The organism is Salinivirga sp., from assembly GCF_035268865.1.
In the GTDB taxonomy this organism is placed as follows: Bacteria; Bacteroidota; Bacteroidia; order Bacteroidales; family Salinivirgaceae; genus Salinivirga.
In genome coordinates this window covers 1-55,919 of record NZ_DATFKB010000248.1, presented here as the reverse complement: position 1 = coordinate 55,919, position 55,919 = coordinate 1, and the positions used below count along the sequence as shown (strand labels likewise).

Below are 55,919 nucleotides of genomic sequence, written 5' to 3'. Positions count from 1 at the left end.
ACGAAGGCATAAAAACCGGAAAAACAATTGCCAATGTAAAAAAATACCAATCAACCTGGGGAATTAGCCTCTCATTAAAATATACTATCACTCCGGTGTTCTTTTCTGGTTCTAATCCTACTATTGCACAGGTTATTGTGGAAGATTTTACGCAGTATGAACAAACCCAGGAACAGCTTCTAAAGGCAAAGGACGATGCTATTCAAAATGAACGCAAAGTTAAAAGTTTATTAGATGCTATTCCAGATTTGATGTTTGTGTTCAATAAAAACGGGATAATTCTTGACTATAATGCAGCAGAAGACAATTTATATTCAGAACCCAAAAATTTCCTGAATAAATCTATTTTTAAAATTTTACCAGGTTCTTTGGCCCAACTAACAATGCAAAAAATAGAAGAAACCCTGAAAAACGGTGTTCAGGAATATGAGTATTCATTAATTTTTAATGGTGAAACCCATATTTATGAAACCCGGATGGTTCCTCTTTTAAAAGACAAGACGCTGGCTATTGTTCGTGAAATGACACAGGTTAAGAAAGCACAAAAAGAACTCCGTCAAACCAATGCGCAATTAGAATTACGAACCAGTATTTCAAATGCCTTTTTACGCTTTAATGACAATCGCTTTTATCAGCAGGTTTTATCAATTGTAATGAACCAGCTTGCAAGTAAATATGGCTTCTTCGGCTATATTGATAAAAATGGTGATCTGGCATGTCCTGCCATAACGGATTCTGTTTGGACCGGCGACAAGATCAAAAGCGATTTAATGGTATTCAAAAAAGAAAATTGGAAGGGTGTATGGGGAGAATCCTTAAAACAAAATAAGGCTGCCATGAAAAATGGAAATCTTGTTTTTCCATCCACCCACATTAAATTTGAGAATGTAATTGTTTCGCCCATTAGCAATGATCATGGATCAGTTATAGGGCAAGTAGCAGTTGCCAGAAATACAGATGAGTATAGTGAAAATGATTTAAATATATTGGTTTCTATTTGCAATTATGTAGCACCCTTATTAAATGCACGATTGAAAGAAATGCGGTATAAGCAGCAACTTATCAATGCTAAGAACCAGGCCGAAGAGAGTGATCGGCTTAAATCAGCTTTTTTGGCAAATATGAGTCATGAGATACGCACACCAATGAACGGAATCGTGAATTTTGCTCAAATGCTAAAAAAACCTTCACTAAGCAAAGAGAAGCAAGCAAAATATGTCAACATTGTTAATCATCAGTCTACGCAGCTTTTACATATTATTTCAGATATTGTAGATATATCAAAACTTGAGGCAGGCCAGGCCAAAATATATAAAGAAGAAATTGATTTGAATGAGATGATAACCGATTTGCAATCTGTACATCAACGTATTCATTCAAACCCAAAGGTTGGTATTATTACCCATACTTCTGATGAGCATTTTATTTTGTATTCTGACCGAACCAAAATACAGCAAATTCTCACAAACCTGATAAATAATGCACTGAAGTTTACAGCTGAAGGTACTGTAGAATTCGGTTATGAGGTTTTTGAAAATGAGATTATGTTTTTTGTCAAGGATACTGGTTTCGGTATTCCCAAAAATGAATACGACAAAATATTTGAGCGCTTCATGCAACTGGAAACTAATCAAAAGAAAAGTGGAACAGGTTTAGGCCTTTCTATCTGTAAAGGATTTGCCGAATTGCTGGGAGGGCGCTTGAGTTTAGAATCGACAGTTGGAGAGGGAACTACGTTTTATTTTTATCATCCGAAGTAGGTGATTATTAACCCGTAAAAGTATCATTCAGACCAAGTTTACTAAAAATGGCTGCCCCGTTTGAGGCAGCCATTTTGATTTATAGGCTTTTTTATTGTTTAATAATTTTCTTGTAAGCCATTTGATCTCCGGTAAGGAATCTTATGATGTAATAACCATCCGGAAGCGACTTGATGTCAACCTCTGTGGTTGTATTATTAATTAATTCCTGATGTACAATTTTACCGGTATTGTTCATAATGGTGATGGTTGCTTTAGCCTCAACTGTTACGTTAAATATTCCATTGGTTGGGTTGGGGAATATCTCAATGCCCAGCTTTGCCAAATCATCAATTCCGGTGCCTGAAATGTTAACTTCTTCGCTCCATTGACTGTCCGGACATATTCCGTTAGACGCTGAAAGGGCTACCGTGTAGTTGCCTGCAGCAGCATAAGTGTATACAGGGTTGGTTGCTGTTGATGTGCCTGCGCCGTCACCAAAGTCCCAGGTGTAACCATCTGCATTTTCAGATTCATTGGTTAATATAATGTCCAGACTATCGGTCTCGTATGTGAAAGCAGATATTGGGTTGGCAAATACACTTATCTCCAGTGGTTCCGAATATACATCGCCACAACCATTGGTCGCCATCAAGCGGAAAAAGCATGATGTTGTGAGCACTTCTGATGTGTAATTATCAGCTGTTGCACCATCCAGGTTGGTCCATTCTGTGTTATCGTCAGATACTTGCCATTGCATTGTACCCAGGTAATCTGATGTGTTTAACGTAATGGTACTGCCTTCACAAACAGAAGTTTCATCTGAGGTTATTGCGCCAGTTTCGGCAAGCGGATTAACAGTAATTAACAATTCGTTGGAATAGACTTCACCACATCCCGCATTTGACACTCTTGCTCTGAAATATCTGTCGCTCGATAATGCATTAGAGGTATAAGTTTCGGCTGTAGCTCCATAGATATTTAGCCAGCTGCTGCCATCATCAGATTTTTGCCACTGTATGTTACCACTATAACCGCTTAGGTTTAAATCAACTGTTTCGCCGGCGCATATTTCACTTGTGTTGCTCTCCACTGAACCAGCTGTCAATGGTGCGTAAGTGTCAATCATAACATTGTTTGAGGTGGCGCTGCCACAACTGGCCGTTGACAATACTGCCTGGTAATAAGTGTCCATTGTCAGTGCTTCGGTTGTATATGTCTCACTTGTGGCATCTGTGATGTCTGTCCAGGATTCCTGGTCTGTCGACTTCTGCCATTGTATTGTGCCGACATGGCCCGCTAAACTAATGATGGTTGATTCGCCTTCACAAATAGCTGTATTTTCAGCTGTAACTGTTCCACCATCGGGCGATTCATTAACAGTAACAAAGGAGCTGTTGGAATTAACAGCAGTGCAAACTCCATTGCTCACCTGTGCTCTGAAATAAATATCACCTGTGAGCGCAGTGGTTGTGTATGGTGTTGTAACTGCTCCATTTATGTTGGTCCAGTTTGCCTCGTCTGTTGAACTTTGCCACTGGATACTGCCGGTACTACCTTCGAGACTAAGCTCTACAGATTCGCCGCCACATATTTCATTAGTGTTGGAGGTAGCTGTGCCTGCAACCGGAGTTTCGAATACCTCTACAAAGAGCACATCGGTAGTTACCGGGTTTTCTCCTTCAGCATATATTTCAGCTCTGAAATATCGGTTCTCAGTAAACGTTGTAGTTGTGTAGCTTTCTGTTGTGGCATCGGTAATGTCTGTCCAGGTGGTGCCATTTTCCGATTGCTGCCACTGGAGACTATCGCCAATCCAGTCGGTAATATTAAGTGTGGTGGTTCCTGAACTACATATTTCTAATGGATTAGCACTTGCTTCGCCGGCATAAATATTCGGAGAAATTACATTGATGGTGTAATCCTCTACCTCTCCATAACTGGTATTGCCACAGGGCGTAAGATCGCCCGAAGAGTATTTAACTCTTACACGCATAGTTAGCATACCAATATGTACATCGGCGGGTATGGTGATGGTGCCCGTGCCATCTGGCTCTGAGTAGTTGATAGATATGTTTTCATTGGCATCATCGAAGTCGCCATCGTAATTCCAGTCGACCCAGCAACCCATTTCGTCGCCGCTCCAATGTTCTCCGTTTGTAATAGTAATGGGGTACGATTCGTTTACAAAAACATCTGTCGACATATCAGTGTAATCGGTATAACTTGAAGCGCCAGATGTATTGTCAATGTCTACAAATTGTACTCTTGAAATATGTTCATCGTTTTGGTTGTCAGAACCAGCATCGCAATATTCGGGAACGAACCCGATAACCAGCGATTTTGTTTCTGTTGCAGCGTATTGTCCCTCAGCGCCTGCATCAACATTAAAATCGATATTTACAGGAGTACCATCAGGTGTGGCCGCATCAGCTGTTACATTAAAAATCAGGTTTTCAGTTCCTTCTGTAGTGAGTTCAACCGGACTTGTTGTGGCTGAATTTATGGTAATGTTTGTGCTTGATGAAGCAATGTTTCCAATTACGTTTGTTACATCTGCGTGACCTATGTTGGTAACCGGAATTACGATATCAGCGGTTTCGCCCGGATCGAGAATTGCATCGCCGTTCCCTGCAGCATCATCTATAATCATAGTACCGATGGTTATTACAGGAGCATTAACCTTAAATGAAAGACTACCCTCATAAGTGCTTTTAGTTGCTGCATCGGTAATTACTGCATCAAAGCTTATGGTGGTTTCATCAGGTATGTTGTTGGCCAGCTCTACAGTAAAACTACCGTTGCTTGTTTCAATAGAATCTGGCTGAATATCGCCATAGCTCACATTGCTGGCATTGGTAAGTGAAATTACATTGGTATCTTCAGTGGTAAGTGTAACTTCTACGTTTTCAGAAAGGTCGACCCCAACGTTTTTGATGCTGATATCCAGGTTAAATGTTTCGCCAAAATCTGCAGCGTTGTTTTCACCATCGTTTATAGTGAAACTATCAACCACGTCGTATGGCCCGGATGGGGCAATTACAGTAACAGTTGATGTGTGACGGAAATAATTTTGTTTTGTGATGGTTATGAGCATCTCAGTTCCCGGATTGGGTATCTCTGAGAGATTTATTGTGGTTGTCCCTCCTGTGCTTATTGCAGTACCCAGAATATCCGTTTGTTGTGTGTTTTCATTGAAGTAGGTTACTGCTATTGTAGCACCTTCATCTGCAGATATATCAATTGTGCTGCTTCCAAATACATGTGAATCAGGTGTGTTTACAGTCAGTTCCTGGGGTACTTCAGTGTATACGTTCAGATAAGCATCGCCGTGATGATGAAATAGCCTGTGCGTTACCTGCTTGTTGTCTGTGTTGTATGGCCACGATGATTGTTCAAGGAAATATTTACCCGCAGTATTTCCAAAGGCCGGATATACAAAACCGGCAGGGAATTCAGCTGTTTCATCGGGCATAAAATTAGGCCACATGTTATCATAAAGACCCCAAACGTATACGTCATTTACAAATGAATAAGACACCTCTGTTGCAGCAATTAATCCCAGTGCACCACTATTTTGTCCGTTGTATGTGTAACGGTGAAAGGCTTCAGTAAAAGTTGGGTCGGTGTCAGGGTTATGAAAAGCTCCTGTTTGGCAATTAATGGAGAAGATAAAAGGGAGTTTGTTGTCCACATTTGTTAATGAACTGATGTTGTCGGTCTGAAATGCAGGTTCGCCCCAACCATAATATGCACCATGGTCGCGGTGTTGTAGCATAAATGCTCCATTATTTATGGCATTGGCCACGTCTCCTGCTGTTCCGCCTGTCCACCCACCAAGTTCCCCGGGGGTTTCAGGCAAATAATTCAGTCCGTTTGGTCCGAAATAGTTCATTACAGTTTCCGTATTTGTAGCAGTTGACCATGGGTCAGATGCAGGGCTGCCTTCGTACACAGCATTAATTCTGACTGTGTTTTTACCAAGTTCGTTATTCCAAAATCCGCCTACTACTTCTGAACAGATTTGAAACCAACGTTCTGTTTGCCAGCCTAAGGCCGTAATAGGATTGTCGTAAAAACCAGCATCTGTCGGTGGGTTTTGCTCATAATCCATGAATTTTGATACCATGGTGTTGAGCTGATCAGTGTTTTCTGCTGTAATTCTTGCGAATACAATGTCCGGGAGTTCATCGCCGTCCACATCGGCATAGCGGTTGTCAGAGGCAAAATCCGGGTAACCCCACCCAGAAGCAGGGTGTTCATATAAATGAGAAATAATGCCATTGGAGCCTGTACTATAATCGCCAAGAAGCAGGAAGGCTTCAGGTGGGTTTGTCCAGGTGTTGTACGCATTGTCTACCCAGTCTTCAATAGCTGTGACTGTATTGCCGCCCACGTCTGTTGTAGTGATGACCATACTCGAAATTCCCTGTTTTCTTCTGAATTCAGCAATTTCATTGGCTTTTGCTATAAAGTCCGGATTGTCAATGGTCAGAATCACATAATCTGCTTCGCCATCTTTGCTGGGTGTGTTTTGTTGAGCAAAATCGATTTTCGGTAAAGCGTTATAATTGATGATGTTTTGCTGAAGGATTGATTCCCAATAACGGCTTCTGTATTTGGCATCACTTAGTTTCCCATTTCCACCTTCAAATGCTATTTCCAGTTTTATGTCACGGTAAATTTTTAAAACCTTTGTAACCGGGTTATATTGAAAAGGTGTGATTCCAAGCGTTACAGCATTTACGCCTCTTATTTTTATGGATTCAGAGATTTTAAAAGGATCTGCAGGGTAAAAACGGTCTGCAGAATAAACTTTTTCATCTTTTTCATAAACCATTGGCTTTTCATCTGTGTCCAGTGGAATGACTGGAGCAGGTGCAATGGCTACATTCTCAATGGTTTCAACTTTAAAGTCTGTAACTTTGAGTTTTGGTTTTGCACCAAGGGGAATGGCTACCATTTTACTCTCGCCCGGTAAGTTGGGCATTCCGGCATCATTCGGAAGCATGTTGCCGGGTAACTGCACCACTTTTAGTACTTCACCCTTAATTTGTTGATCTGTAAGCACAAACTCTTTTATGGAATAGTTAAAAGTTATTCCATCTGATTTTTGTTGTTCGATAGTCAGGCCCTGTTTGCCCCAACCATCTGCATACTCAAATTTTTGGCCCTGAAGAAAAAGGGCACACAAAGTTAGGAAAGACACCATTAAGGTGGTCTTTAGGAAGAAATTTCTCATAGTGAAATGTTTTTATTTGGATTCTCATAGCTTTATTCGCTGATAAAGATAGAAAAGTTTATTGGATTTTCCTTCTATTAGGATTTTTGTTGACTTATGAAATTTTCCAACATATGGTTATATGTGTTTTTTGCTTTTGGCATATTTCTGTTAATTTTGCTGCTGAACTCAAAAAACAAAAGTTATGAAACAATTATTTTTATTAGCCTTGATTTTTGTTACTTTTCAAGGTTTTGGCCAGCGTTTGGATGGTGAAAGAGTAACATATTCCTACAAACAATACCCAACAGAGCCCATCCCAGAAAGGTATGATACTTACCAAATTTATTTTGTAAACCATGTTCCGGTGCCCTCTAATGTTGAGATTAAAGGTTTGAAGCAGGTTGAGAACGAACTCCCTGAAAAAGATTTCTTTAAAATTGAATTATCAGTAATGCCGTTTACTACCAAGAAATACGAAACCAAAAGTGTATCTAAAAAGGTAAATGGTGGGCGAAAAACGTACTATTATGCCCAGGAGGATTTTTATAAGAAAGTTAATTACAAAATTTACGGTTTTGTTGAGAATCCAACAGGTGATGTTGAAGATAAATATAAAAAATATCAAAGTGGTACAATCACTAAGACTGTTAGGATAAAATCTAAAAAATATCCGAATAAACAAACTGCTCAAAAGCAATTAAGGAAAATTAAAACAAGAAAAAAGCGGTCATTCAAAAAAGACCTTTACAATGAATATCTCTCCAAGCAATTAACAAAGAAGTTGACTTTTACAGAGGAGATGAAAATGTTGAGATTTTTTAAAATTAAGAAATTTAAAAGGTTCGATTACAGCGATTTTGATGAGGCCCAGGAAATTGTTCTCAATGCCTCTAAATTATTGGTCGAGGATAAAACCGCATTAGATGCATTTAAGAAAGAGGTTAAGCCTGCTATTGCTCTGTGGAAAAAAGCGTTAACAGAATCTAATTTGGAAAAGCGTAAAACACGGGTAAATGAAAAAGTAACTTTAATAGCCTATTTGAACTTGGCAAGAGTCCATTTTATGATGCAGGAATATGAGAAAGCAATTGAATTTGCCGAAAAATTAACTGCAATTGATAAATCTTTTAAAGGAATTCGTTTGCTAAAAGAATTGGCTGAAAAAAATGCTGAAATTAAAAATAATTATCTTGCCACCACTTCTAAGCCAGACTATAAAAAACTATAGTCATACATCTAGAATGGTTGTAGGAGATGGTGTAATTTAACAATAAATGAAACTGAATGAATTGGAGTAAATTATTAAATGCGAATCGTTTCGGGCAGGATACACGTCAGTTAGATCCTGTTGAGATAAGATCTCAGTTCCAGCGTGACTATGATCGTATAATTTTTGCTCCGGCATTCAGGAGGTTGCAAAATAAAACACAGGTTTTTCCCTTGCCGGGATCTGTATATGTACATAACCGGCTTACCCATAGTTTAGAAGTTGCCAGTGTAGGAAGGTCTTTAGGTAGAAAGGTTGCGAATTATTTAATGAGTATTGATGATGGTCCCTCTTCGCACCTGCTTGAAGAGCTTCCTACTATTGTATCTACGGCATGTTTATGTCACGATATGGGCAACCCTCCATTTGGTCATTCCGGTGAAGATGCTTTATCGCGTTTTTTTCGCGATGGAAAAGGTCAGGCTTTAAAGCAGGAGTTTGATGAGCAACAATGGAAAGATCTTACATATTTTGAAGGCAATGCCAATGTTTTGCGTTTGCTTACCCATCAATTTAAAGGCAGGAGGAAAGGTGGTTTTGTAACCACTTATGCCACATTGGCTTCTGTGATCAAGTATCCGTACGCGTCAACCCATTCGCAAGGAAACAAATATGGTTTTTTTAGTACAGAGCAAAAAAACTTTCAGGAAGTAGCCCGGCAAACAGGTTTAAATCTTCAGGCTGACGGATCTTTTAATCGGCATCCCCTGGTGTTTCTGGTAGAGGCAGCAGATGACATCTCTTATTTGCTGATGGATATGGAAGATGCGCACAGATTAAAAATTCTCAGCTATGAGGAAATTATACGATATCTGGCTCCTTTTTATGAGGCTGATGAATCATTGAAACAAAAGTTTGAAGAGGTACAAAAAGAGGTTACGGATAAGAATGAACTGATTTCCTTTCTGCGGGCTTCAATAATTAATAAACTCGTCAACGCCAGTGCCAATGTGTTTGTGGAAAATTACGATGCGATTATGAACGGCACCTTTCAGGATCCCTTGTACAAACATCTGCCCGATTATCTGAGGGAAAATATGAAACGCTGTAAAAAAGTGAGCGTCGAGAAAATCTATAATCATCGTTCTGTAGTTAAAATACAACTCGCTGGCTATCATGTGCTGGGAACATTGCTTGAAGAGTTTGTGGGTGCCGCAATGAACCCTGAAGCATCATACAGCCAGCAATTATTATCGTTGATTCCGGCGCAATTTGAGGTGCGTGAAGGAGATTTGTATAACCGCCTGCGTTATGTGCTGGACTTTATTAGTGGAATGACTGATATTTACGCAGTGCAATTGTTTCGCGATATTAGAGGTATTGATTTTGAGCAGTGGCCTGTTTAGTTTCGATCACATTTTTCTTAATTTATTATAAAAACAAAAACAACAATTATGAAACGAGTAAGCTTATTATTGATTTTCGCATTTTTAACCTCAATGATGATGGGGCAACGTATTAGTTCAAAAGACCTGGACTATCAAATTAAACATTACCCCGCAAAACCAATCCCACCCCGATTTAAATGTTATTCAGTTGATGTAACGGTGGCGCCGGGACACCCCTCGTTAGATGCAAAAAACTACAATTTAAATCTCGATTTAAATGGTTTGGAGAAAAAGGCAGGGGCCAATAACCCGAAAGATTGTATTGAAATTGAAATTATTTTGAACAAAGTGAAAACCTCACCAATAAAAACCACTAAAATTACCCGTGGGTATACAACTTTTGTGGCCAAATCAAATATTCAGTATAAGGTAGATTATGTGCTGTCAGGCAAAAAAGCCAATGATGACAATGGTAAATATGAGCAGCATAAATACTATTCAGGTAAAATTGTAAAGAATGTAATGGCGCAGGAAACCGGCGGAACCGAGTTAGAGGCTAAATCAAAAATGGAAAGTTGGGCACTTGATAAAAAAGTTGAAGAAGTTGTGCAGCAAGTTTTAAACGAAACCATAAACGACCGGATTAATGACGAGTTTATGCTTTATAATGCCAACAGAACAATTAAATTTTATACAGTTGATAAATTTAAACGTTTCGATTATTCAGACTTTAACAGTGCCCGGGAAATAGCATTTAAAGCCACGCAAACTTTTATAAAAGAGAAAGACCTGCCAGCCTATAAAAAGGCTATTACACCAGCACGACAGATATGGGCCAAAGCCCTGAAAGAATCTAATCTTAATAAGCGCAAATCGCGCGTAAATAAAGAAATCACATGCTATGCGCTGTTAAATTTGGCCAACACAAGTTTTTTGCTTAGAGATTACCGCAAAGCGCAAGGCTATCTGGACCGAATACAGTCCATTGACAAAAGGTTTGATGCAAAGCCATTTTTCAGGAATGGTGATCAAATTGATCAGAAGCGTATAAAAAAGTATAATGAAATGAAAAATACGCCTGATTTTAAAGATGTTTAGAAAAATATGATTTTTGGCCCTGAAGCAGTTTTTTATCTCTAAACATCTGTTTCAGGGCTATTTTTTTGAGGTTACCAGCATATGCGATATCACATTTAAGGGCATGTGGTTTTGGAGCTGGTTTTCAATCGTTTTTGTACCAGCTTTCAATGGTTGTTTTAGCTTCCTCCATCTGCCATTGAGGGGTAGATGTTGCTCCGCAAACACCTACACTCATTTCGTTTTTGAACCATCGTTTGTCTATTTCATTTGCATGGCTAACGAAATAAGTACTTGAATTGGCTTTTTTAGCAGCATTATAAAGCATCTTACCATTTGAACTGTTTTTGCCGCTTACAAAAACACATACATCATGCATGGCTGCAAAGCGTTTGACTTCTGGTATACGGTGTGCTACTTTTCTGCAAATAGTGTCGTATGAAATAACCTCTGCCTCTATGTAGGTTTCAAGTGCTGTTTTCATCTCAGCAAAACCTTCCAGGGGCATCGTGGTTTGCGAAAACATAAAAACCGGTTTATCGGGGTTCAGTTTTTTTACATCTTCTGCATTATTCATTATAAAGGCATCTCCATTGGTTTGTCCTGCCAGTCCAATCACCTCTGCATGGCCTTTTTTTCCGTAAATTACAATTTGTGCTCCGGGATGGTTTTCATAAGTTTTTTTTACTCTTTCCTGCAGTTTTAAAACAATAGGGCAGGTTGCATCAACTATGTGGCGTCCTTTATCTTTTAATGTGGCATACGTGGAGGGTGGTTCGCCATGCGCCCTGATCAAAACGGTTTGGTTTTTATCCCGGTCAAGATCCCGGCAGGTTATGGTATGCATACCCATTGCCTCAAGCCGCTTAACCTCCTCAGCGTTATGTACCATTTCTCCCAGCGAGCTAATGTTTTTTCCCTTTGCCAGGTGGTCTTCAGCCATTTTTATTGCACGCACTACGCCGAAGCAAAATCCACTGTTCGGGTCAATTTCTACATGAATCATAATACATCACCAATTTTTTTGTGAACAATTTCAAGTGCCTGCTCAAGTTGTTCACTCCTGCTGAGGTAGCTGTTGTTTATTTCAATTGCATCATCTGCTTTTCGTAAAGGTGCAACAGAACGGTTTTGATCTTTTTCGTCCCGTTTTTTTACGTTTTCAAAAACTTCATCAAAACTAATGTTTACACTTTGTTCCTGTAGTTCCTGGTAGCGGCGTTCGGCCCGTATACGGGGTTCTGCCGTGAGAAATATTTTAACTTCAGCATCGGGAAATACATGGGTTCCGATGTCGCGTCCATCCATAACCACAGGGGATTTCTCACTGTAGCTTCGTTGCATTTGTACCATGATTTCTCTTATAAACCCATGACTGGCTACTTCGCTTACATGGTCTGCCACCTCCGGACTCCTGATCTCTTTTTCCACATCTTTTTCGTTCAATAGTAAATGGTTGTCTGTGGTTCGGAATTCAATTGTAGCATGTTGAATAACAGGCATGAAGCAACCTGTGTCGAGGTGCCAGTCTCTAATGCAATTGTTTTGTATGGCGAGCAGGGTAGCAGCCCTGTACATTGCACCCGAGTCAATATACACTGCGCCAAGAACCTCGGCAATTTGCCTGGCAAGTGTGCTTTTGCCACACGATGAGAAGCCATCTACTGCTATGCGATAATATGCGGACATAGGCGGTCTGTTATCAATTGATAAATGATTAGCAAATTTCTTTCCAACTACAAATATAAGCATCAATGAGCTGTCCTGCTCAAATTATGGCAAAAATTGAACGATTGTTTAAAAACTAAAGGTTTATAGAACAAAAAACTGTATTGATCGCTATTTTTGCATAAATATTTAATTACATGACCGATAAATTTCCATATCCGCTTAATCAACATAAGCGTTTCCAAACAGAGCAGGTGCACGTAGGGAATGTCGCCATTGGAGGTGATGCCCCGGTTAGGATACAGTCAATGTGTAACACGGCAACAACCAATGTGGAAGCTTCTGTAAAACAGGCAATAGAAATTATTGAAGCGGGAGGTGAACTGGTGCGTTATACGGTGCGCCATCGCAAAGATGCTGATGGGTTGATAGCAATAAGTAAGGGACTGAAAGCTATGGGGTATGATACTCCAATAGTAGCTGATGTACATTTCAATGCAGACCTTGCTGTAATGTTGGCTGGTAGCTCCATCGAAAAAGTGCGCATTAACCCAGGAAATTTTGTTGATAAAAGAGCAAAGTTCGAAGATAGCAAGCTTGACGATGGGGCATGGAACATAGAAATGGATCGTTTGGAGAAAAAATTTGTGTCGTTGATTGAAGTTTGCAAAGCGAACGGCACTGCATTACGTATTGGAACTAATCACGGATCGCTTTCAGATCGCATAATGAGCCGTTATGGCAACACAGTCAAAGGCATGGTGGTATCGACTATGGAGTTTTTACGCATTTGCAAAAAAACTAGTTTTGAAAATGTTGTTGTGTCGCTCAAATCCTCAAACGTACGTGTGATGGTGGAGGCCTATCGCAATCTTGTTGCAGCTATGCAAAATGAGGAGATGTACTTCCCTTTGCATTTGGGTGTTACAGAAGCCGGGGATGGTGTGTCTGGCAGAGTTAAATCTGCAGCGGGTATCGGAGCTTTGCTAAATGATGGTTTGGGTGATACCATACGGGTATCTCTAACTGAGGATCCGGTGGCAGAAATTCCTGTGGCCGCTACATTGGTTAATCATTTTACTAATCGTTCTTCAACCGCAGTGAAAGTTCCAGAAACGCATGGATACAATCCATTGGTTTTTGCGCGTCGTAAAGCGCAGGGGAATTTAAGCATTAACCCGGATCGGCCTGCTGTAATTGTAGACCTGAGACATGTGGAAGTAATTGACAAAAGGGTTATTGAGCAATTAGGTTATGAGTCGACTGAAAGTGGATGGAGTGCCACACGACGTGCTGCCGATTATATATTTGTAAGCACCACTCAGGTGCAGGTCGATTTGCCTGATGGCTTGAAATTGCTTTACGAGACAAGTGTTACCGGAAAACCCACAGAACAAGCATTACCTGTGCTGACGCGTGCAGAATATGTGCAGCTTCATAAATTGATGCGTTTGAAGGAAAAATGGGTGTATCTCAGAAACGAAGAGCTTTCTGATGAAATGATTGAAATACTACGCAATGATCCGCATACAGTTATTGTTTTGGAAACCACACATATTAACGGAACCGCAGATCAAAGGGCGTTTTTTATGCAAATGCAGGCACACAGGTTAAATCATCCGGTGATTGTAAAGCGTAACTATATTGAAGAAAATACAGAATTGATGACCATAAAGGCTGCTGCAGATTCAGCACCGCTTTTTATCGATGGTTTTGGCGAAGGGATTTGGCTTACCAACCCATTTTTACCTGATATGTCTTTTATTGGCAAACTGGATTTTGAAATATTGCAGGCTTCAAGAGCAAGAACAACCACAACTGAGTTTATTGCCTGCCCGTCATGCGGCCGCACACAGTTCGATATAGAAAAAGTATTGCAGGAGGTGAAAGCAAAAACAGGGCATCTGTACAACCTTAAGATTGGCGTAATGGGTTGCATTGTGAATGGCCCGGGAGAAATGGCTGATGCCGATTATGGCTACGTCGGGGCCGCGCCCGGGAAGGTTACCTTGTACAAAGGCAAAAACCCCGAGCGGAAAAACATTTCATCTGCAAAAGCTGTTGATGAGCTAGTACAATTAATTAAAGATAATGGCGACTGGATAGCGCCTTAAATGAAATTCAGAAATTATGGGTCTTAAAAAATGGTTCGATAAGTATAAAAAACGTAAAAAGTCTTCTATTATATCAGATATTGTATTGGTCGCGCTTATCATTGTGATGCTTGTGCCATCATGGCGCCGTGAGGTTGGATCAGTTGTGGTCAGGTTATTTATGTCATCACCTGATATTGAAGTCACCGAAAAAAAAGCATTACCACCTGCAGAACTGACATTGGCTTATGCCTCCGAATCAGGACAGATTTATCAGCTGGGCAACATGCTTGATAAGCCGGTATTGTTGACCTATTGGGCTACATGGTGTCACCATTGTGTGGCTGAGCTGCCTGCATTGGCGAAATTGTACGAAAAAGCCGGTGACGATATTCACCTGGTGGTGCTGGTAAATGAAGATCTCGATAAAGCTGCTGCTTATATTGAACAAAAAGGTTACGATCTGCCACTTTACCGACAAAAAAGCCGTGCCGGAGAAATGCTCCATAGTAAAAAAATCCCTGCTTCCTTCTTAATAGATGAAAAAGGGAACCTCTTACTCAAAGAGACCGGGGCCACCAAATGGGGCTCTGATAAGTTTATAGATTATATCCAAGGTCTTTAGAAAGCAGAAATCCTAAACATGAGTTATTTTAAAAGGCATTTTTTTATTCATAATGCTTATGAACCGTTACTGTACGAATCTTTGCTCATGTTCCTGCAACAGTAATTGAAAAATATGTTTTTTAAAATATTTATGTTGATATTAAAAAATCATACCTTTGTCTCATCATTGGTTCCCGAAATGGTTTTTTAACCATGGGATGAAAAGGGAATGCCGCGAAATTCGGCAACAGTTCCCGCTGCTGTGATCCTCATCAAAGGACTGGCAACATGCCACTTTTCTTAACTGAAGAATGGGAAGGCGCCAGTAACCAGAGGAGAGTCAGAAGACCTGCCAGTGATATCAGATTTCGCAGCCTGCGGTGAACAGGAAGCTGATCATACTGGTATAGAGCTATCCACAGTATCGTCTGCTGCAATCTGAAAAAGAACCTTATTGGCAGCAGAATTCTAAATCATTTTAAATGAGATAAAATAAGCCTGTTGCCAAAGGGTGAGGTTATTTTTTTGTTTAATTTTTAAATTTATTTTTCATGAAAAAGCTTTACTTTTTGTTTTTGGTAGCAATGATCTATGCCGCCGGAATTAAGGCACAGGATAGCTATGTGAGTGCCGGAGAGAATTATGTGGCTCAGGATATTTTAGTCAATTACGATCTGTTCTCTACGTTTGATATCAGAGACGGTTTACTTTATGGAAATGAGGGGGATACCATTCGTGTGTTGGACCTCGCGACCGGAAACGAATTGGCAACTTACGCAAAGCCCGATACCTATGACGCTTTTCCAAGTTTTATCACTGTCAATGAAAATGGGACAGAAATTTGGGCCGGATATACCGTAACAGGTAACTCCGACGACAGAATTTACAGAATCCCAACATCTACCGGAACATGGCATCATGAGGCAACCCTCACCGGTAATTTTGATCTGGAGATATTTAACGGTTACCTTATTGCCGATGGCGCTGTTTACGGTGAGCCCAATAAAATATATTTGCTCGACACCACGGGTAATGATGATCATCGCTTACTTGTTGAAACCGGAGGCAACTCTGCTGGTTTTGCCATCGATGCCAGTGGAAATCTGTATTATGGTACATCTTTTACGAATAACAACCAGTTGGTTCGCTTCTCTGGCGACGCCCTCCTTACAGTTATGGAGGATACCACGGCAAGCCCTTTGCCGTTTGAGGAAGGTGCTGTTTTAACTAATATTCCTGCAGGAGCATACGATACAGATGTAGATCAGGCAGGTAATGTGGTTTTTACTTTCAATGATTACAGCAGCGATAAGGTGATCGCCATTTATAACAGCTCCAGCAATACTTATGATACTTTGGCAACTACCGGTGGCGATTATGACTGGTTTACAATGGTTAAAACCATTGGTGATGTTAAGGAGCCGGGCGAGCATAATGGTGCTTTTGTGCTCTCTTATGCACGACCAGTGGTTAAAGTTAATGGAGATAATTATGGGCCTGTGGTGGCTGAGCCATTTGAAACACTACAAACAGTGGCCTCAATTGAAAGTATCTTTGTTGATTTAAATAATCACTTTACAGATCCGGATGACGTTGATAATTTTAGTTATACGGTTTCGAGCAGCAATAGTGAAGTAGCCGGAGTGAGTGTACAGGATCAAATTCTGCAAATTGAGATTGTAGCACCGGGCCAAACAACAATTTACATAACGGCCACTAATGCAGGCAGATCTGTAAGTGTAGAAATGATTTTGGGTGCATATCCTGAGATTACCGGCGACTACACAGTTAGCGACTTTGAAGGTATGGGGCTCGGAGCGGATGATTATTGGAATGGGTCAGATGCATCCGGAGGTTTTACATCGGGTTTATTAGCTTTTCCAAATAATTATAACCCAGATTATGGTTCATGGAATGGTTGGGCTTATTCAACTGTAACAGATGATAGTACTGCGGGTTATGGCAATCAATATAGTGCCATCACTGGCAGCGGCTTTGATTCGGTTTCTTCAGATGGTGCTACTTATGGCGTTTCATATGCTTCAGGTATGCCCGTAATTAGTATTGATGATGAAAACGCACACCGAGTGAAAGGGTTTTATGTAACTAATAATACTTATGCGGCCCTTTCAATGAAATACGGCGATGCGTTTACTAAAAAGTTTGGTGGCGTAACCGGTTCCGATCCAGACTGGTTTAAATTGCAGGTTTGGGGTTTTTATAATGAAATGCCTACCGATACAATTTCATTTTACCTTGCTGACTACAGGTTTGAGGATAACTCCAAAGATTATATTGTGGAAACCTGGCAATGGATCGATCTCGAGTCGCTCGGGTTTGTCGATAGCTTGCAAATGGCATTATCTTCATCTGACGAAGGCCAGTGGGGTATGAATACACCAGCTTATTATTGCGCAGATAATTTCTATGTGGGCCAGGCAGAAGTTGGAATAGAGAGGGAAACTACCTTAAAATCAGAATTCGCGCTTTATCCTAATCCTGCGAAAGAACGGGTAACCGTTTCATCACAGTCGACCGAAACATTCAGTTGTATATTGTATGATTATACCGGAAAGGCACTACAACAAATAAAAAATGCCCTGCATAGCCGGCAAATTGACCTGTCTGCATATCCCGACGGCATGTATATACTGAAAATTCAAAATGGACAACAAATTACGACCAAACGTATTGTGAAACAATAGTACAATGTTTAATACATATTTTTATAAAATCTTATGCGTATGCTCAGCAGTCTTACTGGTAGCGGGAATAAATGCATCACATGCCCAGTATATCAGCGAGGTGCTTGAGTATAAGCCTGCTCCGGGGCAACTGATTAATGAGGCTCCATGGGGTACGCCTTCTGCTGCCGGTAGTATCACCGGAGGTATAAATGGTCACCTGTCACTTGGTGCATGGGGAGGCTATGTAGTGTTCAAATTTGCAACACCTGTGGAGAACCATCCTGATAATCCTTATGGTGTGGATTTTACTGTTTTCGGCAATCCCATGCCCGATTGGAGCGAGCCCGGTATTGTGTGGGTAATGAGAGATGACAATCAGAATGGTTTAGCCGATGATACATGGTATCAACTGGCCGGTAGCGATTACTATTTTTCAGGCACGGTTCATAATTACCGGGTAAGTTATACTAACCCGCAAGTTGGTGTAGCGGCAAATGTACCATGGAGTGATAACCTTGGAAATAGTGGCTATATTTATGCCAATGATGTGCATCCCCAACCTTATTACCCTTTGGCCGATTCTTTTCCGGAAATTAACCAGGAAACATACGGTTTTACGGCATCGCGAATCTTTCCGGCGGTCGATAGCACCAGTTCAATGGTGAAAATCTACCAACGGGGTTTTGGCTATGCCGATAATGAGTTTCGCGGTGAGGCGCCCTATGATATGCCGGATAACCCTTATACACAAACGGTGGAGAATTCGGGAGGTGATGCTTTTGATCTAAATTGGGCCGTCGATACAGCCGGCAATTATGTGCAGTTGGATGAAGTTGATTTTGTAAAAGTGCAAAATGGTATGCTGGCTCACGGAGGATGGCTCGGAGAGGTCTCTACAGAGATAACCGGTGCTGTTGATGTGGCACCAAACGCTACAATAACCGGCGAAACGCTTGCGCTCGTAATAAAAGATTTACCACCTGTGATTTATGAAAACACCTTGCAGTTGGAGGTCTATGCTTTTGATCAGGGGAGGCTGATTGCCGATTATGACGTTAACTGGTCTGTAAATTTGAGCGGGGCCTCTGTTGATGGGGATAATATACTCCATCTTACTCAATCAGGCGAGCTCGAAGTCACTGCTACACTTGCAGGTTTTCCAAATATTTCGGCTACTGCTACAGCAGCTGTGGATTTGGGGAACGGTTTTGATAATTTGACCAGCAATGAATTAATTGATATTTATCCTAATCCATTCGCCGATTTGCTAAATGTGAAGTCTACGAGTGGAGAATTGCGTGTTTACAACGGAGCGGGACACGTTATTTATCAAAAATATATTCAAGGCAGCGAGAGCATAAATATGGCTGCATATAGCCCGGGTTTGTATTTGGTTCAATTGAATACCGGTTCCGGAATTTTTGTGGAAAAAGTAATCAAAAAATAGAAGAGTGTGCGTAAATATGTTTTATGCATAGTGGTTTGTTTTAATTATGTGATATCCTTCGCCCAGGGTATACAGGACTCCGTGTTTCGTATCCCTGAGGTGGAGATATCTGAACAACGACTTTTCCAAAAGGCCGATGCCGGGCTGAAACAGACCAGGGTTGATTCCCTTGTTTTACTGGAAAAAATCAGTGCTGATTTATCTGAGGTCTTAGCAGAAAACACACCTGTTTATATCAAAAATTATGGCCGCGGTGCGCTTTCCACAGCATCATTTCGCGGCACAGCACCCTCTCATACCCAGGTTTCATGGAATGGAATCAATATCAATTCCCCAATGTTGGGAATGGTTGACTTTTCATTGATTCCGGTGAATATTATTGATGACCTCACATTGCAGCATGGTGCGGCTTCAGTAAGTGAGCAAAGCGGGGGCCTTGGTGGCCATATCAGTATTCGTAATAAAGTAGATTGGAAAAATCGCTTTAGTGGCCGATATCACCAGGGAGTGGGCAGTTTTCATACATTCAGCGAGTTTGCCCAAATAAATCTGGGCTCAGCCACAGTGCAATCTAAGACGCGGGCCTACCATTTTTTTTCGAAAAACAACTATGACTTTTTGAATAAACACTTACTCCCGGAGCCTGAGGTTCAACGTAATCAAAATGCCGATTATGGTAGATATGGCGTCATGCAGGAGGTCTATTACCGACCTTTGCCGCAGTGGCAGCTCTCAGCAAAGGTGTGGTGGCAGGATGCTTATCGCTCTATTCCTACAGTTTTAACCGATGAGAGCAGCGACGATTCAAAGGAGCGTATTAACCGGCAGGACGATCGAACGGTTAAAGCCGTTGTGAATTCAGGTTTTTTCGGTGACGCGTGGACTTTTAAATTTCATTCCGGTTTCGATTTTCAGGAGGTTGATTATGTAAATGGTTATACCGTAAATAATGAGGAAAACCTGAATGTGAACTCCGGAAGTGATATGCAAAGTTGGTACAACCAGTTTTCTGGTCAATACAGGTTTTCTGATAAAATTACCGTAGATCTAAAAGGCGATTATAACCTGTATGATATTGCATCGTACGACACAGCTGCCCTGCTTGGATATGATGTCACACGGCAAGAGGCTTCAGTTATGAGTGCTATTTACTACGAACCTTTTGCACCCCTCCAGATTTCTGTAACATTGCGGCAGGATTGGCTGGAAAAGCGACACACCCCGATGATTTATACTTTTGGCATAAATTATAAGCCAATTACTTCGCAAAATCTTGTTTTTAAGGGCAGTATAACACGCAATTTTCGTAATCCTTCGTTGAACGATATGTACTGGCAGCCGGGTGGTAACCCCGATCTTAAAGCCGAAAAAGGCTACACGATCGATGGGGGATTACATTATTTGTTGCAAAAAAAGCAATGGTCAATTGAGAGCCAATTTACCGGCTACTATTCTCAAATTGACGATTGGATTATTTGGCTGCCAGGTCTGAAAGGGCCATGGGAGCCTTATAACTTAATGAGTGTTGAGGCTTCCGGCATTGAAATGATGTTAAAAACCCGGTGGTCATCAGGGAATGTCCGGTTATATTTAATGGCAAATTATGCGTTTACACAAACAGTGAATGCGGGTAGGGGACTCTCTGACGTAGATATTTCTGAAGGAAAGCAATTACCTTTTATTCCTAAACATTCAGGTAATATTTTTGCTTCTGCAGCCTATGATGGCTACTATATCAATTACCAGCATAATTCATACAGTACCCGTTATTTGCTTTACAGTAACAATCAAAGCGACGGACTTTATCCTTATCATCTTAACCACGCTTCTGTGGGCAGGCGGTGGCATCTGAATCGATTTAAAATTAATGTCGAATTACAGGTGAAAAACCTGTTCGATGAGTTTTACCGTAGTATACTGAACCGGTTCATGCCGGGAAGAAATTATATGCTGATGGTTAAAGTGGCTTTTTAAAAAAAATAAACACATGCCTGTTGCGGGTTTTAGTTGCATTTTGCTGTGTAGCAGACTTTTTTATCTTTTTATATTACAGTAAATTGTGTACAGCTTACTTCAAAAATTAGTATTTTGCAAACGTTTGCAAATGCTTAAAATCAGAGAGAATGACACTAACAATTACTGGTAAAGATTTAACCATTGAAAAAGTTGTGGCTGTAGCACGCAATAATCAGAAAGTTGAGCTACACCCCGACGCTGTAAAAAGAATTAATAAATGCCGGGCCATGCTCGAAGAAAAAATCGAGGCACATGAAATTATGTACGGCGTTAATACAGGCATTGGAGAGTTTTCTGAGGTGGTGCTGTCTGATGAACAGGTCAAGGATTTTCAGAAATACCTGATTTATAATCACGCAGCAGGTATTGGCGATCCGGCACCCATTGAGTACGTTCGGGGCGCTATGCTTGGTCGTATTAACGTTCATGCCAACGGCCATTCGGGAAACCGCCTGGTAATTACACAAACCCTTGTCGAAATGCTCAACAAAGGCGTTACACCCTTTGTATGCCAAAAAGGATCAGTCGGCGCCAGCGGCGATTTGGCTCCAATGTCGCAAATAGCCCTGCTAATGATGGGGGAAGGGAAAGCCTACTATCAGGGGGAGCTTATGCCCGGTAAAGAAGCCATGGAAAAAGCCGGTATACCCATTCCGGGACTTGAAGCCCGAGATGGCCTTGCCACCATCAATGGTTCAAATGTGCTGACCGCCATGAGTGCAATTTTGCTGTACGATACCAATAAATGGCTTAAACAGGCCGAAATTGGTGCAGCTATGTCACTGGAAGCACTCAAAGCCAATATGAAACCTTATACTGCCAAATTACATGAAGTGCGTGGTTTTAAGGGAGCTGTACGCAGTGCAAATGCCATTAATAAACTGGTTGCAGGTGGCGACCTCAAAGAAGGGAAGGTCAAATGTAAAGTGCAGGATGCCTATTCCATGCGTTCTACACCACAGGTAATTGGCGCAGCGCACGATGCCCTGGCTTATGCCCGATCGCAGGTGGAAATTGAACTGAATGGCGTGGGCGATAATCCTATCTTTTTTCCCGATGAAAAACTGCAGCTCTCAGGGGCAAATTTTCAGGGTACACCCGTTGCTGTGCCAATGGATATGGTGGGCTCCTGCATTACTATGGTTAGTGTGATGTCTGAACGGCGTATGAATCGCCTGAATCATCCGGCCCTTAATGTCGGTCTTCCATCATTTTTAACCAAAGGTGCTGGTATGTTTTCAGGTTTGATGTTAAGTCAATACACTGCCGATATGCAAATTGTAGAGCAGCGTATTCTTTCCACTCCTGCATCAATCCAGTCCATCCCGGCTGCTGCCGATCAGGAGGATTTTGTGTCAATGGGTATGAATACAGCCATAAAGAATTTTCAGATACTGGATAATGCTTATGGTATTTTGGGAATTGAGATTATGGCAGCTGCACAGGCGCTGGACTTCCGAAAAGAAGAATACAGTTTTGGTATGGGCGTTCAGAAAGCGTGGGAAACTGTGCGCAAATATGTCGATTTTCTTGATGTGGACAGGCCACTTTACGACGATCATACCAACATGAAGGCTTTAATAAAGTCGGCTGAGATTCTTGATGAGGTTGAGAAAACTGTTGGTTCGCTGGAATAACCTTAACGGTGACTATAACATATTTTAGAATAATAAAGAGGGTTTTGCTTCAGCGAGATCCTCTTTAAGTTTTGATGGATTTGCCTGTTGCAAAGATATATGAGGAATTTCATCTTTTACCATGCCGGTTAATGGAATCAATGTCTTATGAAAGCTGATCAGGTTCCTTTCATGTGATTTTTCTAAGAAAAAACCGTATCTTAGCGGCCTCATTTTAAATATTTCAAAATCATATACCATGGGACGAGCATTCGAATATCGCCGTGCAGCAAAAGAGAAACGCTGGGATAAAATGTCTAAAATGTTTCCTAAACTTGCCAAAGCTATAACTGTAGCAGCAAAAGATGGCGGGTCAGATCCCGAAATGAATCCCAAACTGCGTACCGCGATTCAGAATGCCAAGGCACAGAATATGCCCAAAGACAATATTGAAAATGCCATTAAACGTGCTGACGGTAAAGATGCTGAAAGTTACACAGAAGTAAACTACGAGGGCAAAGGACCGCATGGTGTTTTGGTTTTTGTAGAATGCATGACAGATAATACCATGCGTACCGTAGCCAACGTAAAGTCTTATTTCAACAAAGCTGGTGGTAGCATGGTGCCGAATGGCTCACTTGAATTTTTGTTTGACCGCAAGGCTGTGATTCAGTTTGAGAAAAGTGAAGATACCGATATTGAAACCCTTGAGCTTGAGCTAATTGATGCCGGTTTGGATGCTATTGAAGAGCACGAGGGGCGTATTTATGTTTATGGAGATTATACCGAATTTGGCGAGTTGACAAAAGCAATTGAAGACATGGGGATTGATATCAAAAAAGCCAACCTACAACGTATTCCTAACAGCCCGGTAGAATTTTCTGATGCGCAACTTGAAGAAATCGAGAAAATGCTCGATAAGCTCGAGGATGACGACGATGTGCAGGAGGTTTTCACCAATATTGCCTAAGGTTGAAAACCAATAGCTTTCCTGTTTTTTTCTCTTTTAGGCAGAATTAGCTGGTAAAGTTTTAATCTATTTTTCGGTAACTTTTGGCTTGCGCTTCAGAATTTTGCCCATCATTTTAATCCGAAGCGCCATATCCTCAGTAATGGCATGCGATGAGATAGTAGCACCTGATATTCCATCAATATTTTTTCCAACAACAGGTTTTTCGTTGTGGTTAAGTTTTTCGAACTGGCGTAACCAGCCTTTTGATACTATGCCATGTCCTTTGGTAGCTTTGTAATTATGCACCCTGACCTCTTTTATATTTCCTTTTGTATTGAATATTGCGAAATAGTCAAAATACTCCCCGCTTATTTTACCTGAGGTTTTGTGGGGAGCAGAACAGCCACCGCTTCGGCAGCTGTATACTCGCCCTGAATATATGATAACAACTTGACTTTTATCGGGATTACTAACCTTAAACACTTTGCCATTGATCTGATAGTCATTTATGATCTTTTCTGATACTTTTATCTCATCAAATTCTGGTTTTTTAATATCGAATCCTCTTTTTAAGGTTCTCAGTAAAATTTTATTTTCATGGTCGATATTTGGTTGAGAAAGGCCCATACTGACCATTCCTAACAGTAAAATTGAATATTTTATTAAAATTTGCATTGTGTTTAAGGTTTGTTGCGTGCTAAGTAAAATACTAATATAAAGGGCCTGTGCCCTTTATATTTAAAACATTACACCAAAACCAGCATTGAATACATGCGATGGTTCATCGGCAGCTTCATTATTGAAAAATTGTACGTCTGTTTTTAATACCGCTCCTTTTGCTAATTGCAGGGTTAATCCTGTTGTTAGTACAGAGCGGTTATATGCATCGTTCTGCTGAATAGGATCTTCCACTGATGCGTGGGTGTTGTAATTGGAATATCTCACAAAAGGAACGAGTTTTTTGTTGGTGTTGGAGAAAAGTCTTAATACGTTATACCCTGCTTCTGCATAGAAACCCGACATTGCACTACCAAGGTCATTAGGCGTACCATCTGCAGCTGCCGTAAAGGCATTGTACTGGTCAGTGTTGCTTATTGCTGCATAGTAGTATTGGCCGCGCATTTCAAAACCATGATATTGATAACGTGCATCCAGCCCGATCATTGAAATACCCACGCTTGATGAGTCTGCTATGGCTTCTGCATCGCTGTTGTCTTTTTCTATGCCATCGTATAGCTGGCTTTGAGATCTTCCGAAGTATCCGGAAAGGCCGATATTTAGTCCTCTTATTCCGTAATACTCAATTTTACCTGTAAAGTTGGGTGAGCTTATGTAAGACTCAATGGCCTTTTGACGCCCTCCTCTTAGTCCGCTACTACCACCAAACTGCCCTTCCCCGTCGAAGCCATTAAATCCATTCATAATGTATGCCTGGTAGCGCATTGATGCCTGAAGAATGTTGCCGTTAATACCAACACCAATTTCTCTCCATGTGGTAGGTACAATGTATTTGTCCATCCAGGGGCGCTCCACTCCATTGAATGTTGTGGGTTCATGATATTCGTTGATGAGTCCCATTGGTGTGAGAATTAGCCCGGTACGGAAATTTATATAATCGTTTAATTGATATTGTAACCAGGCCTGTTCAATATAAACTTCCTCTACATGTTCGTACTCGATTTCGGTTACGAATTGTGTGCGGTCGTTAAACTGATATCCAAATAGCATAACAATGCGGTGCACATCCAGTTTTCCGTTTTGGCGGATTTCATCATCCAACGGTTGGTTGTAATGTACCTCGCCATATCCACCAATTTTAAGTTTGCCATCGGTTTGTAGAAGTTTTTCAGCACTGTTTACAAATATATTTGTACTGTCGTTGCTTTGCGACATTGCTAAGCTAAAGGTTAAAATTACCAGGCTGATTGTTGTAATAATTTTTCGCATAGGTCTATTTCTTTTTTATTTAGATTGAATTAACATTGGCAAAAATAGCGCCCGTCATTCAATCCTGAAATCCCTATTTGTTGGGATATTTTTTAGAATACCTATGCAAGAAGCGTGTGCTCCACAAGAATTTTTATTCCCAGTCCAATAAGAACCAGACCTCCGATAAGTTCGAGCTTAATGTTGAGCCGATGCCCAAGGTGATGTCCCAGGTATATTCCCGAAATGGAAAAAATAAAAGTAATTATACCTATTATAATGGCAGGTAGCCATATTGTGTTGCCTAACAGCCCTATTCCTACTCCGACAATTAAAGCATCTATACTTGTAGCCAGTGCCATACCAGCCAGAATTATGGGACGGGAAGGGCAAAAGCAGTTATTTTGCTCTTCTTTTTTGAGTCCTTCAAAAATCATTTTGGTACCTATGGCCAGGAGTAAAATAAAGGCTATCCAATGGTCGTAACTGGAGATAATGTGTTTAAACCCCTGACCGATATACCAACCAACAATAGGAAGAGAGCCTTGAAAAACGGCCATATAAAGCGCGACTTTTACAGACTCATAAGCGCGCACTTTTTTCATGCAAACACCCGTGCTGATGCTGGCAGCCATGCTGTCGACCGATAAACCTGCGGCAAGAATGAAAATGGAGATAAGCGACATATAGACAAGGTTTCAGCTGCAATGCTCAAAAATTGCGCCATTGGCCGCACAAAACCTTAATCTGTAAATAGACTAAATAAGTGTTTCCGGATCGATGGTTTCTGTATCGACGAGCTTATTTAAAATGGCATAAACCGTTATGCCCGAAATAGATTTTATGCCGAGTTTAGCTGTTATGTTTTTCCGGTGAGAGATTACAGTGTGGATACTGATGTGTAGCTTGTCAGCCATTTCCTTATTAGTCAGGCCAAGTGCAATGCTACGCACAACGTCTGTTTCACGGGCTGTAAGCTCATTCTTGTTTTTTTCTGTTTGTAGTGTCTCCTGGCTTGTCATTAGCGGGGCCAACAAATCGTAATATTCACCTTTGGGAGCCCAAAGAGAGATATGATAGTCGTATATAAAACTTTTTGAATGAATGATTTCGGGCCAGTTCAGGCAAATGGTTGTTATTTGTTGCGATTGTTTCAGTTTTCGCACCTGGTTCATGTCATTAACTTCCAAAGGATGCATCATTACAACGAGACTGTTGAAATCTGGGGCTTTTGCAATAAATTCAGCAATAGTTTTAAAGGTAATTACCCCGGCATTAAAATAGCTGTTAATAACCTCTGTTAAACCATGGCAAATTACCGGAGAAGGATGTACGATAATGACCTTTTTCATTTTGCTAACTGCTTTTCGATGTTTTCAACCATGGGGATAAGCAGGTTATCTTCTATGCGCGCATGGTCTCTTATGTCTTTTTCGAAACGAAACAGTTCAAACAGGAACTCATTGCCTGTGTTTTGCTCATATGAAGGTTCGATGTGCCTTATGATCAGGTTTTTTAAATCATTTATTTTTTCTTCAACATTGGTATGCTCTTCTTCAAAGTTGTGAATTGTAAATTCAGTTGATTTTTGTTTGCTCTCGATTAGGGTTTCTATGTAAGGGAATACTCTCTTTTCTTCATCATCAATATGTGTTTTGAGCTCTTTTTTGTATTTGTTATAAAAAGTTTTAATCATTTGAATATTTCCACAACTGTCCCGGCAGCTTTCTATCAACCTGTCAAGTAATTCGTCGAGCTTGGGTATCGTGTGTTTTAGGTAGTATTCATGTGTTTTACGTAGGTAATTTACCAGTTCCAGCGGTGATATTTTTTCTTGTTCAAGTTCCTGAAAAAAGTCGGGGTTGTGATAGGTGTTGATAATGGCCAGAAAGAAACTTTGTTCTATATTTTTTTCCGAACAAATATCTTCAATTGTCTTGTTTCCTATTCCAAGGGCTATATCGAACCGGTTAATTACTGGTAACAATTTAGGGTTCATTTCAACTACTTCTGCGAGTTTGTCTTGTGATTTAAAAATTTGCATAGTCTTGAATTGTACCTTATAAACCCTCTAATTCGAAGGTTGTTTTATGAGCATTGACAAAATTTGGACCATAAAAAAGGGCAGTTTTTTATATCACAAATGCTTAAAAAGAGCCTTAACATATCTTTAACTCATACTCCTGAACCCTTTACCCTTAAGTCCTGATGATAAAAATTGAGCATAACTGTTCGGATTGAGTGCAACACTTCTGTGATTTTTCTGTTTAATCTTTTGAATGAAATATTAAACAAATTAAATTTAAAATTATGAAAACAATACAATTAATTTCGATCTCAATGGCTACAATTTTAATGTTTATGGGCCTAAGTCTGACTGCTAATACTCCACCTGCACCGAGTGCAGAAGTTAAAGCAGATTTTAATAAAACTTTAAACAAAGTAATGGAATATCCAGGTGACACCGAAGGTGAAAAAGGGGAGACTTTGATTTGGGTCAATTTTGATGTGGATAAAAATGGTAAAGTCAAGGTGAATGAAACGGCCGGCAAAACTGATTACGCAAAATATGTTGAAAAGGAGCTTGGTGGTTTGGAAATCAGAAATTTCGAAATGTATGATAAATCTTATCTCATAAAAATTCGATTTACCCTACAATAATAAACTATGTTTTGGTTAGTGATTTTATAGCTTAAAGCCGGTGTTTCCGGCTTTTTTTATTTCAGAATGTGTACGATTTAGTACAAAATAGATGTTAATGTCTTTTTTTAACTTTTCGTAAAAGCCGCTGTACGTTAGGTTTTAGAGCTTGGTTTGTTGTTTTTTTGCCCTGGCTTTCCATTAACATAAATGCTTTTCTGTTGTAATAAAAGTAACATTAACCCATAAAACTTAACAGTTATGCAATACCTTAAAACTAAAACAACCCGGATTATCATGATATTGGCCATTATGGCACTAAGTACAACAATGGTGACGGCTACTACCAACCCAGCTGCCGAGAACTACCGACTGGCTAATTTTCAGAAGCAACAGCTTAAGCAAGTGCTTGATCGTGCAGTAGATTATCCAAAGCAGGCTGATGTTAGCAACGAGGCCGGTCTGGTAAAAGCTGAGGTTCGCATTACCAATGATGGTAGCTTTGAAATTATAGCCATCAATGGACACCCTGCCCTGACCGCTTATGTGCGAGCACAATTGGCCAATATCTCTTTTGCAGATTATCGTTTAAATGGTAAATCATTTATTGCAAAATTTGATTTTAGAAACTAAAAGTTTTGTAAACTTTTACTGGGCTGCCTTCTGGCGGCCCTTTTTTAATCATTAAGTATCCGTATGCTGTCCATATACCACCGGTTATTTTTCAAAATAAAAAACCGCGTCTCTTCATAACCAAAACGTGGGCTATAAATTTTTTCAACTTTTTTTTCATTTAGCGAATTAATGTGCAGCTCATATTCTTCCGGATATTTTTTGAAGCTTATCACAGCGCGGGGCAGCGTTTTTTGAGTATAAGAATATAGTTTATTTCTGGGTCTGGTGTCTCCTTTAGGGTAATCGCGGGTGATGCTTGCTCGTTCATATATTTTTAGGGGGTAATTGATTCGGCTGTAATGAAAAACAGTATCGCGATAAAATTTTCTGTGAAATTTTTTAAAATTTTCAGGTTTATTGTAATTGTTTCGGATACCACAGCTGGTAAACACAAAAAGAATCAAAAAGATCTTTATAATTAATGAAGTGCGCGTATTAAACAACATAATTAATGTTTTGGTTTATTATTGTCAATAGTAAAAATGCCTGCTATTGAGTTTTAACGCTGTTAGCTTTCATAATGAAATTTAGGTGAAAAATAGCAATATTATTCAATAATTTGGATGCTATCCAAATACCACCGGTTTTTTTTCATTAGAAAAAAACGTTTTTCCAGGTAGCTGGAGTGAGGAATGTATATTTTTTCTACCATTTTATTGTTGTTGGTGTCGACCATCATTTTATAATAATCGGGGTATTCGTCCATGCTTCGTACCGTACGCGGCAGGGTTTTTCGGGTAAAGGCATTGTGAAACTCTCTGTTGGCATTTCCACCCTCCGGATCTTCTTTAATATGCCCGTAAAATTCGTAAACCTTGAGTGGATAATTGATACGATTGTAGTGAAAAATACTATCTCGATAAAATTTTTTGTGAAACTTTTCGAAGTTCTCTGGTTCGGTAAGGGGGCCTTTTACGCCGCAACTTGTTGCAATAAAAAAGGTAATAAGCAGAATTATGTATTGCTTTTGTTTCATTGGTTATGTTTTTTCAAAGTAACAATTTTTCAGGGTTTCTGTTGTACTTCAAAATGTTGATATAAAAAAAGCAGCGCCGGGTTGACGCTGCTTTTCTGAAATTATATGAATTGGCTTATTGTTTTACGATGGTCATCTCATCAATAAGGTTTTGCGCGCCAGCAAACTTGTCAATTATAAATAGTACATAACGAATATCGACATTAATTGTGCGTTGAACGTCAGGCTCAAATGCAATGTCGCCACTCATAGCTTCCCAGTTGCCATCAAATGCAATACCGATAAGTTCACCTCTGGCATTCATTACAGGGCTGCCTGAGTTACCTCCGGTGATGTCGTTATTTGTAAGGAAAGCTACTACCATTTCGCCCTTTTCGTTGGCATAACGGCCGTAATCTTTGGCTTTATAAAGCTCTTTGAGTTTGGGCTTCACATTAAATTCACGTACCTCGGGATCTTCTTTTTCCATAACACCTTCCAGCGTTGTGTAATATTTGTAGTGTACAGCATCTCTGGGATCATATCCTCCAACTGTACCGTATGTAAGGCGCATGGTAGAGTTTGCATCCGGATAGTACTCTTTGTCTTTGTTCATTTTCATTAATCCGGCTACGAAAAGGCGTTGTCCTTTATCATAACCTGGAGCCATGGCACGAAGTTTCCCGGCCATACTACGGTAAGTGTCAATGATGTCATTACCGGCTGCAAATGCAGGGTCGTTCTGCAGTTTATCCAGCTCAGGCGATTCGAGGTATTTGGCCAGTTTGGCGGTATCAACAAAAATTGATTTTTCAAATAAGTTGTTTACCCACTGGTCTATGTTTTCTTGAGTTTTAATTTCTTCTTTTATAAATGCAGGGTATTTTGCAGTGTCCACCATCTCCATGTAGGTATCGATCATGGATTTCATCACTTTTTTGTCGAGTTGTGGCTCGTAGTCTTCGAAAAATCCGTTCATGCGACCTTGCATGCGTGTTTTATATTTGTTTAGGAATTCTGTGCTGTCAGGGTGTTTTTCCAATGCACGTTCCATACCTGCGCCAGCCCGGTAGCTGTAGAAAAGAATTTCTGTTCCACCCATCAATGTCTCGTAAAGCACTGTAAGGTCGCCTTGTGACTGGGCTGTTTGTTGCTGGAAATTCTTAATCAAATCAAGCGCTTCGCCATATTTTTTCTGACGCCTTTTTTTGTCGTTTACCCAATTTTCGAATTTTTCTTCTATTTTTTGCTTTTTCTCAACCACGTTCAGGTTGCGCAGCCCTTTATTCTGGCCAATTGAATATTTCCAGTAGTTGGCTGAGCGGGCAAATTTAGAAGCGTATTTTATACGTACTTCATCGCTGTTGTCCATTGCTTCTTTCCAGATTTCCTGCTTAATACCCCGAATTTGAGCACGGAACTGGTTGGTGTATTTCATTTCATTTTTTACACCCCACGAAGTAAGATAGCGCTGTGTGGAACCCGGGTAACCCATAATCATGGCAAAATCACCTTCTTTAACACCGTCAAGGGAGATTTTCAGGTGGCTTTTGGCTTCCATTGGTTTATTGTCTTCTGAATAAGGAGCAGGTTTTCCCTCAGGGCCTGCGTATACACGAAACATAGCGAAATCACCAGTGTGGCGTGGCCACATCCAGTTATCTGTATCTGAACCAAATTTTCCGATTGATTCTGGTGGCGCACCTACAAGGCGTACGTCCAGGTAATCCTCGTAAACAAAAAGTACATACTGGTTGCCTTTATAAATTCCGCGTACATTAGCACGGTAATGGCTGTCTTTAGTTGCTTCTGTAACAATTACGTTACTTACCGAGTCAATAATATTCTGACGCTCGCTCTCGGGCATATCTTTGTCTACTTCTTTTAATATTCTTTTGGTCACTTCTTCTGCTCTTATTAGGAATGAAGCTGTTTTGCCCGGGTTTGGCAACTCTTCTTCGAAAGATTTTGCCCAGAAACCATCTGTAAGGTAATCGTGCTCCACAGTACTGTGCTCCTGAATTTCACCATATCCACAGTGGTGGTTGGTAAGTAATAAACCATTTTCCGATACTACTTCAGCAGTACATGAGCCTCGGTCAAGTGCTACAATAGCATCTTTCAGACAAGCCTGGTTAATACTGTAAATGTCCTCAGCTGATAGCTTAAGGCCCATTTCTGTCATTGTTCCAATGTTGAGTTTTTCGATCAGCATTGGTAGCCACAATCCTTCATCAGCGCGCACCTGGGCTATTTGAAGCATAAGGGCTAATCCGGTAAAAATCGCAAGAATTTTTTTCATTTGTAAAGGTTTTATATTTCAATGGTCAGATGAAATCCCAATGTCATATGATCAGGTAGTAAAACTATTGATGTTTTTACTTCTAAGATTACTATGAAATGGAACGTTCATACGTAATTTATTCATTTGGATGGTTTTTGTTTTAACTGAAACGAATGTTCTTGGTAAGTTTCTGCAAAAACCTGTTTGTAATAAATTTAGCTAATGCTTTTGCAAATTTAATACTTTGATAATACAAGGCAAATATAGCTTTATTTTGTCAGGTTTATGTACATAATCGTACACTTGTGTTTTGCGATCTAATAAATTAAAAGTAATTTCAAGGGTAATTGTTCAATTTTATAGTATGATTTTTGATATAATCATGTTTCATTAAATTAATGATTTGTGGAAAAGAAGGATTTGAGATCAATAGTCGGGCAGGAGATGCTTGATTTTTTAGCAAGGCACAAACAGAAGCCATTTCGTGCCAAACAAATTAATCAATGGCTATGGGAACGGGGTGCAACAAATATCAGACAAATGAAAAATTTACCCGGTACGCTGCTTGATGCCCTTGAAGAAGCGTTTGAAATACCGGCTGCCAGCGTGCAGAAAGCTCAAACTGCTACTGATGGCACATCAAAAGTGGCCTTCGAATTTCATGATGGGCAGGTGGCCGAAGGTGTTTACATACCTTCCCGAAAACGGGTTACAGCTTGTGTGTCTTCCCAAACTGGCTGTAAGCTTAACTGTGCTTTTTGTGCCACAGGTCAATTGAATCATGGGCGCGATTTAAGCGCTGGCGAAATTTTCGATCAGGTGGTGGCCATTAAAAATATGGCTGAGGAACAGGGTAACCGGCTGACCAATATTGTTTACATGGGGATGGGTGAACCGCTGTTGAACTACGACAATGTATTGCAATCTATAGAATACATTACAGGTAAGCCCGGCCTTGAAATGTCACCTTCCAGAATCACGGTCTCCACAGCAGGCATTGTACCTGGCATTATGAAACTTGCCGATGATAAAGTACGGTTTCATTTAGCTATATCACTGCACTCAGCTATTGATGAAACCCGTAACAGATTGATGCCCATCAATAAAAAATACCCGCTGGATGCTTTGTCTGAGGCTATTCAATACTTCCATGAAAAAACCGGTGAGCGCATTACTTTTGAGTATTTAATGCTCAGAGGGGTGAATGATTCGCTTGATGAGGCTGCTGCACTGGCTAAATTTTGCAAATCTTTTCCGGTGAAAATAAATTTAATTGAGTATAATCCGGTTGAAGCTTTCGATTTAAAACCATCCACGCAGGAAACCGTGAACGATTTTGTACAGTTTCTCGAGAAACGCAATATGATTGTTAATGTACGCAGGAGTAAGGGACAGCAAATTGACGCAGCATGCGGACAGCTTGCCAACCGGTCTGTAAATTCATAGGCAATTTTTGTCGGTCGAACTTATATTTCTTATTTGAGGAGACAGTTGTTTATTTCGAACTTTTTATGCATTATATTTTCACAGTAGTTTGAATTGTGTAAATTCGTTTCCTGCATGGTCCAGTGTCATGCCAGGCTTAATCTGACGAACCAAGTATTGCCCTTTTCATTTTTCGCCTTGTTAAAAGTGAAAATGTCTTCAACTTATCCGTCATTTCAAGCATGACATGACACTAGCATGTAAATTACAAACAGAATGAACCATGAAAAAAAAGGAAGCCGTATTAATATTATCCAGTGGTGGAGCAAGAGGACTCGCGCAAATAGGAGTGATTGAAGAATTGGAAGCTAATGGTTGGAATATAACAGCAATTGCCGGAAGTAGCATTGGCGCCTTAATTGGTGGTTTCTATGCTGCAGGGAAGCTCAATGCATTTAAAGAGTGGGTTAAGAAACTCGATCGCATTGACGTAATGCGGTATTTCGATGTAACCTTTAGTAGCCGGGGTTTTATCAAAGGCGATCGCATTATGAAAGAGATGCGTAGAATAATGGGTGATGTAAATATTGAAGACCTGCCCATACGTTACCGGGCTGTATCGGGCGATATTGTAAAGCATGAACCCGTGGTTTTTGATAAAGGAGACCTTATTAATGCCATACACGCCTCTGTGTCTATTCCCGGTGTTTTTACACCATTTCAGCTGAATGGTGCACTTTTGGTCGATGGTGCCGTTACTAATCCAATGCCAATGAGCGTGTATGAACTCACTGACCAGGAGCAAATGATAGCTGTGAACCTTAATGCCAGAATTCCTTATGAAATGCCGGTAAATGTACGTACTAAAAAAGAGCAGGAGCAGTCAGAAAAAGTTTTCCATCAATGGAAAGAAAATGTAAGGAAGGTTTTTCATTTTAAAAAGACTAAAACAGCAAAAAAACCTGGTCTCTATGGTGTGCTCTTTCGTTCATTCGAGATGATGCAGGAATCTTACACAATGGAACTTATTGAAAGGTATCGTCCGCATGTTTTGGTAGAACTCTCGCGTGAGTCTGCCGATACTTTTGAGTTCAATAAAGCTGAAGAGCTGATTGCTTATGGCAGACAGCAAACCAAAAAAGCACTGGAGCATGAATAAGCTTGGAATAGTATTGCTTTCTCCTTTGGCTATAGGACGCCTGTTGGTGGCTGTTTTATTTACCTTTGTATTGTATTTAATTGTAGCAGGGATAGATATTTTTTACAAAAAAAAGCCTCAGGAATTACTTCGGGCATATATGAGTTACTGGTGTCGAAATATGTTAAGCATTATGGGTGTAAAGGTTCATGTGGAGTATGAAGAAAAACCCGATAAGCCGGCACTTATACTTTCGAATCATCGATCTTATATCGATATTTTTATCAACCTGGCCATCAACCCGGGGCGGATCATAGCAAAAAAAGAAGTTGCCAGCTGGCCTATGCTGGGCAGGGGAATTAGAATATACGATGTGCTCCAAATAGACCGAAGTAGCATGAACAGCCGGATTGAGAATATCAGGAAAATGGAAAATGTATTGCTCAACAATCAGTCATTAATTATTTATCCCGAAGGTACCACCCATCGTGGACCCGGGTTAGGACCAATCCGGGAAAGTACTTACCGCATAGCATCGAACAACAATTTTCCTGTGTATCCCGTGGCTATTGAATACAAGAAACCGGATGATGCCTGGGTGGGCAAGGATCTTTTTGTACCCCATTTTATTCGCCGCGCCGGTGTACCCCAAAGACACGTAGGAGTGAAAGTCGGCAAATCCATACAAACTACCGACAACAAGGAGCTGAAAGCTTATGTGGAGGGTTTCATGCAACGAGAAACCATGCGTATGCGTGAGGAGTTTGACAGTGAAAACAGATAAAAAGCAGTTGTAAAAGTGAGGGCTTCGATTAAGATGAAACCCTCACAAAAAAATCTTTTAAGCAATATCAATTTGTTCTTCCAGGTACACATCCTGAATGGCGTTGAGTAGTTTAACTCCCTCTTTCATGGGTTTTTGGAAGGCTTTTCGGCCTGAAATCAGTCCTGTGCCACCTGCACGTTTGTTGACTACGGCTGTGGTTACGGCATCTGCCAAATCAGATTCGCCTTTTGAGGCTCCTCCTGAATTAATAAGGCCTGCCCGGCCCATATAGTTGTTGGCCACCTGGTACCGCGTCAGGTCTATGGGGTTATCAGAAGTGAGCTCTGAGTAAACCTTGTCATGCGTTTTCCCGAATTTAATGGCTTTGAATCCGCCATTGTTGGTCGGGAGCTTTTGTTTGATGATGTCTGCCTGGATCGTCACGCCAATGTGGTTGGCCTGCCCTGTCAAATCGGCTGCAGTATGATAATCCTGATCGCGTTTGAATTCTGAATTACGCAGGTAGCACCACAAAACGGTGTACATGCCGAGTTCGTGCGCGCGTTCAAATGCTGCTGCTACTTCCTGAATTTGCCGGTTCGAATCGTCAGAGCCAAAATAAATGGTGGCTCCCACACCCATGGCACCAAGTTCATAGGCTTCTTCAACAGAACCAAACATAATTTGATCGTAAGTATTGGGGTATGTAAGCAACTCGTTATGGTTTAATTTTACAATAAACGGTATTTTGTGCGCATATTTGCGCGAAACTGCAGCCAGCACACCAATGGTTGAGGCTACGCCGTTTGTACCACCTTCTATGGCCAGTTTTACAATGTTTTCAGGGTCAAAATAATCGGGATTCGGTGCAAATGAAGCTCCCGCGGAGTGCTCTATGCCCTGATCGACCGGCAATAGCGATAGGTAGCCTGTGCCTCCGAGCCTGCCGTGGTTAAATGTAGCTTGCAGGTTACGCAAAACTTGTGGTTTGCGGTTGGTGTGATAGAATACCCGGTCTATAAAGTCGGGGCCGGGTAGGTGCAGTTTGCTTTTGTCAATGGTAGTGGATTTGTGTTCCAAAAGCTTTTTTGCATCAGCGCCAAGTAATTCAGCAATTTGATCGTAATTCATGGTGTTTTGTTTTTATGAGGTTTATCAAATTTACAAAACTCCGGGTAAAATGTTGAGTATTCAACTAATTCATTTTTAGATAACAAAAAAAGGAGGCCCGAAAGCCTCCTTTATAAATATCAATTGCTTGTTTGTTTTATTTTACAACTTCGAGCAACTCAACTTCGAAAATAAGGGTTGAATAAGGTTTGATTTTCCCTTTGTCGGCACCACCGTAAGCAAGCTCTTGTGGAATGTAGAACTTATACTTGGCACCTTCTTTCATGAGCTGTACGCCTTCTGTCCAACCGGGAATAACCTGATTCAAGCCAAATGTAATGGGCTCGCCGCGCTCAACACTGCTGTCGAAAACAGTTCCGTCAATCAAAGTACCATGGTAGTGCACTTTAACCTGGTCGGTAGCTGCTGGACTGGCACCGGTTCCTTTTTTCAGTACTTCGTACTGCAAGCCTGATTCTGTTACTTTAACTTCAGGGCGTTGTTTGTTTTCTTCAAGAAAATCTTCGCCGGCTTTTTTATTGTCGGCATATTGTTCAGCATTGGCACTTTCTTGTTGCTGTTGTGCTTCCATTTGAGCTGCACGTGCCTTCTGTACCATTTTGTTCAATAGATCAGTTCCTGTTTTTTGGTCAATTTGACTGGAGTCTGTCATAACGTCATTGATTCCGGTCATTACAAAAGAACTGTCAATATCAGCAGTAGCTTTCATTTGCACCAATGTTCTGTTAATACCTTCTACCAACTGTGCACCTAGCGCATATCCAAAGCTGTCGCTTACATTCTGCATCTCCTCACCGGTTGATGCTTCAGGCATGGCATAGGCAGAGTCGGCCTGAATTTTTCTAATCACGTTGCTAAGTGTCATCTGTACTGAAGAAAAGTCCATTGCTTTTTCGCCGCTTGTGTAGTCTTCTGCACCTTTAAGAAACCATTTTGTATCGATGTGTTTCAATACTTGGAATTTTTCCATTTGGTCCAGAAATCCCTCAGCCTGAAGTGCACCAAGTGCATAGCTGGTTGAGTCTTTTTGGGTTTTCATTTCAGATTTTGATGCATTCTGATTGTTACATGCAAAAAATACGGCGCTGATGGCCAGTATTGCGATAATTTGTGTCAATTTCATGTTAATTCGTACTTTTATGATTCAATAATTGTTATTTTCTCGATTAAGTCGCCTGCTTTTATTTCATCGATTACTTCATCACCCTCAATGATTTTGCCAAAACAAGTGTGTTGTCCATCAAGATGTTGTGTGTTTTGACGACTGTGTACAATAAAAAACTGCGATCCTCCGGTGTCGCGCCCTGCATGTGCCATTGAAAGTACACCTCTTTCATGGTACTGCTTTTCAGCATCGGTTTCACACTTAATTGTGTATCCGGGGCCTCCGGTGCCTGCTCTTGGATTATCGGGGTCCTTAGAATGCGGACATCCGCCCTGGGCCACAAACCCGGGAATTACCCGGTGAAAACGCAAGCCATTATAAAAACCATCGTTCGATAGTTTTACAAAATTATCAACTGTACCGGGGGTTTCTTTTTCATAAAGCTCGGCCACCATGGTACCCTTTTCAGTTTCAATTTTAGCTTTCTTCATTTTTTAGATTTTTGCCTGATTATCATCAGGTTTTATGTGGTTACTAATTGTTGATTATCAGTTATTATACAAACAGCAAAGGTAAGAAAAATGTGCCGCGTTGCAATAGTGTCACTTTTTTTGTAGCAGACATGGCATTTTCCGTAGCTTTGTGTTTGTTAATGAAATGTTTATAACAGAGAAAAAGGTTGAATTTCGAATCTATTCGCTTCATTTATAGCTAAAACATTATTACTTTTGCAGATTGGCAGATTAAAACAAGCCGCTTTATGAAAATTATTCAGATTACCCTTTTTTTCTTTATCATTATATCGTTCAATCAGGGGTTGGCTCAAAAGTGCCGCTATGAAAAAAACGAAATTGATGCTGTAACAGAAATGGTTGTGAAAAGAACCGAACCGGTTGAAGTAACTGAAGTGAATGATCAACCACTTTTCATGAAAGCACAGTGCATTGGCGAAAACAAATACTTGAAGGTAAGATATTACAGGTATAACAGCTTTACCATAAATGCGTCTGAACCATTTGAAATCATTTTTAATGATCAAACAAGTGTAAAGCTGCAGGCACGTGATATGCCGGAGGCCGAATCATCAGGAGGATTTATGAAGGTATCTTCTCTGCTTATTTTTAACCTTTCAAAAGAACAATACCAAATGTTGCTTGATAAACCTGCTGTACAAATAAAATATTTTATCGACGGCGGAGGTTATATCAGAAAAGATATTCGTAAAAGGTACCAGGGCGATATTCAGTATATTATGCGATGTATATTGCTTGACACCGATTAATTTAAATGGCAGGTTTTTAATGAAGTACCTCCTTTACATATTGCTCCTTTTGTTTTTACTTCTAAGTTCTTGTGCACCCACAGAAGATATGCATGCTGGTAAAATTGGAGCAAATAACGAAATGCCCAGGTTTTGCCATCAACCAAGATTACTTTTTTATGAAGTACTAACTAATGATGAATGGGTGCGCCTATGGCTGCATACTGCCAATTCTATAACTGTAGGTCAGTTATTGAAGAACCCCCTGCGAATTTATTTTGCCGAGAAAAATAAGCGTAATGTGAAATTTATTCTTGAATATAGTAATGTGTTTGACGACAAGAGCCCGAAAGCACAGAATGATAAGCCAGGGCAAAGACAGCTTACACTTTATGAAATTGGTGAAAAAGACACCATTGATATTACTTCACAATATAATTTTAACGTAAATGCCGATTTGGACGATCAGAAGTACGATTTAAAAATCCAATGGCCGCGAGAACTTCTTGAAGGCTTTGAAGAAATTGCCATTGGCATCGAATCACATACAAATTTAAACCCCGGGCAAGCCAATAGGGTAAATTTACGTGGTACTACCGAAATGAACGACCCTGGGCAGCAGAAAAGAGCAACTGCCATGAGGCAGAATCCTTCCTCAACTCAAAGAACTGCAGCAGCGCCTAATGGCTACAAAGTTCTTGATTTGGATATCGATATTTGGTTTACATTACATTTGTCGTTACCAGGCGCATTGTAGTTCCAGGTGCCGATAATGGTGTAAAATACCTGTTGAATAGAATCAAAATAACATTTTACTTTGAACTTTACAGGGCGCGAAGTCTTATTAAAATTAGTTTTGAAGTAAATTTTTAGGTTGCAATTATTTTTTTCAGTTTCTTTGTTAAAGAAATAATCGATTTTTAAATATTCCGGTCTCAAAACCGCCAAAATTAATCTCCAGGGGATATTTGAAGGATCATGCATAAAAATTTTGCGTGGTCTATTCTTTACCTGGAGGGGTGCTTGGCGGTACCTTGAGGCAGAAGACTTAGACCACGCATTTTTTTATGAATTTTGAAAAGGAGTCCATTTTATACGGGTTATTGTTTGACTGCCCTTTTGGTCAGGAGTTACCCGATTGTCCTTTTCATGAAATTCGTAAGCTTCCCTATGAACAACGATATGATCTGGTTCAGGAAATGTCGGAACAAGAGATTGACCACTGGCTTGCTCAACATCGAAAATGTTTAAAATCACGTTGATTTTTATTGGTTGACAAGCAAATAAACGATTTTTATGTAAATTATTAGTAATAAATCGCTGGTTTTTACATAAAAAAACCCGCTCATTGAGCGGGTTTTAATGTACTCATAAAATTCTTAACCGCATTCTGAAGAACCACAATCAGAGCAAATCAAACAACCTTCCTGGTAAATCAGATTTTCTGAGTTGCAGTTTTTACAGCGTTGACCTTCTGCTTTTGTTCCATTAGGGATATAACGCTTGAGAGCCCTTTCTACACCATTTTTCCACGTGTTGATATTGGCACTATCTAATTGTAGTGAACCTACCAGCGTAACTACGTTAGGTATGGGCATTCCGTAACGCAATACGCTGGAAATTAATTTGGCGTAGTTCCAGTACTCTTTATCGAATTTATGAGAAAGTCCTTCTATGGTTGTACGATACCCGTATTTATTTACATACTGAAAATCGTACCGGGTTACATCATTTTCGTCTTTGTTTTTTATGATGTAGCCTTTTGATATGGATTTGGGCACGGGCAGCACATCTTCGTCTACCATACCGGTAAAAATTTCGTAAGGTTGGCCCTCAAGTAATCCAATAAATGCAATCCACTGCTCCTTGTTGTTTTTAAACCTTACGATATCTGCTTTTAGTTTGTTGGGGCGTTTTAACTCCCGTGTAACCTTATCTTCTTTTTTGTCGTCTTTTGAAATCAGTACGCCGGATCTTGAGCCGTCTCTATAAACTGTTATGCCTTTGCAGCCCGATTTCCATCCTTCTTCATAAACCTTACCGACTACTTCCTCAGTTACATCTTTGGGTAGGTTTACAGTAACTGAAATGCTATGGTCAACCCATTTCTGGATAGCGCCCTGCATTTGTACTTTTTTCACCCAGTCCACGTCATTCGATGTTGATTGATGATAAGGTGACTTGGCTACAACTTTGTTTAATTCTGTTTCATCGTATTCGCGTACTTTCTCCACGTCATAATTATTGGCCTCAAGCCAGGTAATGAATTTATGGTGGAATACGACATATTCTTCCCAGCTATCGCCTACTTCATCGATAAAGGACACTTTTACATCCTGATCATTGGGGTTTACTTTTCTTCTTCTTCGGTATACAGGCAGGAATACCGGTTCTATTCCCGAAGTGGTTTGTGTCATAAGACTTGTAGAACCCGTAGGTGCAATTGTAAGCATGGCAATATTGCGTCTGCCATGTGCTTCCATATTTTTGTATAGCTCAGGGTCTGCTTCTTTCAGCCTGTTAATAAATGGGTTGTCTCCCTCTTTTTTAGTATCATAAATTGGGAATGCACCACGATCTTTGGCAAGATCCGTTGATGAACGGTAAACAGAAAGTGCCAGTGTTTTATGTACTTCGACAGAAAAATCAATGCCTTTTTTGCTACCGTAAGGGAGCCCTAATGCAGCAAGCATATCACCTTCAGCTGTGATGCCAATACCTGTGCGTCGTCCCTGTTCTGCTTTTTCTTTAATTTTTTCCCAAAGCCTTTTTTCTACATATTTAATTTCTTCCTCTTCAGGGTCGCTTGTAATTTTTTCTAAAATAGCATCAATTTTTTCAACTTCAAGGTCAATAATGTCATCCATCATTCGATGTGCTATAGCAGCATGCTGTTTGAACTTTTCGAAGTTAAATTTAGCTTTTTTAGTGAATGGGTTTTCTACGTAACCATACAGATTTATTGCCAATAAGCGACAGCTGTCATAAGGACACAAGGGTATTTCACCACATGGGTTTGTAGATACGGTTTTAAAACCATGCTCAGGGTAACTGTCGGGTACCGACTCTTCTGCAATGGTATCCCAAAACATTATACCTGGTTCTGCAGATTTCCATGCGTTGTGAACAATTTTTTTCCACAGGCGACGGGCATCTATTTCTTTAGTGAAACTGGGATTGTCGCTTTCGATTGGGTATTGTTGAACGTATGGTTTGTTGTCGATTACAGCGCGCATAAATTCGTGGTCGATTTTTACTGAAACATTTGCACCTGTAATTTTGCCTTGTTCGAGTTTTGCATCGATAAAATCTTCACTGTCGGGATGTTTAATACTTACGGTGAGCATTAATGCACCTCTTCGTCCGTCCTGAGCTACTTCGCGTGTTGAATTTGAAAAGCGCTCCATAAATGGAACAAGTCCGGTGGAGGTGAGGGCACTGTTTTTGACCTGACTGCCTTTGGGTCTGATATGCGACAGGTCATGTCCTACGCCACCTCTACGCTTCATAAGTTGTACCTGCTCCTGATCGGTTTTCATTATGCCCCCGTATGAATCGGCTATGCGCTCATTGCCGACTACGAAGCAGTTCGATAGAGAAGCGACTTGATGCGTATTGCCAATACCGGCCATTGGGCTTCCCTGGGGTACAATGTATTTGAAATTCTTAAGTACCTCGAAAATTTCTTCTGCCGGCATGGGGTTGGCATACTTTTTCTCGATACGGTGAATTTCATTTGCAATACGCCAATGCATCTCATTGGGATTCTTTTCGTACAGATTTCCCTCTGAATCTTTCAGAGCATATTTGTTAATCCATACGGTAGCTGCTAATTCGTCTCCATTGAAGTATTCAATTGAGCTCTCCAACGCCTCCTGATACGTGTAGTTCTTTTTTGCTTTTTTGGTTGCGACCATTTCCATTTTCTTCGACCCAGTTAGTATGTTAATAATCAATTTTTTACCAGACAAAAAATATAAGCTGTCTTTTTGCCAATTTATTTTATCAGCGAATTTAAATTGAAAGATGAATAAAGTAAAATTGGTTTATTAACACTATGAAAAAAGGAGGGTCTAAAAAATTGGATAATAGTTGGTTAATCGGTTGATTTCTATTTTCACAAAAATTATCTGTTAATTATTGGTTAACAATCTGCTTTTCAATTTCTTGCAAGATCATGTCTGTGGCTCCCAGCTGGTGCTCAACGAATAATCGGGTTTGGGTTGATTTTTCTTTCAAATACTCTTTGTTGCGGTAGAGCTCGCCGATAATCGTTTCAAGTTGCTCGTAGTTGCTTATTGGAAAGGCAATTTTATGTTCAACCATAGAGACAGCTTCATGGAACTTTTTATATGCCGGGCCAAAAATTACAGGTAACCCGTAAACCGCCGGTTCGAGCACATTATGAATGCCTTTGCCAAATCCTCCGCCAATTATTGCAATATTGCCATAGCGATAGAGCCTCGATAATAAACCTATGCTATCGATTATCAGTATACGAGAATCTTTGATCTGGGCTTCGGAAACCTGAGAAAGCCTGGTGACTTTTGCTTCAGTGTTTTTTTCGAGCAGCTCGTATTGTTTCTCGTTAAGTTCATGAGGTGCGATAATGTATTTAATATCACCGGGTCCGTGGTTGCATAATTTAACAAGTAAGTTATGTTCGGCGGGCCACGAGCTGCCTGCAACAACTGTGAAATGGTTTGCTGCGAAGTCTTTAACCAAATCAATTTCTTCGTTTTGACTGGCTATCTCAGCAACTCTGTCGAATCGGGTGTCACCCGCTATTGTAATATTTTTAAGATCGTGTTTTTCTGCAATTAATGCAGTTTGGTCGTTTTGTGCATAAAAATGTTCAAAGTATTGAAGGTGTTTCCTGAACCACTTACCCCAGGGCTTAAAAAATATTTGTTCGTTACGGAAAAGGGTAGCAATGGAATAGAGTTTTACGCCCTGTTTTTTTGCATAAAATATGAAATTGTACCAAAATTCGTATTTAATAAAAACTGCCAGGTCGGGGTGCGCATGTTTGATGAAATAGCGTGCGTTTTTTTTGGTGTCTGGCGGTAAATACATAATGAGATCTGCATTTTTGTAGTTCTTTCTGATCTCATACCCCGATGGAGAATAAAAGGTAAGCAGGATAAAAATTTCCGGATGTTGATTTTTTAATTTTTCGATTAGTGGTCGCCCTTGTTCAAATTCTCCAAGACTTGCACTATGGAACCAAAAAACTTTTTTATCAGATGGTATTTTTGTTAGTTTTTTTTTCCAGCCCTTTCTGCCTTTTATCAGCTTGCCGGCTTTGGTATTGGAGTATGCAGCAATTCGGATGAGAATTGAATAGACTGATATGCCGATGGAATATAAACTTCGCATTAATAATAATAAATTTCTGTTGCCATTCTTTTGTGCAATGAAATTACCCAACCAATTTTAATTGAATAGAGTAAGTCGAGCCTTTTCTCATCTATTTTGCGTTCTTCTATAAAATCCCAACTTCTCCGGTTTTGGGTATAACCCTGAGTAAATTCGAAACCGGCGTAAAAATTCCAGGTCGCTTTTTCATGAAAAAACATATAGCCCAGAAATTGTTTGGTCATTAATCCATTACATAGTCTGTCGTACCCTTTTATATATTCATCGGTGAGTTGTGGTATATTGTTTCCACGTTCCTCGATCCATATTTTATGCTGCATAAAACCCATGCCGCCCGAAACCATTATTCCGGAATTTGGATTGGGGTTGAGTACAGGTATGATATAACCAACATGTGCAGATACAGTGAAGCCATCAAGTTTTTCAGCCACAATACCAGGTTCACCATAAAAATTGGTAATCCAGCCGTCTTCATTTTCAAGGTAATCCCGGTACTCCGGGTCTTTAATGCCCTGGCTGAATAAGTAACCACCCTGAACACCTAAAAAAATATTTGATTTGAACTTAAGATTGAATGCTGCTCCAACCTGCCCACTACCATTAAATCTTTCAGCAAAGTCTCCTCCCGGATGATTGTATCCCAGGTCTGCAGAAATCATGGGTATGAGAATCCGATCGTCTTTAATGGTTTGCGACGAAAGTTGCGCAATCATCACTAATAAAATTGCAATCAATATCCACTTTTTCATTCAATAAAAATTTATTATGATGCTGTAAGAGAATTAACGGACGAAATTATAAATAATTTGATGTGCTGGATAATTTAGGAAACTAAATTTTAATTTAATAATTGTCTACTGGGGCATATTTGCTTAATTTTTAATAAAAATGTATTTAGGAACCAGAAATTTGTGGGTTGAAACATCGTGTGATGTGTAATGAAACGTTATTTTTGTAGATGCAATAGAAGATATGCTGGTAATAGACCGACAATCAACAATATTGACCAATGAATTTAATTATTGATGCTGGAAATACCAGGGTGAAAATATACCCGGCAAAGAACGATAAGCTTGAAGCTCCTGAGATTTTTTCGAGTAGTGATGATCGGCTCATCCAGACCCACATTAAATCACTGGATTTTTTGCATTGTATAGTGAGTAATGTTGGTATTACATCGCCCATTTGGTACGATGTGTTGAGTGCGGCTAAAGGAGGATTTATTGAGCTAAAGGGACATACCCCCATACCCATTAAGAGTCAATACCGTACTCCTGAAACACTAGGTTACGATCGTATAGCTAATGTAGTGGGAGCCGATTTTTTGTTTCCTGGTCAAAATATTTTAGCTATTGATGCCGGAACTGCTTTAACCTACGACCTTGTTTCAAATAATAATTATTTGGGTGGGGCAATTGCTCCGGGGATGCAGTTGCGTTTTGATGCGTTGCATCAGCATACAAGCCGGTTGCCCAGTTTAAAATATATGCAGGATTACGAAGTGCCCGGAAAAACGACCAAAGACTCCATTCTTAACGGAGTTGTGGAAGGTATAGTAAATGAAATAAAAGGGACAATAAATACATATCAAAAAGAATATTCTGATTTGATTACCGTTATTACCGGTGGCGATGCAGATATTTTTGTGAAAATGATAAAAAATGGCATCTTTGCAGAGCCTTATTTATTAGCAAAGGGCCTAAATAGAATTTTGAACTACAATGTGGAGAAAACTTAGTATTTTAATCGTATTAGCAGGGATTGCACTTAGTGCATGGGGACAAAGTAAATCAAACTCACCATATTCGGTTTTTGGACTTGGCGACATTTATACGCCGGGGTCTATCCAATTTCCTGAGTATGGAGGTGCTTCAAGCGGCCTTTTAGAAAAAAATAAGATTAACTTTTCCAATCCGGCTGCATACAGAGCAATTGACAGTATGCGTTTTTTAATTGATTTTGCTTTAACCAGTGCTACACGGCAAATAGCAGATGAAAATGATTCGCATATTACACACGACTTTAACTTTACTTATTATGCCGTAGGCTTTAGAGTCACACCCTGGTGGCATGCCAGTATAGGACTTACACCTGTTTCTAACCGGAATTATCGTATAGGAATTAATAGTTCCATGAATGGTATATCATCGGAAACCTATTATGTTGGGAGAGGAAATTTGAATCAGGCTTATTTGGGACAATCATTTTCAATAACTCCTAATTTGTCAGTTGGATTTAATGTGAAATATTTGTTTGGTGAGCTTACCGAGGCCAAAACAATACTATTCCCACAAACTTTCAGGAATACTCAGGAAGGCTATACAAAACAAATACATGATTTTGGTTTCGATGCCGGAATAATGTATACCCATTCCCTGCCAAATGATAAGCGTTTGAATGTAGGATTTACGTATACCCCACTTCAGGCGATAGACTATACAGAAGATTATTTGTTTGGCGCCGGTGATGTCTATAATGTCGAGGATATTAATGACAATATAATACTTGATACAACAGCCTATTATGAAGACCGGGAACGCAGTTTTAATTTGCCCCAGTCATTTAGTTTTGGTGCAAGTTATGTCGTGCCAAGAGAAAAAACTGCAACTGTAGCATTTGATATGTCGCTATGGGACGATGCTGAAAACAATAATTTGGAGAACAATGCAACAACTCTGAGTAATAGCTATCGAATTAGTAGTGGATATAGTTTTATACCCAAGTGGAATGCAGCTTCAAGCTACTTTAAGCGAATGACTTACGTTTTTGGCGCATTTTTTGAAAAGCAATATATGGATGTGCAGGGTGAAAATATAAACAATATGGCAATTTCTGCCGGAGTTGGTTTGCCCATTAGAAGAGCCGGAATGACATTAAATATTGGAGCAGAGGTTGGGCAACGCGGAATGGTTAAAAATGATCTTATACAGGAGAACTATATAAAGTTAAACATAAAACTTAATTTCAGAGAAGTCTGGTTCTTTGAGAGAAAGTATGACTAATAAAAAATAGACATTATGAAAACAAAAGTGACCAAAATTCTTTTAGTGTTTTCAATTACACTTCTTTCATTGCCAGCTCTAATGGCCCAAAAAGGCGTAGAAGATGGCTCAAAATACGGGCATGGTGAAGACAGTATTCGTGCTTTGCAGAATTTGTCAATGTACAAACAGTTTTATAGACAAAAAAGTTATAATGATGCTATTAAACCATGGCGCATTGTTTTTAATGAAGCTCCCAAAATCAGTAAAAACATGTACATCCACGGTGTGAATATGTACAAAATCTTCTTTAAAAACTCAAAAAGTGTAGAAGAGCGTGAAAAGTTCGTCGATACGATCATGATGATTTATGATCAGCGCATGGAGTATTTTAATAGCAAAGGCTACTTGACAGCGCGCAAAGGTGTTGATTTGGGTAATTTGAGTCCCAGAAGAGCTAAAGAAGCTTATGACCTGCTTCACGAAGCTGTTGATATGATGGATAAACAGACACCAGGTTTTGCGCTCAACGAAATGATGCAAGCCGCACTCAAGCTTTATAATGACGACGTTATAAGCGAAGATGAAATGGTGAATAACTTTGCTTTGGCTTCTGATATTTTGGACTATCAGATGAAAAACGCCAGCAGTAGCAAAAAGCGAGAGCGCTACGAAACCATTATGAATAATGTGGAGCTTATTTTCACAAAAAGTGGTGCAGCAACATGCGAATCATTAATTCCACTGCTTACAAAACGCTATGAAGAGAAGCCAAAAGATCTTGAAAACCTGAAAAAAATAGTCGGATTATTGCGTAATTTTGATTGCGAAGAATCAGATATCTTTGAAAAGAGTGCAGAAAATTTATATGAACTAGAACCATCTGCTAATTCAGCTTACAGTTTAGCACGCGTATTCCTGAAAAAGAAAAATTGGGATAAAACCATAAAATATTACGAGGAAGCCATTAGGAGAGAAACTGATGATATTACACTTGCTCGTTACAATAAAGAATTGGCCGATATTTTACTTGTGGCCGATAGAAGTCCGGCCAAAGCTGTGCAACATGCCAGACAGGCGCTTAAGCATAACCCGGAGGATGGTAATCCTTACCTGACTATCGGACGTGCTTATGCTAATGCTCAAAATTTCGGAGAAAATAAATTTGAAAAAAATACCAAATACTGGGCTGCTGTAGATATGTTTTATAAAGCCAAAGCTGTTGATTCTACTATAGCAGATAAAGCCAATAAGCTGATAGAGACTTATTCGCAATACTTCCCCGATAAAGAAGAAGCATTTTTCTATAACGTTACAGAAGGATCAGATTATAAAGTTGGCGGTTGGATTAATCACACCACCAAAGTACGATTCTAAAATGAATTTGAGTCACAATATTATTATTAAGATGATTCCGGTTATGGCCGGGATCATCTTTTTTGTTTCCTGTAAAAACGATATGGAGACAGTGAAGCAGATTTCCAATATTGAGACTTATCCGACAATGGAGATTCAGGAGTTTAAGTTTCTCCGGAGCGATTCAGGGCAAATTACCGTGAAGGTTAAAAGCCCGCTCGTTCGTGAATTCTCAGCAATAGAAAATCCCTACAGGGAGTTTCCGGAAGGGTTGGTTGCAACATTTCTGGATCGCGACCAAACCATTAAATCAAAAATAACAGCCAATTACGTAATTCAGAAAATTGACGAGGAGAAATGGATAGCTCGTCATGATGTGGAAGTCATAGATCAGGATGGCCGTATAATCAATACAGAATATATGGTTTTTGACCAGAAAAAAGGAAAAATTTATTCCGACCAGTTTACTAAATTCACTGAAACCGATGCTATTATTTACGGAAAAGGATTTGAGTCTGATATGAACCTCACCAATGCCCGTATATTAGAGCCCACCGGATTTTTTTATGTCGATGAAGAACAATACTAAATACAGAATTGAGCAAATCCTGAAGTTTACCTGGCTAGCCGCAGCTTTGGTACTGATGGGAATGGCCGTATATTATACCACTGAGATAGGGGCTAAAGCTTCTGCAAAGTTTTATATCCTTAGTGCAATTTCTTTTTTATTTTTTATTCGCCGTCACTATTTTAGCAAATAAATTACTGCTAAATGAACTATTTGCCCTGGATATTAATTACGTTGATTTTCTCAGCTTTCTTTTCGGGAATGGAGATCGCTTTTGTGTCTTCAAATAAACTACGTATCGAAATTGATAAAAAGCGAGGCTATCTTATTTCATCTTTCCTGTCTGTATTTACCCGGCACCCATCGTATTATATCGCCACAATGCTCATTGGAAATAATGTAGCACTGGTTATTTACGGATTGGCCATGACCGGACTTTTAAATCCTTACCTGGGTGGAATTGTTGACAGTGACAGCGGTATCCTTGTACTTAAAACCTTAATCTCTACGATTATTATTCTGTTTTTTGCTGAGTTTTTACCTAAAACCATATTCAGGGTTAATCCAAACAGCGTTTTGCGTTTTTTTGCTTTCCCTGTTATGTTTTTTTATTCATTGTTTTACCCGGTCACACGTTTCAGTATTGCAATATCTTCTGTTGTATTACGTCTCTTTTTTGGTGTGAAAAGTAGTGAAGCCGATAGCAAAAGTGTCTTTGACCGGTTCGACCTTAATGATCTGATTGGAGAACAAGAGGATAATGCCGAGAGTAAGCCTGAGTTAAAAAAGGATGTAAAAATATTCCGGAATGTATTGGATTTTGGAAATATCAGGATAAAGGAGTGTATTGTTCCCCGTAATGAGTTGGTAGCCGTTGAAATGCAGGAGCGTGTCGATACTGTGATTCGAAAATTCAATGAAACCGGTTTCTCCAGATTGCTCGTTTATAATGAGACTATTGACAATATTATAGGCTATATTCATACTATCGACATGTTTAAAAGGCCTACAGAGCTAAAAAACATAGTGCATTCTCTGCCTATTGTTCCCGAGTCAATGCCTGCAAATAAATTGCTGGCAATATTTACAGCCAATAGTAAAAGCATAGCGCTTGTAGTAGATGAATTTGGCGGAACTGCAGGAGTTGTAACCCTTGAAGACCTGATAGAGGAAATTTTTGGTGAAATCGAAGATGAGCACGATACCGTAGAGCTTGTTGAGAAAGAAATTGCAGAGCACCATTATGTTTTCTCAGGCAGGCATGAGATTGATTACCTCAATGAACGATATGGTCTGGTTTTACCTGAGGATGATAACTATGAAACCCTTGCCGGATTTATTCTGCATCATAATGAGGATATCCCAAGCAACAATGAGATAATTGAAATCGGCAAATATCGCTTTCGCATTACAAAGGCTTCCGGATCAAGAATTAAGGAAGTAGAGTTGTGGCTGTTAGAAGCATAAAAAAACCGGATCAGTCTTGCTAATCCGGTTGTTTGTAGTAAAATTTATACTATTCAATATTTTCTTTGTTGCTTAAATCAAGTTTTAGGCCTAATTCAGCCAGTTGGTCCTCTGCTACTCCTGATGGAGAGTCAATCATCACATCGCGGCCATTATTGTTTTTAGGGAAGGCAATTACATCGCGAATCGAATCCAGTTGGGCAATGAGTGATACCAGCCTGTCGAAACCAAATGCGATACCTGCATGTGGAGGTGCACCATATTTAAAGGCATTCATTAAGAACCCAAATTGATTTTCGGCTTCAGCTTTCGTAAAGCCAAGTGCCTCAAACATTTTTTGTTGCATTTGTTGGTCATGAATACGTACCGAACCACCTCCAATTTCAACACCGTTAATTACAAGGTCGTAAGCATTGGCACGCACTTTTCCGGGATCTTCATTCAATAGCCCGGCATCTTTAGGTTTGGGCGCAGTAAATGGATGATGCATGGCGTGGTAACGTTTTGACTCTTCGTCCCATTCAACAAGTGGGAAATCGACAACCCAAAGTGGTACAAAAGTGTTTTTGTCGCGCAAACCTAAACGATTTCCCATTTCAAGCCTCAGCTCAGATAAACCGTGCAAAGTAATAGGCTTATCGCCGGCTAAAATAAGAATGAGGTCGCCGGGTTTTGCATTAAATTCTTCTGTCCAGGATTTTAGTTGTGTTTCATCATAGAATTTATCTACAGATGATTTAAAGGTCCCATCTTCGTTATATTTAACATAAACCAATCCTTTGGCTCCTATTTGTGGTCGTTGAACCCATTTGGTAAGTTTATCGAGATCTTTTCTTGAATAATCTGCCAGACCTTGTGCGCAAATACCTCCTATGTATTCTGCACTGTCGAATACTTTAAAGTCGTGCCCCTTAACGAGCTTGTTCAGTTCATGTATTTCCATTCCAAAGCGGAGGTCGGGCTTGTCATTTCCATATTTTGACATGGCCTCTGAAAACGGCATGCGTTGGAACGGTGTTTTGAGGTCTATATCCAATACATTTTTAAATATAGCCTTGGTCATACTTTCGAAAGTGGATAATACATCATCTTGCTCGGCAAATGACATCTCACAATCAATTTGTGTAAATTCTGGTTGGCGATCTGCCCTGAGGTCTTCGTCTCTGAAGCATTTTACGATTTGGTAATAGCGGTCGTACCCCGACACCATGAGCAGTTGTTTGAAAACCTGCGGTGATTGTGGTAAAGCATAAAATTGCCCCTGGTTCATGCGCGAAGGCACCACAAAATCTCGTGCCCCTTCGGGAGTGGATTTTATTAATACAGGGGTTTCGATTTCGAAAAAATCTTGCTGATTAAGGTATTTGCGAACTTCCTGTGCAACTTTATGTCTGAGTGCTATTTGTCTTTGGAGTGGTGCACGCCTCAGGTCAAGATAACGGTATTTCATTCGCAATTCGTCGCCACCATCTGTATCCTCTTCGATGGTAAATGGTGGAATATCTGACTTGCTCAATATCGTAATGTCGTTGCAATTGATTTCAATATCTCCGGTTGGGAGGTTTTTATTTTTATTGTGCCGTTCAATTACATTACCTTTCACCTGTATTACATATTCGCGACCAACTTCTCTGGCTTTGGTTGTCATTTGTGGGTTGGCATTTTCATCAAAAGCAAGCTGTGTAATGCCATATCGATCTCTAAGATCAATAAATGTCATGCCGCCCAGGTTTCTGATTTTTTGGACCCAGCCACTTAGGATAATTTCATCTCCTACATTCTCAATACGTAATTCTCCACAGGTGTGTGTTCTGTACATAAGTCTTGATTTTCAAATTTCCACGCAAAGATAGAATAAGATTTTGATTTCTGGCCTGCCTGCCCAGGCATTATTTATTCTGATTTTAGACAGGTGCGCATATTATGTTTTCGTGCCGATGAAATGAAAGCCAGGTGTTATGGTGTTTATTTTTATTTGTGACCTGTTATTTGCAATGTTTGTGTTAACGAACAAAATTCTTGATATTCAGTTTGGTTTGAAACTAAATTTTGCTTGGTACCGTATATCTGTAAAATGCCAACATTAACCAGCTAATTATAGCTCTAAACCCTACCATTATGAGGAATTTGTCTATTATTAACATTGCAGTAATTTTCGCCTTGTTTTTTGCTGCATGTCTTGGGCCGGCAGAAATGTCAAAAGGTACAATGGAATTGAATAACGAAAAGGTACCTACCATCATTATTGGAGATCAGGAGTGGATGGCTGACAATTTAGATGTAGAAACATTTGCCAATGGGGAACCTATTATGCGCGCCAAAACTAAACAAGAATGGACCAAAGCGGGTCAGGAGGGAGTAGCCGCATGGTGTTATTACAATAATGACCCTGATTTGGGAAAACAGTATGGTAAATTATATAACTGGTACGCTGTATCTGATCCTCGCGGATTAGCTCCCGAGGGGTGGCGAATTCCCAAAGATGGGGATTGGAACAAATTGATTGATAAAGTCGGGAATAAAAACAATGCAGGTAATAGATTAAAAAGTACATCTGGTTGGCTTGATAACGGTAATGGAGAAATAGCAGAAGGGTTTAATGCTTACCCGGCCGGGGGAAGGTATAATAATGGGACTTTTAGTTCACAGGGTGCCAGTGCCTTTTTCTGGAGTGCAAGCGACCATCTAATGTTTTATGGCCGGTACCGGGTTATTCATCATAACAAATCTGCTATTGAAGACAATAGCCTTGACAAAAGTTATGGGTTTGCAGTCCGCTGCTTGAGAGACGTTGAGAATTAGTTGGTTTTAGCGCCAGGTTAATCCGCCAAAGGCTACATCTGCTTCAATAATTAAATAGTTCCGGTTTGGGTCGAAATTGTCAGATTCTGATGCAAAGTCACCCAGACCGCTATTGTTGGGCCCATTGCCATTGGTGCTGCCAAAAGCAATGTTGTTGATAATGCGGTAAGGAATACTGTCGGGGAGATAAACCTCTGCATGTCCAAATGCTACAGAAATATTAACCCTGGGAAGTGAGTCTGAAAGGGTGGTTTCACTTAAGTCGATTGTCGATTCGCCAAAAACCACAGCATATTCATTTTCACCTGTGATATGGTGCGCAAAATTACTATGTGTAAACCATACCCACTTTGACTCATCATTTTTTTCATCTTCGAGTTGTACGATAAGAAAATGTACTCCTACCAACACAATAAAAACACCTGTAAGGTAGCGCGGCATTGGCAAATCTACTTTAAATGTGTACTTAATCAGATAACCAATGCCTGCAGCAATTAGAAAAAGGGCAATGAAAGTTATGAATGTCATTTTTTCTTTTAAAATTAAGAAAATTTCACGGCATTTGCCACTTTTTGTTTTGTCAATGCTATTTTGAGCACCTCATCAATGGTGTCTACAAAATGAAATTTGAGCCCTTTTAAATATGTTGGTTTAATCTCTTCCAGGTCTTTCTTATTTTTTTCAGAAATGATGATTTCTTTAAGTCCGGCACGTTTGGCGGCCAGGATTTTTTCCTTAATGCCTCCAACTGGCAATACTTTACCTCTAAGGGTAATTTCACCGGTCATTGCAATTCCTTTTTTGACTTTTCGCTGCGTAAATGCAGAGGCAAGCGAAACCACCATAGTAACTCCTGCCGAAGGGCCGTCCTTGGGAATAGCTCCTTCAGGGATATGGATGTGTATGTTCCATTTGTTAAAGATATCCGGATCAATGTCGAGCATGTGGGCATGCGATTGCAAATACTCCACAGCTAGCTTGGCTGATTCTTTCATTACATCACCCAGGTTTCCGGTAAGAGTGAATGTGCCTTTCCCTTTGCTTAGGCTTGTTTCAATAAACAAAATCTGGCCGCCGGCAGCTGTCCATGCAAGTCCTGTAACAACGCCAGCCTGATCATTGCCCTGGTATTCGGTTTTGAAGAAATCCTGCACACCAAGATAATCCTTGATGTCTTCAATTTTTATATTCACGTTATAGTGTTCCTCTGTGGCTATTCGGCGCGCAATTCTTCGCATTACCTGAGCCACTTTTTTGTTCAGCGTGCGTACACCCGATTCACGTGTGTAGTTTTCAATAATATGCGCCAAAACATCGTCGCTGAATTTTAATTGGCTGGATTTTAGTCCATGATTTTTGAGCTGCTGAGGAATCAGGTGCCGCTTGGCTATCTCAACTTTCTCTTCGAGTAGGTAACCACTCACTTCAATCATTTCCATACGGTCTCTCAGGGCAGGATGAATCTGTCCTATAGTATTGGCAGTGGCTATGAAAAGCACTTTTGAAAGATCGTAGTCTAACTCCAGGAAGTTATCATGAAAGGTGTTGTTTTGTTCAGGGTCAAGCACTTCAAGCAATGCAGACTCAGGGTCGCCGTGAAAATCCCGACCTATTTTATCTATTTCATCCAGAATAAAAACCGGGTTGGCTGCTTTCGCCTTGCGCATATTTTGAAGTATGCGGCCGGGCATGGCTCCAATGTAGGTTTTTCTGTGACCTCGTATTTCAGATTCATCGTGTAGTCCTCCCAATGACATTCTGACATACTGGCGATCGAGTGCTTTGGCAATGGACTTTCCAAGTGAAGTTTTACCTACGCCCGGAGGGCCATACAAGCATAAAATGGGGGACTTTAAATCGCCTTTTAGTTTGAGTACAGCAAGGTGTTCAATAATCCGTTCTTTGACCTTTTCCAGACCGTAATGGTCCTCGTCGAGGACTTTTTGTGCTCGTTTCAGATCAAAGTTGTCTTTTGTGGTCTGATCCCAGGGTAAGTCAAGCATTACGTTCAGGTAATTAAGCTCAACAGAGTATTCTGGTGTGGCCGGGTTAATCCGGCGTAGCTTTTTAAGCTCTTTGTTGAATGCTTCCTGGATGTCTTTGGGCCATTTTTTCTTTTTAGCCCGTGCTTTCATCTCCTCTATCTCTTGCTGAACAGGGTCGCCACCTAACTCATCCTGTATGGTTTTTATTTGCTGATTAAGCAAATACTCTTTTTGCTGCTTATCGAGTTCAGTCCTAACCTTTGATTCGATGTCTGATTTTAGGTTCAGCATCTGTATCTCCTGGGTAAGATGCTCCAGAAGCTTTAGCGAACGCTCGTGTACTGAATTGGTCTCA

General features: G+C 40.1%; 45 protein-coding genes and 1 riboswitch. Of the genes, 25 read left to right on the top strand and 20 right to left on the bottom strand.

Translation table 11 applies throughout. The features are described 5' to 3' along the window. Nucleotides 1-1,760 (top strand): sensor histidine kinase (locus VJ937_RS15230; RefSeq protein ID WP_324068483.1); only part of this gene is annotated, 1,760 nt, incomplete at its 5' end. Between the two features lie 91 nt (nucleotides 1,761-1,851). Here the strand turns inward: VJ937_RS15230 and VJ937_RS15225 are convergent. After that, complete coding sequence (locus tag VJ937_RS15225) at nucleotides 1,852-6,981, bottom strand: C25 family cysteine peptidase (RefSeq protein ID WP_324068482.1); 5,130 nt, start codon at nucleotides 6,979-6,981, stop codon at nucleotides 1,852-1,854. Between the two features lie 184 nt (nucleotides 6,982-7,165). On the opposite strand from VJ937_RS15225, the gene VJ937_RS15220 reads away from it, so the two are divergent. Genes VJ937_RS15220 through VJ937_RS15210 form a run of 3 tightly spaced genes read left to right on the top strand, consistent with a single transcriptional unit; the run spans nucleotide 7,166 to nucleotide 10,656 of the window. After that, nucleotides 7,166-8,191, top strand: coding sequence for a tetratricopeptide repeat protein (locus VJ937_RS15220; protein ID WP_324068481.1), 1,026 nt, complete (start codon nucleotides 7,166-7,168; stop codon nucleotides 8,189-8,191). Nucleotides 8,192-8,247: 56 nt separating this feature from the next. Further along, nucleotides 8,248-9,576, top strand: a complete 1,329-nt coding sequence (locus tag VJ937_RS15215) for a deoxyguanosinetriphosphate triphosphohydrolase (protein WP_324068480.1) — start codon at nucleotides 8,248-8,250, stop codon at nucleotides 9,574-9,576. Nucleotides 9,577-9,624: 48 nt separating this feature from the next. Further along, complete coding sequence (locus VJ937_RS15210) at nucleotides 9,625-10,656, top strand: hypothetical protein (protein WP_324068479.1); 1,032 nt, start codon at nucleotides 9,625-9,627, stop codon at nucleotides 10,654-10,656. Nucleotides 10,657-10,780: 124 nt separating this feature from the next. On the opposite strand, the gene VJ937_RS15205 is transcribed toward VJ937_RS15210, so the two are convergent. Together VJ937_RS15205 and cmk are read right to left on the bottom strand one after the other, a co-directional pair. After that, complete coding sequence (locus tag VJ937_RS15205) at nucleotides 10,781-11,641, bottom strand: 4-hydroxy-3-methylbut-2-enyl diphosphate reductase (protein WP_324068478.1); 861 nt, start codon at nucleotides 11,639-11,641, stop codon at nucleotides 10,781-10,783. Continuing rightward, the gene (cmk, locus tag VJ937_RS15200) at nucleotides 11,638-12,324 is read right to left on the bottom strand and encodes a (d)CMP kinase (RefSeq protein WP_324068477.1); all 687 of its coding nucleotides are present in this window, start codon (nucleotides 12,322-12,324) and stop codon (nucleotides 11,638-11,640) included. The genes VJ937_RS15205 and cmk overlap by 4 nt, the downstream gene beginning before the upstream one ends. 176 nt (nucleotides 12,325-12,500) lie before the next feature. Here cmk and ispG point away from each other — a divergent pair, with 176 nt between their 5' ends. The 7 genes from ispG to VJ937_RS15165 all read left to right on the top strand — a co-directional run bounded on the left by ispG (nucleotide 12,501) and on the right by VJ937_RS15165 (nucleotide 23,738). Then, a complete protein-coding gene (gene ispG / locus VJ937_RS15195) occupies nucleotides 12,501-14,417 on the top strand; it encodes a (E)-4-hydroxy-3-methylbut-2-enyl-diphosphate synthase (RefSeq protein ID WP_324068476.1) in 1,917 nt (638 codons plus the stop codon). Between the two features lie 16 nt (nucleotides 14,418-14,433). Beyond that, a complete protein-coding gene (locus VJ937_RS15190; protein WP_324068475.1) occupies nucleotides 14,434-15,021 on the top strand; it encodes a TlpA disulfide reductase family protein in 588 nt (195 codons plus the stop codon). A gap of 152 nt (nucleotides 15,022-15,173) precedes the next feature. Continuing rightward, nucleotides 15,174-15,373, top strand: a riboswitch (cobalamin riboswitch). Nucleotides 15,374-15,553: 180 nt separating this feature from the next. Further along, entirely contained in the window at nucleotides 15,554-17,707 is a 2,154-nt protein-coding gene (locus VJ937_RS15185) for a DUF4465 domain-containing protein (protein ID WP_324068474.1), read from the top strand. Between the two features lie 4 nt (nucleotides 17,708-17,711). Continuing rightward, nucleotides 17,712-19,136 carry a T9SS type A sorting domain-containing protein gene (locus VJ937_RS15180; protein ID WP_324068473.1) on the top strand — a complete coding sequence of 475 codons (1,425 nt, stop codon included), beginning with the start codon at nucleotides 17,712-17,714 and terminating at the stop codon, nucleotides 19,134-19,136. 6 nt (nucleotides 19,137-19,142) lie between these two features. Continuing rightward, complete coding sequence (locus VJ937_RS15175) at nucleotides 19,143-21,110, top strand: TonB-dependent receptor plug domain-containing protein (protein WP_324068472.1); 1,968 nt, start codon at nucleotides 19,143-19,145, stop codon at nucleotides 21,108-21,110. Between the two features lie 149 nt (nucleotides 21,111-21,259). Beyond that, nucleotides 21,260-22,789, top strand: a complete 1,530-nt coding sequence (locus VJ937_RS15170; protein WP_324068471.1) for an aromatic amino acid ammonia-lyase — start codon at nucleotides 21,260-21,262, stop codon at nucleotides 22,787-22,789. 238 nt (nucleotides 22,790-23,027) lie between these two features. Beyond that, nucleotides 23,028-23,738, top strand: coding sequence for a YebC/PmpR family DNA-binding transcriptional regulator (locus tag VJ937_RS15165; RefSeq protein WP_057952792.1), 711 nt, complete (start codon nucleotides 23,028-23,030; stop codon nucleotides 23,736-23,738). A 66-nt stretch (nucleotides 23,739-23,804) separates the two neighbouring features. Here the strand turns inward: VJ937_RS15165 and VJ937_RS15160 are convergent, their stop codons facing one another. The 5 genes from VJ937_RS15160 to VJ937_RS15140 form a co-directional block, all read right to left on the bottom strand. Continuing rightward, complete coding sequence (locus tag VJ937_RS15160; RefSeq protein ID WP_324068470.1) at nucleotides 23,805-24,395, bottom strand: FMN-binding protein; 591 nt, start codon at nucleotides 24,393-24,395, stop codon at nucleotides 23,805-23,807. Between the two features lie 63 nt (nucleotides 24,396-24,458). Next, nucleotides 24,459-25,667 carry a hypothetical protein gene (locus VJ937_RS15155; protein WP_324068469.1) on the bottom strand — a complete coding sequence of 403 codons (1,209 nt, stop codon included), beginning with the start codon at nucleotides 25,665-25,667 and terminating at the stop codon, nucleotides 24,459-24,461. Nucleotides 25,668-25,768: 101 nt separating this feature from the next. Next, complete coding sequence (locus tag VJ937_RS15150; protein WP_324068468.1) at nucleotides 25,769-26,332, bottom strand: manganese efflux pump MntP family protein; 564 nt, start codon at nucleotides 26,330-26,332, stop codon at nucleotides 25,769-25,771. A gap of 72 nt (nucleotides 26,333-26,404) precedes the next feature. Then, nucleotides 26,405-26,998: a response regulator transcription factor gene (locus VJ937_RS15145; RefSeq protein WP_324068466.1), complete on the bottom strand. Its 594-nt coding sequence runs from the start codon at nucleotides 26,996-26,998 to the stop codon at nucleotides 26,405-26,407. Continuing rightward, nucleotides 26,995-27,690, bottom strand: a complete 696-nt coding sequence (locus tag VJ937_RS15140; RefSeq protein WP_324068464.1) for a hemerythrin domain-containing protein — start codon at nucleotides 27,688-27,690, stop codon at nucleotides 26,995-26,997. The genes VJ937_RS15145 and VJ937_RS15140 overlap by 4 nt, the downstream gene beginning before the upstream one ends. Before the next feature lie 266 nt (nucleotides 27,691-27,956). Here VJ937_RS15140 and VJ937_RS15135 point away from each other — a divergent pair, with 266 nt between their 5' ends. Further along, nucleotides 27,957-28,307, top strand: a complete 351-nt coding sequence (locus tag VJ937_RS15135) for a hypothetical protein (protein WP_324068462.1) — start codon at nucleotides 27,957-27,959, stop codon at nucleotides 28,305-28,307. A 240-nt stretch (nucleotides 28,308-28,547) separates the two neighbouring features. Further along, a complete protein-coding gene (locus VJ937_RS15130) occupies nucleotides 28,548-28,919 on the top strand; it encodes a hypothetical protein (RefSeq protein WP_324068461.1) in 372 nt (123 codons plus the stop codon). Between the two features lie 44 nt (nucleotides 28,920-28,963). On the opposite strand, the gene VJ937_RS15125 is transcribed toward VJ937_RS15130, so the two are convergent. The 3 genes from VJ937_RS15125 to VJ937_RS15115 all read right to left on the bottom strand — a co-directional run bounded on the left by VJ937_RS15125 (nucleotide 28,964) and on the right by VJ937_RS15115 (nucleotide 32,218). Then, entirely contained in the window at nucleotides 28,964-29,407 is a 444-nt protein-coding gene (locus VJ937_RS15125; RefSeq protein ID WP_324068460.1) for a hypothetical protein, read from the bottom strand. A 101-nt stretch (nucleotides 29,408-29,508) separates the two neighbouring features. Continuing rightward, entirely contained in the window at nucleotides 29,509-29,937 is a 429-nt protein-coding gene (locus VJ937_RS15120; protein ID WP_324068459.1) for a hypothetical protein, read from the bottom strand. Nucleotides 29,938-30,052: 115 nt separating this feature from the next. Beyond that, entirely contained in the window at nucleotides 30,053-32,218 is a 2,166-nt protein-coding gene (locus tag VJ937_RS15115) for a S46 family peptidase (RefSeq protein ID WP_324068458.1), read from the bottom strand. A gap of 387 nt (nucleotides 32,219-32,605) precedes the next feature. On the opposite strand from VJ937_RS15115, the gene rlmN reads away from it, so the two are divergent. The 3 genes from rlmN (at nucleotide 32,606) to VJ937_RS15100 (ending at nucleotide 35,547) form a co-directional block, all read left to right on the top strand. Continuing rightward, a complete protein-coding gene (gene rlmN / locus VJ937_RS15110) occupies nucleotides 32,606-33,646 on the top strand; it encodes a 23S rRNA (adenine(2503)-C(2))-methyltransferase RlmN (protein WP_324068457.1) in 1,041 nt (346 codons plus the stop codon). Nucleotides 33,647-33,908: 262 nt separating this feature from the next. After that, entirely contained in the window at nucleotides 33,909-34,784 is an 876-nt protein-coding gene (locus VJ937_RS15105) for a patatin-like phospholipase family protein (RefSeq protein ID WP_324068456.1), read from the top strand. Further along, complete coding sequence (locus VJ937_RS15100) at nucleotides 34,777-35,547, top strand: lysophospholipid acyltransferase family protein (protein WP_324068455.1); 771 nt, start codon at nucleotides 34,777-34,779, stop codon at nucleotides 35,545-35,547. Before VJ937_RS15105 ends, VJ937_RS15100 begins: the two co-directional genes overlap by 8 nt. 57 nt (nucleotides 35,548-35,604) lie before the next feature. Here VJ937_RS15100 and VJ937_RS15095 read toward each other — a convergent pair whose 3' ends face one another. From VJ937_RS15095 to VJ937_RS15085, 3 genes are all read right to left on the bottom strand, one after another. Next, a complete protein-coding gene (locus VJ937_RS15095; protein WP_324068454.1) occupies nucleotides 35,605-36,660 on the bottom strand; it encodes a class I fructose-bisphosphate aldolase in 1,056 nt (351 codons plus the stop codon). Nucleotides 36,661-36,796: 136 nt separating this feature from the next. Next, nucleotides 36,797-37,783: an FKBP-type peptidyl-prolyl cis-trans isomerase gene (locus VJ937_RS15090; RefSeq protein ID WP_324068453.1), complete on the bottom strand. Its 987-nt coding sequence runs from the start codon at nucleotides 37,781-37,783 to the stop codon at nucleotides 36,797-36,799. Nucleotides 37,784-37,797: 14 nt separating this feature from the next. Continuing rightward, nucleotides 37,798-38,256 carry a peptidylprolyl isomerase gene (locus VJ937_RS15085; protein ID WP_324068452.1) on the bottom strand — a complete coding sequence of 153 codons (459 nt, stop codon included), beginning with the start codon at nucleotides 38,254-38,256 and terminating at the stop codon, nucleotides 37,798-37,800. A gap of 269 nt (nucleotides 38,257-38,525) precedes the next feature. Here VJ937_RS15085 and VJ937_RS15080 point away from each other — a divergent pair, with 269 nt between their 5' ends. The 3 genes from VJ937_RS15080 to VJ937_RS15070 all read left to right on the top strand — a co-directional run bounded on the left by VJ937_RS15080 (nucleotide 38,526) and on the right by VJ937_RS15070 (nucleotide 40,288). Continuing rightward, nucleotides 38,526-39,047 carry a hypothetical protein gene (locus VJ937_RS15080; RefSeq protein WP_324068451.1) on the top strand — a complete coding sequence of 174 codons (522 nt, stop codon included), beginning with the start codon at nucleotides 38,526-38,528 and terminating at the stop codon, nucleotides 39,045-39,047. A gap of 19 nt (nucleotides 39,048-39,066) precedes the next feature. After that, entirely contained in the window at nucleotides 39,067-39,783 is a 717-nt protein-coding gene (locus VJ937_RS15075; RefSeq protein ID WP_324068450.1) for a hypothetical protein, read from the top strand. Nucleotides 39,784-40,093: 310 nt separating this feature from the next. Beyond that, nucleotides 40,094-40,288, top strand: a complete 195-nt coding sequence (locus tag VJ937_RS15070) for a hypothetical protein (RefSeq protein ID WP_324068449.1) — start codon at nucleotides 40,094-40,096, stop codon at nucleotides 40,286-40,288. A gap of 117 nt (nucleotides 40,289-40,405) precedes the next feature. Here the strand turns inward: VJ937_RS15070 and VJ937_RS15065 are convergent, their stop codons facing one another. From VJ937_RS15065 to VJ937_RS15055, 3 genes are all read right to left on the bottom strand, one after another. Continuing rightward, nucleotides 40,406-42,943 (bottom strand): adenosylcobalamin-dependent ribonucleoside-diphosphate reductase, encoded by a 2,538-nt coding sequence (locus tag VJ937_RS15065; RefSeq protein WP_324068448.1) that lies wholly within the window; start codon nucleotides 42,941-42,943, stop codon nucleotides 40,406-40,408. A 220-nt stretch (nucleotides 42,944-43,163) separates the two neighbouring features. Further along, nucleotides 43,164-44,405: a 3-deoxy-D-manno-octulosonic acid transferase gene (locus VJ937_RS15060; protein WP_324068447.1), complete on the bottom strand. Its 1,242-nt coding sequence runs from the start codon at nucleotides 44,403-44,405 to the stop codon at nucleotides 43,164-43,166. Further along, nucleotides 44,405-45,154: a hypothetical protein gene (locus tag VJ937_RS15055; RefSeq protein ID WP_324068446.1), complete on the bottom strand. Its 750-nt coding sequence runs from the start codon at nucleotides 45,152-45,154 to the stop codon at nucleotides 44,405-44,407. The genes VJ937_RS15060 and VJ937_RS15055 overlap by 1 nt, the downstream gene beginning before the upstream one ends. A gap of 260 nt (nucleotides 45,155-45,414) precedes the next feature. Here VJ937_RS15055 and VJ937_RS15050 point away from each other — a divergent pair, with 260 nt between their 5' ends. The 5 genes from VJ937_RS15050 (at nucleotide 45,415) to VJ937_RS15030 (ending at nucleotide 50,777) form a co-directional block, all read left to right on the top strand. Beyond that, complete coding sequence (locus VJ937_RS15050; RefSeq protein WP_324068445.1) at nucleotides 45,415-46,143, top strand: type III pantothenate kinase; 729 nt, start codon at nucleotides 45,415-45,417, stop codon at nucleotides 46,141-46,143. Next, nucleotides 46,127-47,407 carry a hypothetical protein gene (locus VJ937_RS15045; RefSeq protein WP_324068444.1) on the top strand — a complete coding sequence of 427 codons (1,281 nt, stop codon included), beginning with the start codon at nucleotides 46,127-46,129 and terminating at the stop codon, nucleotides 47,405-47,407. The genes VJ937_RS15050 and VJ937_RS15045 overlap by 17 nt, the downstream gene beginning before the upstream one ends. 15 nt (nucleotides 47,408-47,422) lie before the next feature. Next, nucleotides 47,423-48,763 (top strand): hypothetical protein, encoded by a 1,341-nt coding sequence (locus VJ937_RS15040; protein ID WP_324068443.1) that lies wholly within the window; start codon nucleotides 47,423-47,425, stop codon nucleotides 48,761-48,763. Nucleotide 48,764: 1 nt separating this feature from the next. Further along, nucleotides 48,765-49,331: an LPS export ABC transporter periplasmic protein LptC gene (gene lptC, locus VJ937_RS15035; RefSeq protein ID WP_324068442.1), complete on the top strand. Its 567-nt coding sequence runs from the start codon at nucleotides 48,765-48,767 to the stop codon at nucleotides 49,329-49,331. 183 nt (nucleotides 49,332-49,514) lie between these two features. Further along, entirely contained in the window at nucleotides 49,515-50,777 is a 1,263-nt protein-coding gene (locus tag VJ937_RS15030) for a hemolysin family protein (RefSeq protein WP_324068441.1), read from the top strand. 49 nt (nucleotides 50,778-50,826) lie between these two features. Here VJ937_RS15030 and aspS read toward each other — a convergent pair whose 3' ends face one another. After that, nucleotides 50,827-52,596 carry an aspartate--tRNA ligase gene (gene aspS / locus VJ937_RS15025; RefSeq protein WP_324068440.1) on the bottom strand — a complete coding sequence of 590 codons (1,770 nt, stop codon included), beginning with the start codon at nucleotides 52,594-52,596 and terminating at the stop codon, nucleotides 50,827-50,829. Nucleotides 52,597-52,895: 299 nt separating this feature from the next. On the opposite strand from aspS, the gene VJ937_RS15020 reads away from it, so the two are divergent. Beyond that, complete coding sequence (locus VJ937_RS15020; protein WP_324068439.1) at nucleotides 52,896-53,579, top strand: fibrobacter succinogenes major paralogous domain-containing protein; 684 nt, start codon at nucleotides 52,896-52,898, stop codon at nucleotides 53,577-53,579. A gap of 6 nt (nucleotides 53,580-53,585) precedes the next feature. On the opposite strand, the gene VJ937_RS15015 is transcribed toward VJ937_RS15020, so the two are convergent. Both VJ937_RS15015 and lon read right to left on the bottom strand, forming a co-directional pair. Further along, nucleotides 53,586-54,107 (bottom strand): LiaF domain-containing protein, encoded by a 522-nt coding sequence (locus VJ937_RS15015; protein WP_324068438.1) that lies wholly within the window; start codon nucleotides 54,105-54,107, stop codon nucleotides 53,586-53,588. A 14-nt stretch (nucleotides 54,108-54,121) separates the two neighbouring features. Next, nucleotides 54,122-55,919, bottom strand: a 1,798-nt coding sequence (gene lon / locus VJ937_RS15010) for an endopeptidase La (protein ID WP_324068437.1), incomplete at its 5' end; no start/stop codon positions are given.

Excerpts from the sequence above, each read along its gene's own strand:
- VJ937_RS15225 (WP_324068482.1), bottom strand. The coding sequence starts at position 6,981 with ATGAGAAATTTCTTCCTAAAGACCACCTTAATGGTGTCTTTCCTAACT.
- VJ937_RS15220 (WP_324068481.1), top strand. The coding sequence starts at position 7,166 with ATGAAACAATTATTTTTATTAGCCTTGATTTTTGTTACTTTTCAAGGT.
- VJ937_RS15215 (WP_324068480.1), top strand. The coding sequence starts at position 8,248 with ATGAATTGGAGTAAATTATTAAATGCGAATCGTTTCGGGCAGGATACA.
- VJ937_RS15210 (WP_324068479.1), top strand. The coding sequence starts at position 9,625 with ATGAAACGAGTAAGCTTATTATTGATTTTCGCATTTTTAACCTCAATG.
- VJ937_RS15205 (WP_324068478.1), bottom strand. The coding sequence starts at position 11,641 with ATGATTCATGTAGAAATTGACCCGAACAGTGGATTTTGCTTCGGCGTA.
- cmk (WP_324068477.1), bottom strand. The coding sequence starts at position 12,324 with ATGTCCGCATATTATCGCATAGCAGTAGATGGCTTCTCATCGTGTGGC.
- ispG (WP_324068476.1), top strand. The coding sequence starts at position 12,501 with ATGACCGATAAATTTCCATATCCGCTTAATCAACATAAGCGTTTCCAA.
- VJ937_RS15190 (WP_324068475.1), top strand. The coding sequence starts at position 14,434 with ATGGGTCTTAAAAAATGGTTCGATAAGTATAAAAAACGTAAAAAGTCT.
- VJ937_RS15185 (WP_324068474.1), top strand. The coding sequence starts at position 15,554 with ATGAAAAAGCTTTACTTTTTGTTTTTGGTAGCAATGATCTATGCCGCC.
- VJ937_RS15180 (WP_324068473.1), top strand. The coding sequence starts at position 17,712 with ATGTTTAATACATATTTTTATAAAATCTTATGCGTATGCTCAGCAGTC.
- VJ937_RS15170 (WP_324068471.1), top strand. The coding sequence starts at position 21,260 with ATGACACTAACAATTACTGGTAAAGATTTAACCATTGAAAAAGTTGTG.
- VJ937_RS15165 (WP_057952792.1), top strand. The coding sequence starts at position 23,028 with ATGGGACGAGCATTCGAATATCGCCGTGCAGCAAAAGAGAAACGCTGG.
- VJ937_RS15160 (WP_324068470.1), bottom strand. The coding sequence starts at position 24,395 with ATGCAAATTTTAATAAAATATTCAATTTTACTGTTAGGAATGGTCAGT.
- VJ937_RS15155 (WP_324068469.1), bottom strand. The coding sequence starts at position 25,667 with ATGCGAAAAATTATTACAACAATCAGCCTGGTAATTTTAACCTTTAGC.
- VJ937_RS15150 (WP_324068468.1), bottom strand. The coding sequence starts at position 26,332 with ATGTCGCTTATCTCCATTTTCATTCTTGCCGCAGGTTTATCGGTCGAC.
- VJ937_RS15145 (WP_324068466.1), bottom strand. The coding sequence starts at position 26,998 with ATGAAAAAGGTCATTATCGTACATCCTTCTCCGGTAATTTGCCATGGT.
- VJ937_RS15140 (WP_324068464.1), bottom strand. The coding sequence starts at position 27,690 with ATGCAAATTTTTAAATCACAAGACAAACTCGCAGAAGTAGTTGAAATG.
- VJ937_RS15135 (WP_324068462.1), top strand. The coding sequence starts at position 27,957 with ATGAAAACAATACAATTAATTTCGATCTCAATGGCTACAATTTTAATG.
- VJ937_RS15130 (WP_324068461.1), top strand. The coding sequence starts at position 28,548 with ATGCAATACCTTAAAACTAAAACAACCCGGATTATCATGATATTGGCC.
- VJ937_RS15125 (WP_324068460.1), bottom strand. The coding sequence starts at position 29,407 with ATGTTGTTTAATACGCGCACTTCATTAATTATAAAGATCTTTTTGATT.
- VJ937_RS15120 (WP_324068459.1), bottom strand. The coding sequence starts at position 29,937 with ATGAAACAAAAGCAATACATAATTCTGCTTATTACCTTTTTTATTGCA.
- VJ937_RS15115 (WP_324068458.1), bottom strand. The coding sequence starts at position 32,218 with ATGAAAAAAATTCTTGCGATTTTTACCGGATTAGCCCTTATGCTTCAA.
- VJ937_RS15105 (WP_324068456.1), top strand. The coding sequence starts at position 33,909 with ATGAAAAAAAAGGAAGCCGTATTAATATTATCCAGTGGTGGAGCAAGA.
- VJ937_RS15100 (WP_324068455.1), top strand. The coding sequence starts at position 34,777 with ATGAATAAGCTTGGAATAGTATTGCTTTCTCCTTTGGCTATAGGACGC.
- VJ937_RS15095 (WP_324068454.1), bottom strand. The coding sequence starts at position 36,660 with ATGAATTACGATCAAATTGCTGAATTACTTGGCGCTGATGCAAAAAAG.
- VJ937_RS15090 (WP_324068453.1), bottom strand. The coding sequence starts at position 37,783 with ATGAAATTGACACAAATTATCGCAATACTGGCCATCAGCGCCGTATTT.
- VJ937_RS15085 (WP_324068452.1), bottom strand. The coding sequence starts at position 38,256 with ATGAAGAAAGCTAAAATTGAAACTGAAAAGGGTACCATGGTGGCCGAG.
- VJ937_RS15080 (WP_324068451.1), top strand. The coding sequence starts at position 38,526 with ATGAAAATTATTCAGATTACCCTTTTTTTCTTTATCATTATATCGTTC.
- VJ937_RS15075 (WP_324068450.1), top strand. The coding sequence starts at position 39,067 with ATGAAGTACCTCCTTTACATATTGCTCCTTTTGTTTTTACTTCTAAGT.
- VJ937_RS15070 (WP_324068449.1), top strand. The coding sequence starts at position 40,094 with ATGAATTTTGAAAAGGAGTCCATTTTATACGGGTTATTGTTTGACTGC.
- VJ937_RS15065 (WP_324068448.1), bottom strand. The coding sequence starts at position 42,943 with ATGGTCGCAACCAAAAAAGCAAAAAAGAACTACACGTATCAGGAGGCG.
- VJ937_RS15060 (WP_324068447.1), bottom strand. The coding sequence starts at position 44,405 with ATGCGAAGTTTATATTCCATCGGCATATCAGTCTATTCAATTCTCATC.
- VJ937_RS15055 (WP_324068446.1), bottom strand. The coding sequence starts at position 45,154 with ATGAAAAAGTGGATATTGATTGCAATTTTATTAGTGATGATTGCGCAA.
- VJ937_RS15050 (WP_324068445.1), top strand. The coding sequence starts at position 45,415 with ATGAATTTAATTATTGATGCTGGAAATACCAGGGTGAAAATATACCCG.
- VJ937_RS15045 (WP_324068444.1), top strand. The coding sequence starts at position 46,127 with ATGTGGAGAAAACTTAGTATTTTAATCGTATTAGCAGGGATTGCACTT.
- VJ937_RS15040 (WP_324068443.1), top strand. The coding sequence starts at position 47,423 with ATGAAAACAAAAGTGACCAAAATTCTTTTAGTGTTTTCAATTACACTT.
- lptC (WP_324068442.1), top strand. The coding sequence starts at position 48,765 with ATGAATTTGAGTCACAATATTATTATTAAGATGATTCCGGTTATGGCC.
- VJ937_RS15030 (WP_324068441.1), top strand. The coding sequence starts at position 49,515 with ATGAACTATTTGCCCTGGATATTAATTACGTTGATTTTCTCAGCTTTC.
- aspS (WP_324068440.1), bottom strand. The coding sequence starts at position 52,596 with ATGTACAGAACACACACCTGTGGAGAATTACGTATTGAGAATGTAGGA.
- VJ937_RS15020 (WP_324068439.1), top strand. The coding sequence starts at position 52,896 with ATGAGGAATTTGTCTATTATTAACATTGCAGTAATTTTCGCCTTGTTT.
- VJ937_RS15015 (WP_324068438.1), bottom strand. The coding sequence starts at position 54,107 with ATGACATTCATAACTTTCATTGCCCTTTTTCTAATTGCTGCAGGCATT.